The sequence below is a fragment of the Streptomyces sp. NPDC051677 genome, assembly GCF_044453465.1.
GTDB lineage: Bacteria > Actinomycetota > Actinomycetes > Streptomycetales > Streptomycetaceae > Streptomyces.
The window spans coordinates 1-55,130 of record NZ_JBITCT010000037.1; the positions used below are offsets into that span (position 1 = coordinate 1).

The window sequence follows — 55,130 nt, forward strand, 5'->3', positions numbered from 1 at the left end:
GACGCGACAGCCGGGCCACCGGCCTGCCCACCACCCGCCCCGGAAACCGAAAAGGCCCGCCGACTCCGTCGACGGACCCTCACGAAAGATCGAGGCTAGAAACTTCAGAGCCATGTCCACTCCTGTCAGATTAAGAACTTACTGTGCGGAACAGCCCGCTCCCACACCGATTCGAAAGCCGTTGAACACAGGCGGATCACCGCCGTATCGGCAGTGCGTTCTTCGTCACCATCTGGTGAGAGTTCTCCGTCGCCGGTGAAATGCAGGAATACGACGAGTCTGTCGTCGAACAGCCAGAAGTCGTTGCCCGGCAGCGCGAGATTCGATGCCTGCCGACGGGGGAGCCAACGTACTTGCTCTCCAGCCGAGACGTTCCCTGCTGTCACGTGGTGCTCGAAGCGGATGTAGTCCGTGACCGGCTCGGAGACGATCCGGGCCCGGCGCACGGCGACTCCTCTGCCAGTGATCTCGCGCATCAGCGCCAGCCAGGGTCTCGCCTCCTGGTCCAGGTAGCGGAATGTTCCGCGAGTCCTGTTCTGCCAGGCGATGTACCCCGGGTCGGACTGCATGTAGCCGTCCCGCATTTCCAGATGGACAGCGGATTTCTTGGCCAAACGGAACAACTCGTCAAACGCCGGCTCCTCCGTCATCGTTCGCCTCCCGAAGGTCTCGTGTTCGTTGAGCTTGCACGCTCCAGGCAGGGTGATGCACCAGAATTGCACGAAGTTGCACGAGATCTGAGGTTCGCGGCGCACGGCCCGGTGGGGCGGCTTACTGGAACGCGTCTTGATCCAGGCCCCGTTGAGCACCCTGGCCCGAGGATTGGCCTACAGTACGGCCCGGACCTCGCATATCAGGGCCAGCAGGCCCGACGGGGACAGCGTGAGGACGGCGGCGGGGTTGTCACTCTCGCGGAGAAACACGTACGGTTCGGCTCGGGTGACTTCTATGCAGTTCTCGCCCTCGACGCCGGAGAAGGTCGACTTCTGCCACTGCACTGACATTGCGGATCCCGTCCTTAGAGTTCGCGTGCGATGTCATGGATGAACTGCCGGGACTCGGACTCCCCCAGCGACAGCCTCTCGGCGTTGTCGAGCAGCTGTCTGTACCTCTTGACTTCAGCCGCTGCTCCGAGGAAGACGCCGCCTGTAGGGCTGTCCAGTTGCACGGTGTCAAGTTGCGGCACGACCCCTCCGGCGTACAGCGGCTGGTTGGTGGCCTCGATGAACTCCTCGCAGGTGAAAGGCAGGACACGGAGTGACACCACAGGCCGCTCCGAGGCCTCCAGCAGGTACTCCAACTGCCCCTTGGTGACCTCGCGTCCGCCGAAGCGCATACGCAGGGCCGCTTCGTGAACCACCGCCTGGAACGGAGCAGGTGATTCCCGTTCCAGGATGGCTCGACGCCTCAGGCGGAACTCGACTCGGGTGTCGAGCTCGCCATCGGGAAGCGTCGGCGTGTAACTCTGGTGGATTGCCCGAATGTAGTTCTCGGTCTGGAGAATCCCTGGCACGTTCACCAAGTGGACGCTCCGCATGCACCTCGCATGGTGCTCAAGTTCCGCCATGTTCAGGAATCCGGGTGGGAGCATTCCTCGATAGGCATCCCACCAGCCGTCCCCTCGGGACTCACGGGCGATGGCGCACAGCGCCTCGATCAGATCCTGGTCGTCACACGCGTAGAAGACTGCCAGTCGCCGAATCCGCGTCTCGCTGACACCGATGCGCCCCGACTCCATGTGGCTGATCTTCGCCTGGTCGGTGGAAAGCAGGCCGGCAGCCTCACGAGCGGTCTTGCCCGCGAGCTCGCGCAGCTTCCGCAACTCCGCACCCAGGCGGGCCTGACGGGCTGTGGGGATGTCTCTCGGCGGCATGGTCCCGATCCTCTCAGCGTCCGAGTCCGCCTGGTCGCGTGCGGCCCACTCCACTCACAAGAGTGAACCCTTAGTGGCAACCTTGCTACGTAGCAATAATGCCCCCTACCTTCATGGCAACGCGGCATGCCAGTGAACCCGCAGTGCAGTCGCCCCACCGCGTTCGAGCCACGGTGGCCCTGCCGCACAATCACCTGAAACCAAACGGGAGTTGAATCTTTTGAACGCCAGACCAGCCCAATCCCCGCAGATCTACCGCCTACGCGCCCCCAACACCCCCACCAGCCCCAAGCTCTGCCGGGACACGATCGCTCTGCTGCTCCGGGTTTCCGGACACCCCGAACTCGGCGCAACGGCCGGCCTGTTGGTCTCCGAGTTGGTGACGAACGTCAGCCTGCACACCGCCTCCCTCGCCGTTCGCCTCGAAGCCGTCGTACGCCACGACCGGGTGCGCGTATCCGTGTACGACGACGAACCGGCCCGGCTTCCCGTCCCTCCGGCCATTCCCGTTCCTCCCTCAAGTCGTTCAGCTCCCTCAACCCACCTCGGCTGCGAGAACGGCCGCGGTTTACTCCTCGTCGAGGCGATGGCGCATGACTGGGGTGTCGGGGCGGCGCACCCCTCGGATCCGTCCGGGCTGGGCGGCAAGCACGTCTGGTTCGAACTCCGTGACCGTCCCGCCGCCTGCGGTTAGCCTGCGCCCCATGCGCCTCGACCCTCTCCCCCTGACCCCCGACCACGACCTCCCCGCCCCCCTCCTCACCGAACTCACCGTCCTCTACGCCTCCCAGCACGAGTTTCAGGCCCTCAGCGGCGACTTCCCGGATCCGGACGACATCCGGCCGGAGCAGGTGGCGGCGGCGCTTGCGGAGGAGTTGGCGAACCCGGACGTCGAGGTGTTGCTCGCGCGGAGCGAAGGGCGGCTCGTCGGGGTGGTGATCACCCTCGGCCGGCATCCCGACCCCGCCGATCCCGATCCCTGGATCGGGTTGCTGATCGTCGATGCCCGTGTGCAGGGGCAGGGGGTCGGGCGGCGGATCGTCGCGGAGGTTGAAGAGCAGTTCCGGGCCGATGGTCGGAGCGCGGTGCGGCTTGCCGTGCTCGACGTCAATCCCAAGGGGCTCGCCTTCTGGACCGCTCTCGGGTACGAGGTCATCGAGCACCGGGCGGATCTTCAACTCGGGCGGCCCTGTGCCGTGTTGCGCAGGCCGCTTCGCAAGGACCGTCTTGCTGGACGCGTCGCCGTCGTCGATCCCGGCGGGGCCGTTCTGCTCTTCCGGTACTACAACGCCGAGGACGGCTTCCACTGGGCGCTGCCCGGGGGCGGCCTGGAGGAAGGGGAGTCGCCGCGCGAGGGCGCCCTGCGTGAGCTGCGCGAGGAGACCGGGTGGACGGATCTGGAGCCCGGGCCCCTGCTGTGCACCTGGGAGCACGACTTCACGCGCGCCCGTATCCTCGTCCGGCAGCACGACCACATCTACGTCACCGCCGGGCCGCACCGCGAGCCCGCCGGGTCCGACCTCGCGGCCGCCCACGCCACGGACGGCATCCTCGGCTGGCGCTGGTGGACGCGCGAGGAGCTCGTGGTGGGGGCGGAGCCGGTGTGGCCGCCCGGTCTCGCCCGGCTGCTCGACGCGTGGGAGGCGGGTGACCCCCGTCCGTGAACCGGGTCGTGCCCCACCCTCACGGGCGGGCCGGCTTGCCCCCTCCGTACAGCCAGTCGTCCCAGATCGGCTGGAAGTCCTCCTCGGGCGCCTGCTTCTCCACGTAGGCCGTGAAGTCCGCGGTGCTCGCGTTGCCGTGGCGGTGGGCAGCCGCCCAGCCCTGGACGATGTCGTAGAAGGCGTCGTCGTCGTCGACGGTCTGGCGGATGCGGTGGATCACCATCGCGCCGCGCTGGTAGACGACGCTCTCGTCGGAGATGTCGGCGGCGCTCGTCGGCTTCGCGGGCGGGAAGGCCCACAGGTTCTCGTAGTCGTTTTCGCCGTGGTCGTACAGCTCCGTGAACGTCTCCTCCGCCGTGGCGCCGCCGTCGTCCTCCGTCCACAGCCACTCGGCGTAGGTCGCGAAACCCTCGTTGAGCCACATGTCCCGCCAGCTCTTCGGCGTGACGGAGTCGCCGAACCACTGGTGGGCGGTCTCGTGGACGAGGGTCACGAGGTCGGGGGCGCCGTTGAAGACGGGGCGGTTCTGGGTCTCCAGGGCGTAGCCGGCGTCGCCGGGGCGGTCGACGATCGCGCCGGTGGAGGAGAAGGGGTACGGGCCGAAACTGTCCTGCGCCCACTTCATGACCTCGGGCAGCCGGGCGAGCACGTTGCGGCTCGCGGCCGTCTGCGTCGGGTCGACCGCGACGTACACCGGGAGCTCGTCCTCCTCCGGCGAGGAGCCGGGGACGGTGGAGCGGGTGACGGCGTAGCGGCCGATCGCGAGGGTCGCCACATAGCTCGCCATCGGCTCCGCGGTGTGCCAGGCGAAGGTCCGGCGGCCGTCCGCCGTGGTCTTCTCGCTCCTCAGCTCGCCGTTGGAGACGGCCGTCAGGTCCTTCGGGACCGTCACGGTGACGTCGTACGACGCCTTGTCGGCGGGGTGGTGGTTGCCGGGGAACCAGGCCATGGAGCCGGTCGGTTCGCCGAGGGCGAGCGCGCCGTCCGCGGTGCGCAGCCAGCCCTCCTTCGAACCGTCCGGGTCGGTGATCGTGCGCGGACTGCCGGAGTAGCTGACCTGGACCTGGAAGGTCTCGCCCGCGGCGAGGGCGTCGGGCGGGCGGACCGTCAGCTCCTCGCCGTCCCGCTCGTACTCGGCCGCGCCGCCCTCGACGGTCACCTTCTCGACCTTCATGCCCACCAGGTCCAGGTCGAAGGCGGCGAGGTCCTCGGTCGCGCGGGCCGTGATCGCGGCGGTGCCGGTGAGGCGGTTGCCGTCGGGGGTGTAGGCGAGGGTGAGGCCGTAGTGGGAGACGTCGTAGCCGCCGTTGCCCGCCTTCGGGAAGTACGGGTCGCTCAGTCCCTGCGCGCCGGACGGGCCCTCCGTGCCCCCGCCGTCGTCACACGCGGTCAGGACGAAGGTCAGGGCCAGGGCCAGGGCCAGTAACGCAGCGGTCGGTACAAGGCGCACGGATCGGGACATGTCAGCGATCTTATGGGGACGACCTTCCCCGGCACGGAGAATTCCGGCCCGGCCGCCGAAACGGCGAGACCGCCAGCGCGGGGACGGCCGAGGGGGGTGTGAGGGGGCGGCCAGTCCGGGCACAGTGGGTCCGGGCACGGTGGGGCCGGGCACGGTGGGTCCGGGCACGGTGGGGCCGGACACGGTGGGTCCGGACACGGTGGGTCCGGACACGGTGGGTCCGGGCACGGTGGGTCCGGGCACGAAGGCGGCCAGGCCAGGCGCGGAGACGGTCGGCGGATGCGAGGGGCGGGAAACAGGGACAGCCGGGCCGGGCACGAAGACGGTTAGGCCGGGTGCGGGGACGGTCGGCCCAGGCGCGGAGGCCGTCAGGCCGAGCACGAAGGCCGTCGGGCCGAGCACGAAGGCCGTCGGGCCCAGGCGCGGAGGCCGTCAGGCCCAGGCGCGGAGGCCGTCAGGCCCAGGCGCGGAGGCCGTCAGGCCGAGCACGGAGGCCGTCAGGTCAGGCACCGCCCCCCTCGGTCGGGCACCGCCCCCGCCAGTCGGACACCGCCCCCGCCAGTCGCGCACCGCCCTCGTCGGTCAGGTGCCGGGGGGCGCCGGTCAGGTGCCGGGGGCGTGACACCATCGCCTACGTGCTCGACATCGGTTATGCCCTCTCCAACCGTTTCCCGGACCCGCCGCAGACGGACTACCGGCGCGCGGACGTCCATGCCCTGCGCCACGACCTGTTCTGCGGCGACGTCTACCTCGCCGACACCAAGGCGGACCGCGAGGTGTCCACAGCCTGGGGATGGGTGCCGGTGCTGGACTTCGCGTGGGCGCTGTGCGACATCGTCGAGCGGATCGACCAGGACCCGGCCGGCTCCCGCGCCTCCCGCCCCCAGTACGCCGAACTGGACTTCACCGAGTCCACCGACCGCATGCTCTTCGAGCGCCGCTTCGGCTGGGTGGACATCGAGGCCGACTGGATGCCGGCGGAGGAGCCCCCGCTCACCTTCTCCCACGCCGAACTCCGCCGCGAGGCCCGCGACTTCCTGCACGACCTCCTCGCCGACCTGACCGACCTGCACGAGGACCTGGGCGAGAACCCGGCGATCTGGACGCTTCAGGCACGCTTCCCGCGCCTGAAGTAGGCCGCCCCAGCCCCCGGCCCCGGCCGCCCATGCCCGGCCCCGAGCAGCCCTCAGCCTTAGGCCGCCCCCCTCAGCCCTCCACTCTGATCCCCAGCTCAGCCGCCAACACCGGTGCCAGGTCCAGCAGTTGGGACGGACTGATCACCGCGCCCGACAGGCGGTCCACGCCGCCCGCAAGGCCCAGTTCCGCGGCGCCGCGCAGGTCCACGTCCGTCAAGGTCGCCGCGGTGAAGTCGGCCGCCTTCAGGGCGCAGTCGACGAACTCGACGCGTTCCAGGCGGGCGCCGCCGAAGTCCGGTTCGACCAGGACGCAGCCCTCGAAGACGACGTCCCGCAACCGCGCCTGCCGCAGGTTCAGGTAGTCGATCTTGCCGCCGCGGATCACGACCCGTTCCAGTACGGCGCCGTACAACTGGGTACCGCCCAGGCGGGCGTCGACCAGCTCGACGTCGCGCAGGGTCGCCTCCGCCAGGTCCGTGCCGACGCCCCGTATGCCGGTGAGGACCGAGTCGAGGAACCGGGTGTGACGCAGCCGGGTCTCGTCCAGCGCACAGCCTCTCAGGGCGCAGTCCATGAAGCGGGCGCCGCCGCCGTCCTGCCCGGCGAGGTCCAGCTCACCGAACTCCACGCCGTCGTAGTCCCCGTCGGGCTCCAGCTCCCCGCCCCCGTACGGCTCCAGCGCCGGCAGCCGCAGCTCCGGACGCCGCGCACCCTTCACGGCCCTGGCCCCGCTCATCCCGCTCGCCCCGCCGATCCCGCCGGTCCTGCCGGCCCCTGTCCTCGCCATGTCCCCATGCTGCACCCCACCACTGACAATCCCCGGCAGCCCCGGCCCCCTTGACCTCAACCAACCTTGAGGTTGAAGGCTGGCACCAGTCCGACCACCACCCACGCGCCCGCGCCACCCACCGCACCCACCGCACCCACCACACCCACCACACCCACCACACCCGCCGGGGGACCCGCATGCACGCCATCCGCCTCCACGCCTTCGGCCCCGCCGAGAACCTCGTCCACGAGGAGGTCGACGACCCCGTGCCCGGCCCCGGCCAGGTCCGGGTCGCCGTCGAGGCCGCAGGCGTCCATCTCCTGGACACCGCCCTGCGCGAGGGCCTGCGGGGCGGCCCCGCCCCCGTGCCGACGACGCTGCCCACCGTCCCCGGCCGCGAGGTCGCCGGCGTCGTCGAGGCGCTCGGCGAGGGAACGCCCGGCGTCTGGCTCGGCAAGCGCGTCGTCGCCCACCTCGGCTTCGCGCCCGGAGGGTACGCGGAGCTCGCCGTCACCGACGTCGACCGCCTGCACGAGATCCCGGCGAACCTGGACGCCGCCCAGGCCGTCGCGATGATCGGCACGGGCCGGACGGCGCTGGGCATCCTGCAGTTCGCCGAGCTCGGGCCCGACTCCGTCGCCGTGGTCCCCGCGGCCGCCGGCGGCATCGGCACACTCCTCGTGCAGTACGCGAAGAACGCGGGCGCGACCGTCGTCGGACTCGCCGGGGGACCCCGTAAGACCGCCCAGGTCGCGGCCAACGGCGCCGACCTCGCCGTCGACTACACGGACACCGCCTGGCCCGCCGACGTCCGCGCCCACCTGGGCGGCCGGGCCGCCACGGTCGTCTTCGACGGGGTGGGCGGGGAGGTCGCCCGCGAGGCCGTCGCCCTCCTCGGCCCCGACGCTCCCACGGGCGCCCACCTCGTCTTCGGCTGGTCGGCGGAGGGCATCCGCGACGGAAAGGGCCACTTCGTCGAGGGCGTCTCCCGGTCGGTCCTCGGGCCCGTGATGATCGAGAGGGCCGGCGGTCTCCGCGCCCTCGAACTGCGCGCCCTCGCCGAAGCCGCCGCGGGCCGCCTCACCCCGGCCGTGCAGACGTTCCCGCTCGCCGAGGCGGCCGCCGCACACCGCGCCCTGGAGTCACGCGGAACGACCGGGAAGGTGGTACTGACGCCGTGACCACGGGGGATGCGCTACGCCCCGATTCGTGGTCTTCTGGGCTGATGAGTGGCACCCATACAGGTGAACCCTCGATGGAACCGGAGCCAGAGCCGGAACCGGAGCCGAGCCCGGAGCAGCAGCCGGACCCCCGCCGCTGGTGGGGCCTGGTGATCATCGCGCTCGCCCAGCTGATGGTCGTCCTGGACGTGACGATCGTGAACATCGCGCTCCCCTCCGCCCAGCGCGACCTGGACATGTCCGACAGCACCCGCCAGTGGGTCATCACCGCCTACACCCTCGCCTTCGGCGGCCTGCTGCTGCTCGGCGGCCGCATCGCCGACCTCGTGGGCCGCAAGCGCACCTTCGTCATCGGGCTGATCGGCTTCGCCGCCGCCTCGGCGCTCGGAGGCGCGGCCGTCAGCCCCGGGATGCTGTTCGGCGCCCGCGCCCTCCAGGGCGCCTTCGCCGCCGTACTCGCCCCCTCGGCGCTGTCGCTGCTGACGACGACGTTCACCGACCCCAAGGAACGCGGCAAGGCGTTCGGCATCTACGGCGCCCTGGCCGGCAGCGGCTCGGCGATCGGGTTCATCGTCGGCGGGCTGCTCACCGAGTACCTGAACTGGCGCTGGTGCCTGTACGTCAACGTGCCCATCGCGATCGTCGCCGTCTTCGGCGCGTCCGCCCTGCTGCACAGCCGTCCCGGCCACCCGGGGGCCCGCCTCGACGTGCCCGGTGTGCTGCTGGGCTGCGGCGGCCTCGTCGCGATCGTCTACGGCTTCAGCGAGGCCCAGCCGCGCGGCTGGAGCGACCCGTTCGTCCTGTCCCTGTTCGCGGTCGGAGCGGTCCTGCTCACGGCCTTCGTGTGGTGGCAGACGAGGGCGCCCAGTCCCCTTCTCCCGCTGCACATCGTCAAGGACCGCAACCGCGCGGGCTGCTTCCTGACCATGGGGCTGGCCGTCATCGGCATGTTCGGGCTGTTCCTGTTCATGACCTACTACCTGCAGGTCATCCTCGGCTACTCCCCCGTGAAGACGGGCCTCGCCTTCCTCCCCCTCACCCTCGCGATCATCATCGGCTCCACCCAGATCTCCGCCCGGCTGATGAACCGCGTGCCGCCGCGCATGCTGATGGTCCCCGGCATGCTTCTCGCCTCGGGCGGCATGGTGATCCTCACCCAGATGACGGTGGACTCGTCCTACGCCACCGAGATCCTGCCCGCCCTGCTCCTGATGGGCCTCGGCATGGGGCTGACGTTCATGCCGGTCTTCTCCACGGCCACCGCCGGCGTCGCCCCGCACGACTCCGGCGTCACCTCCGCCACGGTCAACACCTCACAGCAGGTCGGCGGCTCCATCGGCACGGCCCTGCTCAACACGATCGCCACCACCAGCAGCACCGCCTACATCGCGGCCCACCTCACCAGCCCCGCCAACAAGGCGCAGGTCGTGGCGGAGGGCACGGTGCACGGGTACACGGTCGCCATCTGGTGGGCCGCCGGCATCATGCTCCTGGCCGGTCTGGTCGCGGGCCTGATGGTGACGGCCAAGCCCCCGAAACACGACACCCCGGCCCGCGAGGCCGTACCGGAGTCGGTGAACTGAACACGCGCGCGCCAGTGACGCGCGCGCCAACGAACGCGCGCGCCAGCGAACGCGCGTGTCAGTAAACGCGCGGCTCAGTCAACACGCGCGTCAGTGGCGGCCCGCCACCCGGTCCGCGAGTCGGGCCAGCCGTGACGACCCGGTCGCGTGCCGCTCCGTCTCTCGGCGGTCCGCCGCCCGGTACGTGGCGTACATGCCCTGCACGCCCAGCCAGCGCAGCGGCTCCGGTTCCCATCTGCGGACCTTGTGGCCGACCCAGGGAAGCGCGGTCAGCTCGGTGCCGCCCGCGTCTCCCGAGTCGAGCCGGACCAGGTCGCGCAGGGTGCGGGCCGCCAGGTTGGCCGTTGCCACGCCCGAGCCGACGTAACCGCCCGCCCAACCGAGCCCCGTCGTTCGGTCCAAGGTCACCGTCGCGCACCAGTCGCGCGGCACGCCCAGCACCCCTGACCAGGCATGTTCAACGCGCACCCCGGCCAGCGCCGGGAAGCAGCCGACGAGGATCTCGCGCAGCGCCCGGACCGTCTCGGGCTGGCTCCGCCCGTCGTTGTCGGTGCGCGAGCCGAAGCGGTACGGCACCCCGCGCCCACCGAGCGCGATCCGGCCGTCGGCCGTGCGCTGGGCGTACAGATAGGCGTGCGCCATGTCGCCCAGCGCCTCGCGCCCCTGCCAGCCGACCTGCGCCCACTGCTCCGGCGTGAGCGGCTCGGTGGCGATCATCGAGGAGTTCATGGGCAGCCAGGTCCGCTTCTCGCCCTTCAACGCGGCCGTGAACCCCTCCGTGCAGCGCAGCACGTACCGCGCCCGCACGGTGCCGTACGGCGTCACGGCCCGCCCGGCGGCGATCTCCGTCACCGGCGTCGACTCGTGGATCGTCACCCCCAGCGCCTCGACGGCCGCCGCCAGCCCCTTCACCAGCTTCACCGGGTGCACGCGCGCGCCGTGCGGAGTCCAGCTCGACCCCACGGCCCCCGCCACCCGCACCCGCTCGGCGGTCTCCCGGGCGCCGTACAGCTCGCGGTCCCGCTCCCCGTACGACAGCTCGTGCGCGTGGAAGTCCTTCAGGCGGGCCAGCTGCGCGGGCGTCCGGGCCACCTCCAGCACCCCGCCCCGGTGGACGTCGGCGTCGATGCCCTCCTCCGCCGCCACCCGGACGACCTCGTCCACCGTCTCGTTCATCGCCCGCTGAAGCCGTACGGCCGCCTCGTGGCCGTGCAGGGCGGCGTACCGGTCGCGGCCAGCGATGCCGTTGTACAGCCAGCCGCCGTTGCGCCCCGAGGCGCCGTAGCCGCAGAACCGCTGCTCCAGGACGGTGACGTCGAGGAGGGGCGCCGCCTTCTTGAGGTAGTACGCCGTCCACAGCCCGGTGTACCCGCCGCCGACGATCACGACGTCGCCGGACCTGTCACCGGCGAGCGGCTCCCGCACCGCCGGAAGCCCGTCGTCCGCGAACCAGAAGGAAATGCCGCCATTGACGACGCCACGCACTCCGTCACCGCTCATGACCGGACGCTAACCCGGCGGCACGGCCGCTGTCTCCTTCGGATTCCGCACCTTTCCGCGCCCTCGGACCAGCGGATAACACGCGAGTCCGATGAGTACGGAGAGGAAGTGCCCGAGGTCGGTGAAGGTCGGCCCCGCGGTCATCGGGACGGTGTAGACGACGAGGACGACCGCGAGATACCCGTACCGCCACGGCGCGGGGATCCGGTAGAAGAGCACCGCCGTCGCCCCCGCCAGCGCGTAACTCACGCCGACGTCCAGGGTGTTGACCGACGACTGCGGGGCGAGCCCGTCCCGGATCGCCTCCGCCAGCGCGACCTGGCTGATCAGCGTCGCCAGCACATGCGCGGCCGCGCACACCGCCAGCCACCGCGCGGTCCCCAGCCAGCGCTCCACCTGGGCGTGGAAGACGGAGTACAGCGCCACGTACGGCAGCCAGTGGCCGCCGTCGATCCACATCGCGCTGGCGACCAGCACCCGCACCGGATGCCGGGACAGCTCGTGGATGTTCGTGGACCGCTGCCGCAGGAACTCCTGCTCGAACTCCGGTGACATGTGGTGCAGAGCGACCGTGGTGAAGAACAGGATCGTCAGCCACACGTACGTGCCGGGCGCCCTGCGGACATACGCCCACACCGCCCGCCGGACCGCGGACATTCCGCTGAGGCGTTTCACGCCGCCCAGTATCGTCCGGAAGGTGATCGACATTCCGGGCGCACTGGTGACAGAACAGGTAAAGATCAACGGCGCGGCGGGGCGGGAGTTCATCGCCGGTCTGCCGGACCTGGCGCGCGAGTTCCTCGACCGCTGGGAACTGCGCGTCGACGGCCCGTCCATGCACGGGGTGAGCGCGCTCGTCCTGCCGGTCGCCTCCGCCGCCGACGGCGCCCGGGCCGCACTCAAGCTCCAGATCCTGGACGAGGAAAGCGCCGGCGAGCCGGTCGCCCTGCGGATCTGGAACGGCGACCGTGCCGTCCGGCTGCTGCGACACGACGAGCCGACGGGCACGATGCTCCTCGAACGCCTCGACCCGGCCCGCATGCTGTCCCACGTCGAGGACGTCCACGAGGCGGTGCTCGTCATAGCCGACCTGCTGGCCCATCTGACGACCTTCCCGGCCCCGGCCGGCCTGCGCGGGCTGGGAGACATCGCCGAGGCCATGCTGGAACAGGCCCCCTGGGCCCTCGACCGGATCCCCGACCCGGACGGCGCCCGTCTGATCGCCGACTGCGCGGCCGCCGTACGCGAGGTCGTCGCCGAGCCGGGCGACCGGCTCCTGCACTGGGACCTGCACTACGAGAACGTCCTCGCCGCCGACCCCACCACCCCGGGCCGCACCACCCCGGGCCGCACCGCCTCCGACCGCGCCCCCTGGCTCGCCATCGACCCCAAGCCGCTGGCCGGCGACCCCGGCTTCGAACTGCTGCCCGCCCTCGGGGACCGCTACGACCCGGCCGACGTGCGATGGCGCTTCGACGCGATGACCGACGTCCTCGGACTCGACCGGGAGCGGGCACGGGCCTGGACCCTCGGGCGCGTCCTCCAGGACTGCCTGTGGGAGATCGAGGACGGACGGCCGCCGGAGGCGGAGCGACTGGAGATCGCCCGCCTCCTGCGGCTGAGCTGAGTCACTTCTCGCCGACGGCCTGCTTGCGGACGAAGCCCGTGAAGCGGTCGGCGAACTCCGCGCTGACGTACAGCTTTCCGCCGTTCGTCACGAAGAGATGGAGGTTCTTCGCCAGCCAGTCCTGGAAGAGCTTGCCGTCCCGGTGGTCCTCGAACGCCTTGCGGTCCTTCCAGGCGCCGAGGAAGATCACCTCGTTCTTGTTCGGCGGCGGCAGGGAGCCGTCCACGACCGCCGTGTGCAGGCAGTACATGTAGGTGTCGGGCTCCCCCTGCTCCACCTGTTCCACCAGGTCCTTCAGCGCGGCGACGGCCTCGTTGCGCTTGCCCTCGACGTGCCACCACTTCGTGACGATGGAGATCACTGGACCGCTCCTCTCATCTGCTTGATCTCGTCCTTCAGCTTCGTGCGCTGCTCGGCGTCCGCGTAGAAGAACCGCGGACACAGCGTGTGCCCGGGATCCCCCGGCTTCGGGGTGCGCATCAGGGCGACGGCCTTGTTCTTCAGCGCGTACATGCCGTGCACGGCGAGCGGCAGCGGATCCTTGAGATCGGTGACGACCTTGCCGGCCATCGTGTACGTGACCTTCTTCTTCCCGCCCGAGAAGGCGAGATAGAGGTCGTCGACGAGCTGCGTGTACGCCAGGTCGAACTCGTTCAGCGCGGCCCCCTCGTAGCCGCCCGTCGTGGAGCCGTTGCGCTGGACGTGCACCGCTGGGTGGACCGCGTCGTAGTCGACCAGCAGCAGGGAGCCCGCGGGGGTTTCCCTGGCCAGCTGGCCGGTGCGGAAGCGCCGACCGGTCTGCAGCTCACGGAAGCGTGCGTAGTGGGAGTACATCTTCCAGCCGGAGTTGAGCACGTCCTTCGTCGTGACCGGGAGCTCCTTGGCCGGCTCGTTCAGTCTCTTCTCCGGCAGGCCCTCGCCCTCGTCCACGATCTTCTCGATGGCGGCCATCGCGGTGTCACGGTTCGTCACCGTGATGACCTGGCCGGCGCCGCCGTAGTACTCACGGTCCCTGACCTGGGGCGAGTCGCTCCTGAAGGCACTGTCCGGACAGATCGCCCTGCTCTTCAGCGCGGCGTTGATCGCCTCGTAGAACGTGCCGATCGTGGGGAAAGTGTCCGTCGGGCAGACGATGTCGCCGACCTGGGCCGCGCCGTGCAGCGGGTGCTCGATCCTGACGAAACCCTCCACCGCCGCCGGCGAGAGGGGCAGCAGAGCGAGCTTCCCGATGCCGGCGATCACCGGGCTCTCGTACGTGTCCTTGTACTCGGGGACCGGCTTCACGTTCCGATGGCTCAGGAAGTCGACGGGCTTGACGCTCGGATGCTCGCCGAGGGCGTTGAGGACGTTGGCCGCGAGCGTCATGTGGAGCATCTCCTCCATGACCACACTGCGGATCGTCTGCTGCGCGTCCTCGTTGGCGCCCTCCTTGATGGAGTAGAGAGCGGTCAGATAGACGGGGACGGTGCTGAGCTCCAGGCCGACGGCCAGCTGCAGAGCGGCCTTGAGGTCCTTGAGGGTTGCGATCGTCGGGCTCGGCGGGGTGGTCATGCGGTCAGCTCCTCGGCGATCTCGTCGCCTGTGCGCAGGGCCAGAGCGGTCATGGTGAGCGTCGGGTTGGAGGTGCCCAGCGTCGGCATGCTGCCGCAGCCCACGACGAAGAGGTTGGGCAGGTCATGGCTGCGCTGGTCCTTGTCGACGACGGAGGTGTCCGGGTCGTCGCCCATCCGGTGCGTGCCCACCACATGGCCCGCGCCGGCCACCCAGTACGTCTGCTCGCCGTACGTGACCACCGACGCGTGATCCTCGTCGTAGTGGGAGTAGTCGCCGGTCACGTACGAGGGCCGCTTCGCCTCTTTCGACTTCTTCATGCCGAGCTTCTCGAACAGCTGCCTGCTCGCCTCCGCCGCCCAGGGCAGCGCCGCCTTCACATAGTCCGAGAGGTCGTAGCGGATGACGGGACGATGCTTGCCCAGCGGGTCCCGGTACCGGTCGTCGATGGTGACGCGGTTGCTCGACTGGGGGTCCTGCTCCAGTTCCCAGGCGATCCGGAACTGCCGGGGCACGATCTTGCCGATCTGCTCGCGCAGCTCCTTGCCGTAGAGCTTCGCGATGCCGTCCTGGCCGCCGCCGACCAGGTCGAGGACGGTGTCGTACGGAGCGTTCTCCGGGAAGTTCCAGCCCCAGTTGCCGATCTCCACCCGGAACGCGGTGCGGTCCTTGCGGAAGTCGCCGTCGCGGAACGCGGGGATGCCGGACGTGGACCCGGGACCCCGGTACGCGCCCACGTTCTCCGGCAACAGGCCCCAGGTGAGCAGCAGCGGATGGTCCATCAGGTTCTTGCCGACCTGCGTGCTGCGGTTGGCGGCGTTGTGGGAGGCGAGCAGCAGGGTGGCGTTCTCGATGGCGTTGGCGGCCAGGACGTAGGTGCGCGCGGTCACCTCGTGCTCGGTCGTCCTGCCGCCGTCGTCGTAGTACGTCTTGTACTTGAGCTTGGCGACCTTCCCCTTCGCGTCGCCCTCCTTCTTGCTGTGCACCACCTCCATGACGACGGACTGGCTGCGGATGTCGACCCGGGCCCTGCTCCCGGGCAGCTCCTCGTCCTTCAGCTTGTCGGGGTACTTGACGATCAGCTCGTAAAGGGTCTTCAGCGCGTTGTACTTGGCCTGCACGGGACAGATCGGGATACAGCTGGAGTTGCCCTCGCAGCGCTGCCCCCGCTCGGAGTTCCCTGCCGCGCCGACGATCTTGTACGTGTCGGTGGTGGGGACCGAGTTACGGGCGACCGGCGTGTTGCTGATCCTGATCGGGAACTCGTGGACGCGGTTCTTCTCGCCGGGCAGCTTGACCACCAGCCCGGCGCTGACCTTCTCGATGTACTGGTCGAGGTAGCTGGACGGAATCTCCTCCATCGGGAAGAGATAGACCCCGTTCCGCTCCTTCTTCGGGTCCGTGGCCTTGAAGTACTTCTTCGGGTCGTCCCCGATGCCCGGGTAGTACTGGTGTTCCGTGTTCCCCGCGACGCCGATGATGTCCCACTCGGCCCGTTCGTAGTACGGCTTCAACTCCTCGTACGTCAGCGGCCAGTCGACGCCCCGCCCGTACGTCGAACGCATCCTGAAGTCGTTGGGCAGCATCCGCAGACAGGTGCCGAGCCAGTGCAGGGTCGTACCGCCCAGCGAACGGGCGTAGTCGCTGCCGAACGGCATCGGCCCCAGCTGGACGAAGTACCCCTGGTCGCCGACCAGCGAGTTCCCCTGCGCGTCCTTGAGCGGCCTGATGTCCAGCACGTCCGGCTGCGGCGCGTTGACGCTCGCCGGGTACGGCGCGTTGGGAACCTTGATCAGCGCCTTGTGGTACGCCTCCACATAGCTCTCGTACTTGTCGGCGCTGAGGGCCGTGGCCCGTCCCGCCTCCAGGATCAGAATGCGAGGAAACCCCGCCGTCTCCTCGCCCTTGCCCTTGCCTTTGTTCTTCTCCTTCTCCTTCCCTTTCTCTTTCTCCTTCTTCTTGGCTACCTGCTCGATGATCGTCTTGGCGACGACGGCCCCGGAGATGCCGCCGCCGACGATGACCACGTCGTAGTCGGGGGAAGTGGGGTTGCTCATGGCGCTTCCTCGGGGTCAGGGGATGAGCACGGACGGCGGTTCGGCCCAGGAGCCGTAGCCCGGCGGCTTCGCGCCCATCGGATGCGTGCCGGCGGCGACCCAGACCAGGCCCTCGCGGTGGCCCTGCGCGGTGACGACGTGCTCGACGTCGTCCGCGGTCGCCCCGTAGAGGTTGCGGTAGTCGCCGGAGAGCGGATACCAGCGGCCGAGATACCAGAGCTTGATCAGGCTCACGGCGATCGGCCCGAACCGCGGGCTGTTGATCACGTCCTTCTTGAAGGCCGTGCCCTTCTTCGCCTTCCGGTCCTTCTCCAGCGCCTCGGAGGCGTACCGGAACAGCTGCCCGGCGTCACGCTCGCCGATGATCCGCAGCAGCGTGTCGTAGTACGTGTCGACCATGCCCGTGCCGGCCAGCTCCGCCCGGTCGAAGCCGGTGAGCGCGACGGAGACGTCGACGAAGATCTGCTTGGGGGTGGGGGGTGGCAGGGTGCCGTTGCCCATGCGGGTGCTCCCGGTCAGGAGGGGACGAAGGTGCGGTTGAGGGGGCTGAGATCCAGCGGGCGGGACAGGTCCGGCTCGAAGGTCGAGTCGACCGACTGCTGGAAGCGGAAGAACCCGTCCGGGTCGGCCGCCTTCTTGATCCGCTGGAGCCGGTCCAGGTTGGAGCCGTAGTAGGCCGTGGCCCAGTCCTCCTGGAGCGGGTCGATGTAGTTGACGTACGCGCCGTGGAAGTCCGCGCTCAGCGCCTCGCCGAAGTCGTAGGCCCACTCGACGTTGGCCCGCGTCTCGGCGGGGTCGTTCCAGATGGCCTTCAGCTCGAACACATACCGCTTGTCGCGGTGCGGATAGGGGCCCTGCCCGATGAGAGCCGGGTCGTTGACCTTGCCGCGGCCGTGGGTCCAGACCACGAAGCTGTCCGGCGAGGGCGCGCCGGCCATCGCCTTCCGGACGGCTTTGATCATGTCCTTCGTCCAGCCCCCGTCGCCGATCATCCCCGAGCGGATGTAGGCCTGCCGGTCGCCGACCAGCGTGGACCGGCCGATGGCCATCTCCAGCGTCGGCAGCGGCACCGAGTACAGCCGGACGTCGAAGGGGTTCAGCTTGAGCATCGGCCGGAGCTGCTCGATGCCGTCGGCGTACGGGCCGTTGAAGACCGGCGTGATCCGGAAGCTGGGGATCTTCCGGGTCGGCTCGGCCGGGTCGGGGTCATGACCGACGTACCCGTAGGCGGCCATCGCCCCGGGAACGTCCCGCGCCCACGCGTCGTAGGCGCCGATCACCTCCTCGGCCCGCTCCAGCGGGAAGGAGAGCCCGCCCCCGAGGACGGTCTTCGCCGGCGGCTCGTGCAGTTGCAGCGTCATCTCGACGGCGACCCCGAAGTTGCCCCCGCCACCGCCCCGGCACGCCCAGAACAGGTCCCGGTCGTCCTGCGCGGGAGCGTCCGCGGTCAGGGTGCGCAGCGCGCCGGAGGCGTCGACGAGCTCGATCCGGGTGACGTTGTCGCTGCCGAGACCGTACGAGCGCGAGACGAAGCTGTAGCCGCCGCCCTGCAGGAACCCGGGCAGCCCCACGGTGAGACAGCCGCCGCCGACCGGGATCAGCGGGGCGGCGCTGCGGGCGACATGGCCGTAGACGTCGTTCCAGGTGGCGCCCATCTGGACGGTGAGCTGATTCCTGCTCCGGTCCAGCGTCATGGCCTTCATCAGCCCGAGGTCCAGGACGATCCCGCCCCGGTTGAGGCAGTACCCGGCAGCGCTGTGTCCGCCGCCGCGCACCGTCAGCGGGAGGTCGACCTCCCGGGCGAAGCCGATGGCCAGCGCGACGTCGGCGGTCGAGTCAGCGCGGACGACCAGAGCCGGCGGCGTACGGGTCCGGCCGTTGTCGATGGCGACGACCCTCGCGTACTCCGGGCTGCCGGGCTCGCAGACGTAGCCGCTCAGACACCGCGCGAGTTCGTTCACCTCGGTACGGAGGTCGGCCACGGCTCAGCTCTCCCCGGCCGCGCCGAACGCCTTGAGCGCGCTGAGACTCGGGACGAAGAAGTACTCGCCGCCCCGCATCGTCGTCCACTGCCCCACCCGCTGGGGGAAGGTGTGCGGCATCGGCGTCGGGAACCCCGGCGGGTTCGGATCCTGCGGCTTGGAGAAGTCCAGCTGGTTGTGCGAGCCGTACCGCTTCGGCCAGGGCTGCGCCACCGCGGAGTCACGCGACGTGCCGTGGGGCAGCGTGCCGATCACCGGGTCGAGGCCGCTGCCCGGGGTGAGGAAGTCCTGGTAGTTCGCCCAGGCCGCCTGGATGAACTCGAACTGGTCGGCGATGCTGCTCTGCGCGCACAGGAACAGCAGCCCCACCTTGCCGTCCGACGGCTGCGGGTCCAGAGTCACCTTCCCGTAGCTGATGCCCCGGCGGACGATCCGCTGGGTCCGCTCCTGAGTGAGCGGCACCCCGAACTGACGCTGTTTGTCGCCCCGCGGATTGGTCTTGCGGACGTGCGCCTGGAAGGGACAGCGAACGCCGTCGACGTCCCCGTCGAAGCTGAAGTTGTTCGGCTGGTCACCCAGGCCGGCCGCGTTCCGGTCCACGACCGGGGTGCCGTCCTGGAACCGGCCCACCATGTACGCCCCCGCCAGGGCGACGTCCTCGGGCGTGGGGTCGGGCTTCTTCGGGTGGGCGAAGGAGGCGATCGACTTGGCGAGGACCTTCTCGTCCGCGCGGAAGCCCTGCACGTCCTGCTCCAGCTTGCGGTACACGAAGTACGAGCCGTAGCCGGTGCTCTTGTCGCCCCCCGGGTCCTTCACCAGCACCTGGTCGAGCGGGGCGCTCGGGTCGTACCGGTCGATGCCGCCCTGCCGGTCGCGCGCGTTGTCGATGTCCCGGGCGTAGAACAGGGGCTGACTGATCCCGTCGACGAAGCCGAAGTGCTCACGCACGGGGGCGGACGGGTCCTCCTTGCCGTCCTTGTCCAGCCGCATGGCGGTGCCGGTCTCCACGTACGGGGTGACGCCGAGGGCGGTGAGTTCGTCCGTCAGCGTCTTCACGAACCGCTCCAGCCGGTCCGTGGCGTCGTCGGCGACGATGACCAGGGCGTGCAGCTGCTGCTGGAAGGGCGCCTCCCAGTTCTTCGACTCCGGGTCGTTGAGGAGCTTGGTGCGGCTCTTGGCCCCGGCGGCGAAGGACGGGTCGTCAGGCATGCGGTGCGCGTCCAGCTTGAGGGCGCGATAGCCGTCGGCCGAGAGCAGCACACCGACGAAGGTCTTGCTGACGGACTTGACCAGCGCGTCCGCCTCCTTCGCGGACATCCCGTTGGCGCGGACCAGTTCCCGGAAGTCCCGGTACGCCTTCGCCTCCTCCCACTGCCGCAACGCCGAGGTGGCCCGGTCCTCGGCGGCCATCCCGGCCAGCCACTCCCGGGCCTTCTTCCGCTGGTCGGCGGTGTCGGTCTTGAAGGTGATGAACAGATGGCGGCTGTGGTCACGCCCGTGGCTCTTGAGGATGTTGCCCTGGAGATCGTCCAGGGCCTCCCTCAGGGCCTTCTGCGTGTTGCGGGTCGGCGGGATCTCCGGGCTGTCGGGATCGATGGCCGTTTGCTTCAGATCGATTGCCATAACACCCTCATTCGCCTGAAATCGGGCACACGTAACGGCGGCCATATGCATCCCTCAGGCATATGCGGAGGGCAAGCAGGGCCCCCACGTGCACTGATGGGCACCAGAGGGAAGGCTTGCGTATGCCACCGGCATTCACCCGACCGGCCCAGCGCCCCTCCCGACAAACCCGCCGTACGAGTGACCCCCGGGGAACGCCCACTCGGACACACCCCTACGAGTCGCACGAATGAGCGACGGCCAGAAACGACGACGAACGTCGCGCGAGCGCCCAAAACACAGAGACCCTCCCGCTTCTTCAGCGAGAGGGTCCCTGATCCAACACTTCCCAGAGCCCCCTGTCGGATTCGAACCGACGACCTATCGCTTACAAGGCGATCGCTCCGGCCAGCTGAGCTAAGGGGGCACCGCGTACCACAACGCCGCACGCAAAGGCGGCTCCACTCTACACAGACCCCGTTTCCCCAAGCCACGAAGTTCTCATCTCCGCGCGAATCGAAAACTGTGCGTAACTATCCGTGCACCCGTTCGTCGATCGGTCTGACGTGCTGTTCCGAAGATCGGATCGACGGGGAGGGGTCCATGGGGAAGACCGCGGACGAGGCGGAGAGGCCGACGCCGGAAGCGGTGAAGGGCGAGGAGGCCGAGCGCATCAAGCACGAGGTCCTCGGCATCGGCGACCGCCGCAAGCACCATGCGCGCAGGGCGACCCGTCTGCAGTCCCACGCCAAGGACCCCGACGCTCGTCACCGTCTCTACCGGTTCCGCTTCTACCCGACCGAGGAGCAGGCCGAGCAGTTGGAGCGGACGTTCGGCGCCTGTAGATGGGTCTACAACGAGGGGCTGGCGCTGCGGTCCGGTGCCTGGGAGCGGCATCGCGTGAAGGTGGGATTCGCGGAGACGTGTCGGGCGTTGACGGGTTGGAAGCGGGCGGAGGAGACGGCGTGGTTGAAGGAGGTGTCGTCGACGGTCCTCCAGCAGTCCCTGCGCCATCTCGATCAGGGGTACTCCCGGTTCTTCAAGGGTGAGTCGAGGTATCCGAGACGGAAGAAGAAGGGGCGGTCGAGGGATGCGGCGACGTACGTGCGTACGGGGTTCCGCTGGGTGGAGGATCCGGAGCGGCCCGGTACAGGGTTGATCACGCTGGCGAAGCGGTGGGAGCCGTTGGACGTCCGTTGGTCGAGGGCGCTGCCTGCAGGCGTCGATCCGGTGCGGTTGTCGGTGACGCGGGATCGGGCGGGGCGGTATTTCGTGTCGACGCTGGTGGAGGAGCGAATAGCGCCCCTGCCTGTGATGTTCGTGCCGGGGACGCGGGAGCCGAAGACGGTCGGTCTTGATCTCGGGCTGGCGTCGCTCGTGACATTGGACGACGGAACGAAGGTCGATCATCCGCGGCTACTGAGGCGGTATGCGGAGAAACTGGCGCGGTTGCAGCGTGAGTTGCACAAGAAGGTGAGGGGTTCGAGGAAACCGGGCCAGGGTCCGGCAGAAGATCGCGCGGCTCTACGCGCTGATCACGGATGTGCGCAGGGACATGCTGGACCAGTTGACCACCCGCCTCGTGCACGAGAACCAAGTGCTCGTGGTGGAGGACCTGTCCGTCGCATCTCTGTCACGCGCGGGGCGCGGCAAGGGGAGCCGGCGGAAGGCGAAGCTGAAACAGGCGATCCTGGACGCGGGTTGGGGCGAGTTGCTGCGACAGCTGCGGTACAAGTGCGAGTGGTACGGGCGGGAGCTGGTGGTCGTGGATCGCTTCTTCCCGTCGACCCGCCGCTGCTCGGCGTGTCATGCCGTGGGGCCGAGGCTGGACGTCTCGGTCCGGCGATGGACGTGTCCCGGGTGCGGGGCGCTGCACGACCGGGATGTGAATGCCGCTGTGAACCTCCGGGAAGAGGGGTTGCGGTTGCTGGCCGCGTAGGAGCGGCTGGCTGCGGTACGGACCGACGGGCCGTCGGCCGGAAAGCCTGTGGAGCCCATGTAAGACCGGCCGGGCGCAGCTCGCAGGGCTGTGTGTGGTCGGCGGCGGGCGGTGAAGCAGGAACCAAGGTCAAAAGAGAGTTGCTCTGCCCCTGTCGAAAATTTCCGCGAAGTTCACATGCCTCCAGGTGCTGACAGATCCGGCGAACGCGAGGTAGCGTCCTGAGCCAGTTCACTCGTGTGGACTACACCACCACCTTCCTACAACGGATCGTCCGGCACGTTCCTGCCGGTAGAAGGGGGCCTTCGAGCCATGGCCACTGTCACTTTCGACAAGGCGACCCGGGTGTACCCGGGCTCCACCAAGCCCGCCGTCGACGGACTCGACATCGAGATCGCGGACGGCGAGTTCCTCGTCCTGGTCGGCCCGTCCGGCTGCGGCAAGTCCACCTCGCTCCGGATGCTCGCCGGTCTCGAGGACGTCAACGGCGGAGCGATCCGCATCGGTGACCGCGACGTCACGCACCTGCCGCCGAAGGACCGGGACATCGCCATGGTGTTCCAGAACTACGCGCTGTACCCGCACATGACGGTCGCCGACAACATGGGCTTCGCGCTCAAGATCGCCGGCGTCAACAAGGCGGAGATCCGGCAGAAGGTCGAGGAGGCCGCGAAGATCCTCGACCTCACCGAGTACCTGGACCGCAAGCCGAAGGCCCTGTCCGGTGGTCAGCGTCAGCGTGTCGCGATGGGCCGTGCCATCGTGCGTGAGCCGCAGGTCTTCCTCATGGACGAGCCGCTGTCCAACCTGGACGCCAAGCTCCGTGTGTCGACGCGTACGCAGATCGCCTCGCTCCAGCGCCGTCTCGGCATCACCACCGTGTACGTCACCCACGACCAGGTCGAGGCCCTGACGATGGGCGACCGCGTGGCGGTCCTCAAGGACGGTCTGCTGCAGCAGGTCGACACCCCGCGCAACATGTACGACCGCCCGGCGAACCTGTTCGTGGCCGGCTTCATCGGCTCCCCCGCGATGAACCTCGTCGAGGTGCCGATCGCCGACGGCGGCGTGAAGTTCGGCAACTCGGTGGTTCCGGTGCAGCGTGACGCGCTCTCCGCCGCGACCGACAAGACGGTCACCGTGGGCGTCCGCCCCGAGCACTTCGACGTGGCCGGCGCCGACGCCGACAAGGGTCTCGCGGTCACCGTGAACGTGGTCGAGGAGCTCGGCTCCGACGCCTTCGTCTACGGCACCGCGCAGGTCGGCAACGAGACGAAGGACCTCGTGGTCCGTGTCGGCGGCCGTGACGTCCCGGAGAAGGGCAGCACGCTGCACGTCGTCCCGCGCGCGGGCGAGACCCACGTGTTCTCGACGTCGACGGGCGAGCGTCTCTCCGACTGACGGACCGGCTGACTCACCGACTCGCTGACTCTGACTCGCTGGCTGGCTGGCTGGCTGACGAAGCGTGCCGGGCGAGGATTAAACCCGGGTGATTCACCCGGGTTGACGAAAAGGGCCCCGCGGCCTGCTGCGGGGCCCTTTTCCATGTCCGCGAAATCCCCGGCACAGCGGACATTTCGACCGGCACCCGTCAACCCCCTACCCAAAAAGGAGCACAGCTTCATCCCCCGTACGGGTGACGCAATGTCGCGACTCCATTACTGCACGCTACCCTCTCACGCGTGAAGCACTCCGCGAACCACTCCACCACCCAGCGCACGCGCGGCGGCCGGGGCGGCCCAGCCCGCCGGATCGGCCGCTCGCTCGCCCTCGTCCTGCCCGTCGTCATGGTGCTCTCCGGGACCCTCGCGGTCACCCGGGTCAACTGGTCGGGGGACCCCTCGGATTCGGTGCTGACCGCCTCCGACGTCTCCGCCGCGCACCAGTCCTCGCACGCCTCGCAGCGCGCCGCCAAGGCCCCGCAGGACATCCTGCGGGACCAGTTGCTGACCGAGCTCCAGGAGAAGGACCCGGGCATCGCCCTGACCCATCTCCAGGCGGCCGTCAACGGCAAGCCGTCGCTGGCGAGGCACTGCGCCTCCATCGCCCGCGCCCTGGGGCGCGCCGCGGTCCGTGTGTACGGGCCCTCACGCGCCCAGTCGTACGCCCGCCCGGTGTGCGACACGGCCTTCGCGTCGGGCGTCCTGGCGGCGCACAGCTGAGGCTCCGGGGTCCTGAGGCCCCCCGCCGGGCGTGCGGCTCCCTCCGAGCGGGGGAGCCGCACGTCCGGTCACGAGCGGCACGTACAGTGCGGGCATGACCGATCCGCACGCCGTGTCCCGCCCCACGCAAGCCGTCATCCTGGCCGGTGGCCAGGGGTCCCGGCTGCGTCCTTACACCGACGACCGTCCCAAGCCGATGGTCGAGATCCCCGGCACGGGGACGCCGATCATCGGCCATCAGCTCGGCTGGCTGGCCGAGGAGGGCGTGACCGACGTCGTCGTCTCCTGCGGCCATCTCGCCGAGGTCCTTCAGGACTGGCTGAAGTCGGCCGAGCTGCCCGTCAAGGTCACCACCGTCGTGGAGACCGAGCCCCTGGGCCGCGGCGGCGGCCTGAAGTACGCGGCCGCCCACCTCCCCCACCCCGACCGGCCCTGGTACGCCACCAACGGCGACATCTGGACCCGTTTCTCGCTGCGCGAGATGGCCGACTTCCACACCGAGCGCGACGCCGTGGCGACGCTCGCGTTGGCGCGTCCGCGCATTCCGTGGGGGGCTGTGCAGACCGACGGGTTCGGTCACATCACCGACTTCATCGAGGCGCCGCCCACGACGTACGAGATCAACGCGGGCGTGTACGTCTTCTCGCCGGAGTTCGCGGGGCTGCTGCCTGCGCGCGGGGATCATGAGCGGACGACGTTCCCGCATCTCGCCCGTGAGCGGAGGCTGGCCGGGTTTCCGATCCCGCAGGGGGCGTACTGGCGGGCCATCGACACGGCGAAGGATCTGACGGAGGCGGCGAAGGAGCTGGCGGCGCTGGGTCGCTGAGAGTCACTCCGCGGGCTGGGCCGTCTTTGCGCACTCCCGCGCCCCTGAAAACACTGGTGTCCCGTTCGCTTCGAAGCGAACGGGACACCAGTGCCGTTTACGGCCTACGGCGCTGCCCTCAGCCGAGCAATCCGCCCACCAGGCCCGGCTGGCCCGAGGAGGACGAGCCGCCGCCGTTGCCGTCGGAGCCGCCGTCCGAGCCGCCGGAGCTGCTGGACGCGCCGCCCGAGGAGGGGCCGGAGCTGGTGGAGGGGGCCTGTTCCACCGGGGTGGACCGCTCGGGCGGGGCCTGGCCCGCGGTGCCCTGGGTCTGGCTGGGGGCGCCGGCGCCCGCCGTGGCGGAGTCCTGGGCCTCGGAGGGCTCGCTGTCGGCGCCGGCCGTCGGGGCCGCGGAGGTGGCGCCCTGGGTGGGCGAGGTGGCCGCGGAGGGCTGCCGGGAGGTCTTGTGCGTGCCGGACTTCTCCGGGAGCGGCGAGCCTGGCAGTTCGTTGCGCGGGGGCTCGCCGGGGCCGGGGACGATCACCCGGTCGGCGTCGCGGACGGCGCCGCCGAGCAGCGAGCCGATCAGCAGGGTCAGGCCGACGACGATCGCGGTGACCAGGGCGCCGCGGCGCAGGACGTAGCGGCGCAGTTCCCACAGGTCGGAGCGGGGGCCGAGCCGGCGCCAGGCGCCGGCGGCGAGGCGGCCGTCGACGGAGTAGACGGGGGCGCCGGCGATGATCAGCGGCGACCAGGCGGCGAGGTAGATGATGTCGGGGGTGTCGTAGACCGGGACGGTCTTCCAGCTGACGGTGACGATGAGCGCGGCGGAGAGTCCCGCGCCGACGACCGCGGCGACCCGCTGCCAGCAGCCCAGGACGGTGAGGACGCCGACGACGACCTGGAGGAAGGCGATGACGAGGCCGGAGCCGATGGGGTGGTGCAGCGCGAACTGGCGCAGGGGCTCGGCGACTTCCCAGGGGTGCAGGGTGTTGAGCCACTTGACCATGGAGCCGCGCTTGCCGCCGTCGAAGTAGACGGGGTCGCACAGTTTGCTCATGCCGCCGTAGATGGAGATGAAGCCGAGGAAGATGCGGAGCGGGAGGAGGACCACTCCGAGGTTCATGCGGCGGCCGGGGTAATAGGCGTGCCGGGCCGGGTCGTCGCTCTGCCGTCGGCTGCGCGGGGCCCGGTCCTCGTCCGGGTCCTGGTCCGGGCCGGCGTCGGCGTCGGTGTCGCCGAAGTCGTCGAACCGGGCGTCGTCGTAGGCGAGTTCGTCGTAGGCGGGTTCGTCGTAGGCGCTGCCGACGGTGCGCATGTTCGGCAGGAGGCGGTGCTCGCCGGCGGCGGGGGCGCGCTGGGCGCCGACGACGGGGGTTTCGAGGGTCTGTGCGGCGAGGCCGCCGTCGTAGCCTCTGTCGCCCATGCCGACGCGGGGGATGACCTGGGTGGCTCCGGCGTCGGCCGTGGGCGGTTCGCCGTGGCCGACGCTGCCTGCCCGCACGGCCTGCAGCAGTCGGTGGGCGCCGGTGTCGTCGGGGGCGGTCTGGCCGCTCCAGACGACGGCCCGCCGACGGCCGGCGGAAGCGGCGCCCGCTCTGCCGGCCGCCCCGACGAAGGGGATGCGCGCGGTGTCATCGATGGCGCTCACGTGCCGGGCGATCCGCGGGGATTGGTTACGCCGCGCCGACGCGCCCAGCTGCACGCGGAAGCTCGCGTGGCTGACGATGATCTGCGCCGGATCGCTCGGCACCTTCACCATGCTCAGCGCGGGAGCGTCGTCGAATCCCGACGAGCGGTCCCCCGTGGGAGTGCGGGGTGTTCTGGTGTCCACACTCATCTAACCGAGTGACGTGTGTTTAGGACACTGCTTTGACCCGCCGGATCTGTCCGGACTCCGTCAAGGTTGCACTACCCGCCGGGATTAACCCGTTCGAGTGAACTTTCGGACGCCCGTCCGGAAGCGTCACGAGCGGGTCCGAGCCGGTCCGAACCAGTCGGGGCCGAGCCGAGCCGGCCCGTGCAGCGCGGCCGGAAGGACCTGCCCCGCCCTGCCCTGCCGCGCTCCGCCCCATCCGCCGTCAGGCCCTGCGTCGAGCCGCCTCGTACAGGACGATCCCCGCCGCCACACCGGCGTTCAGCGACTCCGCGCCACCCGGCATCGGGATGCGCACCCGGTAGTCGCATGTTTCGCCGACCAGCCGGGACAGGCCCTTGCCCTCGCTGCCGACGACGATGACGAGGGGGCCGTCCAGGGCGGCCAGTTCGCCGACCTCGTGCTCACCGTCGGCCGCGAGGCCGACCACGACGATGCCGGCCTTCTTGTAGGCCTCCAGCGCGCGGGTGAGGTTGGTGGCGCGGGCGACCGGGGTGCGGGCGGCCGTGCCGGCGGACGTCTTCCAGGCGCCGGCCGTCATACCGGCCGCGCGCCGCTCGGGGACGACGACGCCGTGGCCGCCGAAGGCGGAGACGGAGCGGACGACGGCGCCCAGGTTGCGCGGGTCGGTCACGCCGTCGAGGGCGACGATCAGCGGGTCCTCGCCGTCGTCGTAGGCGGCCGCGGCCAGGTCCTCGGGGTGCGCGTACTCGTACGGCGGGACCTGGAGGACCAGGCCCTGGTGGTTGAGGCCGTTGGTCATGCGGTCCAGCTCGGGGCGCGGCGCCTCCATGAGGTTGATGCCGCCGCGCTCGGCCGCGAGCTGGAGCGCCTCGCGCACCCGCTCGTCGTTGTCGATGAACTGCTGGACGTAGAGCGTGCTCGCGGGCACGCCGCCGCGCAGCGCCTCGACGACCGGGTTGCGGCCGACGACCATCTCGGACGTGCCCTTTCCGCCCCGGCCGCGCTGCACGGGCCGGCGCACGGCCTGCTTGGCCTTGGCGCCGGCGATGCGGTTCTTCTTGTGTCCCTTGCGCATCTCGGCGGGCGGGGTCGGGCCCTTGCCCTCCAGGCCTCGGCGCCGCTGGCCGCCACTGCCGACCTGCGCGCCCTTCTTGCCGGACATGCGGCGGTTGTTGGCTGCCATGAGTTACTCGTCTCCGTGAGCTTGGTGTGTTCGTATGTACGTCTTATGCAGTGTGCCGCCCGGGAGGCCGGGCGGCACAGTCGATCTAGGTGCGGAGTCAGCGCGGGCCGAGGCTCCAGCGCGGGCCCTGCGGCCCGTCCTCGATGGCCAGGCCGGACTGGGTGAGCTGGTCGCGGATGGCGTCCGCGGTCGCCCAGTCCTTGCGTGCGCGGGCCGACTCCCGCTGGTCGAGGACGAGTCGGACGAGGCTGTCGACCACGCCGTGCAGGTCCTCGCCCCGGCTCTCCTCGCCGGCCCAGTGCGCGTCGAGCGGGTCCAGGCCGAGGACGCCGAGCATGGCGCGGACCTCGGCGAGGCGGGCCACGGCGGCTTCCTTGTCGTCGGCGGCGAGGGCCGAGTTCCCCTGCCGGACCGTCGTGTGGACGATGGCCAGGGCCTGCGGGACGCCCAGGTCGTCGTCCATCGCCTCGGCGAACGCGGGCGGCACCTCGGCGGCCGGTTCGACGGCTCCCCCGGCCTTCTCGACGACGCGCTGCACGAAGCCCTCGATCCGCGCGAACGCCGACTCGGCCTCGCGCAGCGACTCCTCGCTGTACTCGATCATCGAGCGGTAGTGGGGGGTGCCGAGGTAGTAGCGCAGGACGATCGGGCGCCACTGCTTGACCATCTCGGAGACGAGGACGGAGTTCCCGAGGGACTTCGACATCTTCTCGCCGCTCATGGTGACCCAGGCGTTGTGCACCCAGTACCGGGCGAACTCGTCGCCGAAGGCCTTGGCCTGGGCGATCTCGTTCTCGTGGTGCGGGAAGATCAGGTCGAGGCCGCCGCCGTGGATGTCGAAGGCGGAGCCCAGGTACTTGTGGGCCATCGCCGAGCACTCCAGGTGCCAGCCGGGACGGCCGCGGCCCCAGGGCGTCTCCCAGTCGGGCTCGCCCGGCTTGGTCGCCTTCCACATCGCGAAGTCGCGCGGGTCGCGCTTGCCGGTGATGCCCTCTTCGGTCGGCTGGCGCAGGTCGTCGATGTCCTGGTTGGACAGCGCCAGGTACCCGGGGAAGGACCGCACGTCGAAGTAGACGCTGCCGTCGGCCTCGTAGGCGTGGCCGCGCTCGATGAGGCCGCGCATCATCTCGATCATCTCCGGGACGTGCCCGGTGGCGCGCGGCTCGTACGTGGGCGGCAGGCAGCCGAGTGCCTCGTAGCCGTCGTTGAACGCCCGCTCGTTGTCGTAGCCGATGGACCACCAGGGGCGGCCCTGGTCGTGCGACTTGGCGATGATCTTGTCGTCGATGTCGGTGACGTTGCGGATGAACGTGACGTCGTAGCCGCGGTACTCGAACCAGCGGCGCATGATGTCGAAGTTCAGGCCCGAGCGGATGTGCCCGATGTGCGGGGCCGCCTGCACGGTGGCGCCACAGAGGTAGATCGAGACACAACCCGGCAGGAGCGGGGCGAAGTCACGGATCTGCCGGGCGCTGGTGTCGTACAGGCGAATGGTCACCACTCCAGGGTAGTGGGCGCGGGGCAGTGCACCACGCCCATCCCTACAAGGGCCGCGCATTCTTGAACCCTCCCCGCTCGGACAAGAGGGATTCCTGGCTCACGCCCCCGAGACACGACACCCGACGGCATAGGTACGGCACGGGTACGGCACAGGTCAGGACGTGCGGACCACCAAGGCCGTGGCGACCGCCATCAGCCCTTCGTCGCGTCCCGGGAAGCCGAGGCCGTCGGTCGTCGCGCCGGACACCGACACGGGGGCTCCTGCCGCCTCCGACAGGATCTTCTGCGCCTCGTCGCGCCGCTTGCCGATCTTGGGGCGGGGGCCGACGACCTGTACGGCGATGTTGCCGACGGCGAAGCCGGCCGCGCGGACGATCCGGGCGGCCTCGGTGAGCAGGGTGACGCCCGACGCGCCGGACCATTCGGGGCGGCCGGTGCCGAAGTGCTGTCCCAGGTCGCCGAGTCCTGCGGCGGAGAACAGCGCGTTGCAGGCGGCGTGCGCGACGACGTCCGCGTCGGAGTGCCCGGCCAGGCCGGGTCCCTCGCCCTCCCACTTCAGGCCCGCGCACCACAGCTCGCGGCCTTCCTCGAAGGCGTGGATGTCGGTGCCGATGCCGACCTGGGGAAGCGGGACGCCCGCGAAGGGCGGCACGGATGCGAAGGGCGTCTCAGAAGCCATCGTTGAGCCTCCTGCGGGCCAGGACCGCCTCCGCGAGGACCAGGTCCAGCGGGCGGGTGACCTTGAAGGCCTCCTCGTGGCCGGGCACGACCACGACGGTCAGGCCGAGTTGCTCGACCATGCTCGCGTCGTCGGTGACGTTGTCCGTGACCGTCTCGTGGGCGCGGATCAGGGTGGCGCGGTCGAAGCCCTGCGGGGTCTGGACGGCGCGCAGGCGGGCGCGGTCGGGGGTGGCGACGACCGGCTCGGGGTCGCCGGGGGTCGCGGCCGGTTCGACCTCCTTGACGGTGTCCGCGAGCGGCAGCGCCGGGACGACGGCGGGGGCGCCCTCGCGGACGGCCTCGATCACGGCGTCCACGGTGTCCACGGGGACGAGGGGCCGGGCGGCGTCGTGCACGAGGACGATGTCGTGGCCGGGCGGCAGTGCGTCCAGGCCCAGTTTCACGGACTCCTGGCGGGACTCGCCGCCGGGGACGACCAGGAAGTCGGTGCGGTCGGGCAGCGCGTGCGCGTCGAGGAGGGACTTGACCTCGGCGGCGCCGTCGGGCGGGGCCACGACGACGACCAGGGAGACGGCGCGGGAGGCGGCCAGGGCGCGCACCGCGTGGATCAGCATGGGCGTGCCGCTCAGCGTGCGGAGCGCTTTGGGAGCGCCCGGACCGAGGCGCACGCCACGTCCGGCGGCCGGAATCACCGCGGCCGTGCGGGCGGGCGCGGGGGAGGGACGCGAATCGTCAGACATCGGTTCCTGTCAGGTTTGTGTGCTGGCCTGGCGTGGGTATGGCCTGGGAAGTGCCGGGCGCGACGCCTTGACCGGACCCTTCCGTGACGTACGGTCGAGGCAGCAGCCCGGGCCCGGCACACCCAGTATCGAAGTACCGCAAGCGGAAGTACTGCAGAAGTACGCAGAAGTACCGGGGGCGCCTTCGGCGCCGGGGTTCGCTCTCGGAGGTGCTCGAGGGTGCAGGGCGTACGGCGGTGTCCGAGCGCGAACATGCCGCAGCGCCCGGCGACGGTTGATACGTCATCGGGCACCGCGGCATTTCAGTGTTCTTCAGTGTGCTGAAGCCGGTAGTCGGGCCGGCGTCAGGACGCGAGAACCTCGTCGAGCAGCGCTTCGGCCTTGTCCTCGTTGGTGTTCTCCGCGAGAGCGAGCTCACTCACCAGGATCTGACGAGCCTTGGCGAGCATGCGCTTCTCACCGGCGGAGAGTCCGCGCTCGCGCTCACGACGCCACAGGTCACGCACGACTTCCGCGACCTTGATGACATCGCCGGAGGCGAGCTTCTCCAGATTTGCCTTGTAACGACGCGACCAGTTCGTGGGCTCCTCGGCGTACGGCGCGCGCAGCACCTCGAAGACCCGGTCCAGCCCGTCCTGACCGACCACATCACGCACGCCGACGAACTCCGCATTGTCCGCTGGCACACGTACCGTCAGGTCACCCTGGGCGACCTTCAGCACCAAGTAGGTCTTGTCCACGCCTTTGATCTGGCGAGTTTCGATGGCCTCGATCAGCGCGGCCCCGTGATGGGGATAGACCACGGTGTCGCCAACCTTGAACGTCATGTGACAGGTACCCCTTCCGTGGCTATCCAGGGTAACACGGAAACTGCGGGTTCTGAATGGCGTTTTCGCAGGTCAGGGCATATCTCGGGGCTTGACAACAGCAACAGGGACGTGCTGCGCAGGGGCTGCGGAGGCAGGTATTCGCAGGTCGGAGCGGCTCTCCGAGGGGGGAGAAACGCGCACGTTACACACATCCGGAGGCCCACGCGAACGGTCGAACGTCCACATATGTCCGCTTCCAAGCGTGCGACTTCCGCTACTCCGTTCGGTGCGTGCGGCCGGATACGAGTCGTTTCCGGAATTGATCATCGGCTCTTCGAGCGGGGCTGTGATCAATTCCGGGGATCGCCTCGTTTTCCTTCACGGAAAATCCGCGCGTGGACGTCGAGCGCGCTTATGTGAATGGCGGACCGCCCGGAAGAGCGCGGGAAGACGAGGAGAAGACGGCCGGTGAAGCCAATGTGACTCGCGGGTCAGTTGTGGTGGTCGGGACGGTGGTGGCGAAGCCCTGCCAGAGCATCCGTAGGGGCGTGGGATCGCTCTAGAGGCGGGTCGGGTGCGGCGGCGCGGGAACGGCTCGGTAACCTAAGGCCCGCTGACAGACCCTTAGGACGGCTTGATTCAAAGGAAAGCCGCCCGCGTGTTCAAGGAGTTGCCGCCGCCGTGAGCAGCAGCCTTCGACGCGGCGCCCTCGCCGCCTCCGTCATCGCGTTCTCGATCGCCTCGCTCGCCGCCTGCGGCGCCGGCAACGACTCGCAGACCCTGGAGATCAAGCCGGACAACGCCGCCGCGAGCGTCGGCGCCATCAAGCTGCAGAACGTCGTCGTCATCACCCAGCCCGACCTGGAGTCGACCGGTCCCGCCGTGATCTCGGCGACCGTCTTCAACAGCGGTGACCACGCCCAGACGCTGGACTCCGTCGTCGTCGACGGCACCGGCAAGTCCGCCGAGCTCAAGCCCGCCAAGGGCAACGGCAAGGTGACCGTCCCGGCCGGCGGCTCGCTCGTCATCGGCGGCGCGGACAACGCCTCCGCGGTCCTGCCGAGCAGCCGTGAGGCCGTCCAGGACGGCAACGCGCAGAAGATCACGTTCACCTTCAGCGACACCGGCGAGATCAGCCTGCGCGCGTTCGTCGTCCCCGCCGAGAGCTACTTCTCCGGGTGGGGCCCGAGCAAGATGCCGACCGCCTCCCCGAAGCCGTCGAAGTCGCCCTCCGGCAGCGCCTCGCCGTCCGGCAGCGCGTCGCCCTCCGGGTCGGCGACCGCGGGCGGGGCCGCCGCGTCGGGCTCTCCGTCCGCCTCGGCCTCCCCCAGCTCGTCGGAGACGGGCCACTGAGCCTGAGCCTCGTACACGTGTGAAGGGCGGTACCCCAGGTGGGGTACCGCCCTTCACACATCCCCGACTCGCCCCGGGGTTCACGGAGCGAACCCCGGTTTACGGCTCGAACTTGTACCCGAGCCCCCGGACCGTCACCAGGTAGCGCGGTGCGCCCGGGTCCGGCTCGATCTTGGCGCGGAGCCGCTTGACGTGGACGTCCAGGGTCTTGGTGTCGCCCACGTAGTCGGCGCCCCAGACCCGGTCGATCAGCTGCATGCGGGTCAGGACGCGGCCGGCGTTGCGCAGCAGCATCTCCAGGAGGTCGAACTCCTTGAGGGGGAGGTCGACCTTGGAGCCGGAGACCGTCACGACGTGGCGGTCGACGTCCATGCGGACCGGGCCGGCCTCCAGGGCCGCCGGGGTCACCTCCTCGGGCTCCCCGCGGCGGCGCAGGACGGCCCGGATGCGGGCGACGAGCTCGCGCGAGGAGAAGGGCTTGGTGACGTAGTCGTCGGCTCCTATCTCCAGGCCGACGACCTTGTCGATCTCGCTGTCCTTGGCGGTCACCATGATCACGGGGACGTTGGAGCGGCCGCGCAGCTGGCGGCACACCTCCGTGCCGGGCAGGCCCGGCAGCATCAGGTCGAGGAGGACGAGGTCGGCGCCGTTGCGCTCGAACTCGTCGAGTCCGTCGGGCCCTGTGGTCGCGACGGCGACCTCGAAGCCCTCCTTGCGGAGCATGTACGACAGGGCGTCGGAGAAGGACTCCTCGTCCTCGACGACGAGCACTCGGGTCACGGAAGGACCTCCGGGGCGGAAAGCGTCTGGTACGCGGTCGAATCGGGGGAAGAGGCGCGGGATGGTGCTGGTGCGGGGTGGTGAGGGGAGGAGTGGGCGACCTCGTCGAGGTCGTCGACGTCGTCGACCTCGTCCGGGTCCGGGTGCTGATGCGCGCGGTCGCGGGCCGCGCCCGCCTCCGGCAGCCGCAGGGTGAACGTGGAGCCCTGGTTCTCGGCGCTCCACACCGTGACCTCCCCGCCGTGCGAGGCGGCCACGTGCTTGACGATCGCCAGCCCGAGGCCCGTGCCACCCGTCTGGCGGGAGCGGGCCGGGTCGACGCGGTAGAAGCGCTCGAAGATGCGCTCCTTGTCCTTGTCGGAGATGCCGATGCCCTGGTCGGTCACGGCGATCTCGATCAGATCCCCGCCGGGCGCGCTCACCCTGCGTGCGGCTATGCCGACGCGGGTGCGGGCGGGCGAGTAGTTCACGGCGTTCTCGACCAGGTTGCCCAGGGCCGCTGCCAGCTGGCCCCGGTTGCCGAAGACCCGCAGGTCGGCGGTGCCTCCGGCGGCCATGGTGATCTGCTTGGTGCCGGCCTGGTGCCGGCAGCGGTCGACGGCCTCGGCGACCAGTTCGTCGACGCCGACCGGTTCGGCGTCCTCAAGGGGATCGTCGTTCTGGACCCTCGACAGGTCGATGAGCTCCTGGACCAGGCTGGTCAGCCGGGTGGCCTCGATCTGCATCCGGCCGGCGAACCGCTCCACCGCCTCAGGGTCGTCCGAGGCGTCCATGACGGCCTCGGAGAGGAGGGAGAGCGCTCCGACGGGGGTCTTCAGCTCGTGGCTGACGTTCGCCACGAAGTCCCGCCGCACCGCCTCGATACGACGGGCCTCGGTGAGGTCCTCGACGAGGAGGAGGACGAGCCGGGAGCCCAGCGGGGCGACTCTCGCGGATACGGCGAGGGCCTCGCCGCGCCCGGTCCCGCGCCGGGGAAGGTCCAGCTCGACCTGGCGTATCTCCCCGTCGCGCCTGGTGTCCCGCGCCATCTTCAGCATGGGCTCGACACTGAGCCGGCCGCCGCGGACCAGCCCGAGGGCGTACGCGGCGGAGCTTGCCTTGACGACGGCGTCGGCCTCGTCGAGCACGACGGCGGAGGAGCGGAGCACGGACAGGACGGTGTCCACTCCCGGCGGAAGCACCGGGTCCGTGTGCAGGGAGGTGCGCGTGGGGCGCTTCTGCTCCCGCTCGCTCCAGCGGAACGCCAGCATGGCGATGACACCGGTGAGCACCCCGGCGATCGCTGCCGCTGCGGCGACCGCCGCGTTCACGTCCATGCACCCAGGTTAGGCACGGGTTCCGTCCTGGCCACAGCCATCGAGGTGCGAGCTCGAACACTCGTCGCCCAGAGTTCACCTTGGAGCCAGTGGTGGTTCATTTGAGGTGACGGAAATCGACGCGTACAGGGCGGAGCGTGGGACCGTGGGGTTCGCAGCACCGGTTCCACGGCCGGTCGGCGCCGGTTTCACCGCCGGTTCCGTCCAGGTCTCGCGGCCGGTTCTGACCCCAGGAACCGCAACCGAGACCGAACACCGAACCCCGAGAACGACGCACGAGAGGGAATCCTGATGCGGGACGCGTACCACGAGGAACTGGACTCGATCGGCGACAGCCTGGTGGAGATGGCCCGGCTGGTCGGGTCGGCGATCGGACGCGCCACGACCGCCATTCTCGACGCCGACCTCAAGCTGGCCGAGAGCGTCATCGAGGCCGACCAGAAGGTCGACGAGCTCCAGCACGACCTGGAGGCGAAGGCCATAGCACTGCTGGCGCGCCAGCAGCCGGTGGCGACGGACCTGCGGATCGTGGTCACGTCACTGCGGATGTCGGCCGACCTGGAGCGTTCCGGCGACCTCGCCCAGCATGTGGCGAAGCTGGCGCGACTGCGCTTCCCCAACCGTGCGGTGCCGCACGACCTGCACGCCACGATCCTGGAGATGGGCCAGCTCGCGCAGCGCCTGATGGCGAAGGCCGCGGAGTGCATCATCACCAAGGACGTCGACCTGGCGCTCCAGCTGGAGTCGGACGACGACGAGATGGACCTCCTGCACCGCACGCTCTTCCAGCACCTGATCGACGAGCGCTGGAAGCACGGCATCGAGACGGCCGTCGACGTCACGCTGCTGGGCCGCTACTACGAGCGCTTCGCCGACCACGCGGTGGCCGTCGCCAAGCGCGTGGTGTTCCTGGTGACGGGCGAGCACGCGGACGAGCTCCAGCTCGACGTGCAGCCGGACATTCAGCCGGCGGGCGGGACGGCGGGGGCGCCGGAAGGGGCCTGAGCGACGGAAGGGACCTGAGGAGACCTGAGGGGACCCGAGGGGTCCGGAGCGGGCCTGAGGGGGGCCTGCGCGGAGTGGGCCGGGGCGTGCGCGAGCCACTGTGCGCCGTTGATGCGCCCAGCGGAACGGGCATGCAATGGGCACAGGCCCTACGCCTCCGGGAGGAACCCATGGCCGAGTCCCCCATCACTCCCCCGCCCGACCCCACACAGGAACGCCCGACCGAGCAGCCCGCCGAGATCAGGAACCTGATGCTGATCGGCGCGTGCGGCTGCGGTTCGGGGTGCGGCTGCGGGTGCCAGTCGGGCAGCCCCTGCCAGTGCGGCTGACGCCGACCGCGGTCGACGCCGAGCGCGGTTGATCTCGTACGACGGTGAAGGGCCCCGGTGCATGCGTGCGCCGGGGCCCTTCGTCATGGCCACCGGGGCCCTTCGTCATGGGCCCTTCGTCGTGCGGTCGCCCCGAGGGGAGCACAGGCGCAGCATGGACGAGACAGGCAGGCACGAGCACGGAAGGGGGCGGGCAGTCATGACCCGCTTCATGGACGTCCACCACGGCATGCAGGGCATCACGGCCGACCAACTCCTGGAGGCCCACCGGGCGGACCTCGCCGTCGAGGGCGAAGAGGGCGTGCACTTCGAACGCGCCTGGGCGGACCCGGAGTCCGGAACCGTCTACTGCCTCTCCGAGGGCCCCTCGGCGGAAGCGGTCCAACGCGTCCACGAGCGCACCGGCCACAAGGCGGACGAGATCCACGCGGTTCCGCTGACGGTGTGAGGCCCCACCCGACTCGGCGACTCGTCCCACCGACGCTCACCCTCCGCCGACTTGAACTCTTGACTGCAATGTACTTTGCATTGCAGAGTTAATGCGGCCGAGGTGATCATCAGGGGGGGGCGACATGGGCGAGCCGGGAGCAGGTGCACACGCACTCGGGGCAGTGGAGACACGTGCGGGGGCAGCGGGGCTGCTGGCCGCCGCGGAGGGACTGCGGGCCAGGACCCGTACGCAGCTGAACGGTTCCTGGGCGCCCCTCCTCGGCTTCGGACTGCTGGCGCTGGCGGCAGCTCCCGTCGCCCGGTACGCGTTCAACTTCGGGGCGCACGGCCGCAACATCGCGTCGTATCCGGCCTTCGCGCACGCCGAGCTGACCGGCCTGTGCGTGGTGCACGAACCCGGAACCCCGTGCCTGGAGGGCGAGTTCGACGGGGCGGTCCTGCGGTTCACGGCATGGGGCGTGTGGTTCGCGCTGCTCCCCCTGGCGTGGTTGGTCGTCGCCCGCTGGTACCGCCTGCGGGGCGAGGCCCGCGGCATCGTCCCGCGCCGCCGCGGTTGGATCGTCGCCACCACGGCGGCCACGACGGCGGTCATGGCGGCGTTGCTGCTGCTCCTGCTCGGCCTGAACCAGCCCCAGCCGCCGGCGCTCGATCTGCTGGAGAACAGCTACGCCTCCCCCTGGTACCTGGTCGGCGTCGGCCTCCTCGCCCTCGGCGTGGCCGAACGCAGCTGGATCACCGCGACGGCCGGCGCCGCACACGCCCTGCTGCTCACCGGCTACCTCGGAGCGTCCTGGGGCAGCGGCTGGCTCCCCTGGCTGCATCCGGCCGACCCCGACTGGACCGACGGCCCGCAGGCCAAGGGGCTCCTGCTGGCCGCCGTCCTGCTGCTCGCGGGCCTGGCGGAGTGGGCGCTGGCCCGCCGGCGGACGGGTGCGGACGCCGGCACGGACGCCGGCACGGACGTGGGTACAGGTGCGGGTACGGTCGCCGCATGAGCGTCGAGGACCCGATCGCCGTACCGGACGACGATGAGGAACCGCACCCGACCCAGGGGCTGGACGACACCGTCCACCAGCGGGTGCGGCTCGGCGTCCTCACCGTCGCCCGCGAGGCCGACCGGGTCGAGTTCGGCTTCCTGAAACAGCAACTGGCCGTCACGGACGGAAACCTCTCCCGGCACCTGAAAGTGCTGGAGGAGTCGGGCCTGATCGGGATCGAGAAGGGCTACGCGGGCCGACGCCCCCGCACCTGGATCTCCCTCACCCGCGAAGGCGCACAGGCACTGGACGCGGAGCTGCGCGCCCTGCGTGCGCTGGTGCAGCGGCTGGAAGGACGGTGAACCGGGTCAGGACGGCTCGACCGCCGATACGGCGGTGACGGTCACCTTGTTGTCGCACTCGGCGAACTGGCCGTCTTCCAGGGCGACTTGGTACGCCCCCGACCCGGGCAGGCCGACGACGATCGTGGGGTACACGACGGGCTCCGCGCCGGACGCGCAATACCCGTCGGCCTCCCCCTGCACCTGCACGAAGGTCAGCTTCACCCACGCCCTGCCGCCGGGAGCCACCGTCACCGGCGAGGCGGAGCCGGTGGGCGTGACGGTGAGCGGCGAGTTGTGCTCGGGGGACCCGTTGCCGGCCCCCGCGACGGACGGATGGCCCTTGAGGACACAGGGCTTGGCCGAGACGTTGGTGAAACGGACGACCGCCGCGCCGGTCCCCGTACCGGCCGGGCGATCGGCGGCCTGACGGGCGGCGACCTCCAGACTGCCCGCGGAGCACGTCGGCACGGCGCCGGCCGGCGAGCCGTCGGCACCGGGAGCCGAGGCGGCGGAGCTCGGGGAGCTCGCGGAGGGGGACGCCTCGGAAGGGGACGCCTCGGAAGGAGAACTCGCGGGAGCGGAACCAGCCGGCGCGGAACTCGCGGAGGTCGAGCTCGCGGCGGAGGAACTCGCCGAGGCGGAGGGGGACTCCGTCGGCTGGCACCCCGTCACCATCAGAGCGGCGGCCGAGACCAGGACAGCCAACGTCACCGGCCCCCGAACGCCGTTCCCGTAGCGCATGTCCCCCCGCATGTCCCCGTGCTGCCTGTTCCCGTACCGTGCGTTGCCGTACTGCATGGCGCCCCCCGAATCCGAATCGCCGAGAGCCTTCGCCCTCGCCGCCGACCTTCGCCAACGCAGACAGAACGGGCAGGCACTCGGGTTCTCCCGGCCACCGACCTGTGACCCACTGGTGACGAGAACCGGCCGATCCGTTGCCCTACGGGTGCGCCGCGCTGCCGCAGTACGCAGCCACGACGACCACGCTGTCCGACTACGTCACGACCCTGTCGGCACCGCCGCCGACGTCAGCCGGGCCGGCGGGCGCTGCGAGCGCATAGGCGGCGAGCAGGCCGGCCACACCGAGCATGCAGTCGAGGTAGATCGACGTCGACTCCGAAATTCCGTTCCCTGCGATGATCAGGATCATTCCGGTCACGAGAATGGCTACGAACGTCATGTAGTGGCCGTGGAGCACGGTCCTGAACGTGGTGTGCACGCGTCCTCACCTCTTCCTGTCTTGTCCTGCCTGAGGTGATGGACATTCGAGCAGTTGCCTCGTCGACCGGTCCAGGGATTCCCGGGTATCTCGATCCGCACGGAAGCGCGGCCGGAAAGGCGGCTCTCTTCAACGAAATTCGGTGAAACTCTGCGCGTTCGAAGATTCCGGTGGGACGATCTCAGTCGCCTAGTGGGGGTTGAACGCGAGGGGGCATCTTGGGCACCTACCGGCATTCCGATTCACCGTCGGTGCGGCGCTTCGCCGCGGAGCTGCGACGGTTGCGCATCACCGCCGGTGAACCTCAGGTCAAGACGATCGCCTCGCGGGCCCAGTGCAGTCAGGCCACGGTTTCCGAGGTGCTCAACGGGCATCGTCTGCCGAGCGAGACGGTCACCCGTCGGCTGGTGATCGCGCTCGGCGGTGACTGGGCGCACTGGGGGCAGTTGTGGCGTGAGGCCAAGACGGAACTCGACGATCTGAAGCGGGACGCCGTCGACGCGAGCCGGGAACCACGGGTTCTCGGCGCGGGGCCAGGTCTTTCCGAGGCGTTCCAGACCACGTCCTCGGTGGAGATGGTGTGCTACCCGGATCCGCCCTCGTTCTACAGCGCTGCCGCCGACGGCATTCGCGCCGCCCAGACCGAAATCCGCCTCACCTATGTGCGGCTTCATCCGCCCGCCCAATGGGGGTCCGCGGAACCCGCCTCTTACTACGACACGGTATTGCAGTGGGCCAGGGACAACTCGGCCGAGTGCGCGAGCGTGCGGCGCATCATCGGCGTCCCCGAGCGGAAGGGTGTGCCGAGGGCGGCCTACTTCGAGTGGCTGAGGCAACATCAGGAAGACGTGAAAGACCTGTATACCTACGAGGCGCGGGTCATGCCCTGGAGCGCTTCTTGCGGTTGGTACAACATCGGCCTCATCGACAAATCGGTCAGCTATCTTTCCTTCTCCGGAGCAGGTCGACAACAGCTCACGGGATTCAGAATCGAAAATGCCAAGTTCCTGGCGTACTTCGCGGACAGTTTCGATCAGGCGTGGAGCGCTCTGGAGCCCCTGGAGGCCTATGTGGCCAGGCACTCCTCGGCCGTCCCGCGCCCCGTCGGAACACCGGCTGCCGAAGGCCCGGGGCCGCACCCCGGACCTTCGGCAGCAACGTCACCGGCGTGACGGCGCCGGCTCAGAACAGCGATTGATACCCCTGCCAGCCGGAGGCGGCGAGGGTGTAGGTGGCGCTGAAAGTGCCGTCGCCCCAGCCCTTGTTCCGCAGCAGCTTGCCGTCGGTCGTACGGGAGACGAGGTCGGGGAAGCCGTCGCCGGTCACATCGCCGACCGCGATGATCGCGTTGCGGCCGGCGCCCCAGTCCTGGAACACCAGCGTCCTCGGCTTGAATCCGCCCGTGCCGTTGCCGTCGTAGCGCCACAGCTCGCCGGCGGCGTCCCGCGCCATGAGGTCGCCGATGCCGTCGCCGGTCACGTCGGCGGCGCCCACGATCGTGTACCCCTTCCATCCGGTGCCGACGCGCGTACCCGGGTCCATCCGGCCCTGATCGTTGGACTTGTACAGGTAGAGGTCGCCGGTCGCGGCCTGGCGGGCCAGCAGGTCGGGGCGGTGGTCGCCGGTGAAGTCGTCGGCGGCGACGATGGCGTCGAAGCCGCCCCAGCCGGAGCCGACCAGTGTCCGCTCGGCGTCCGGCAGGAAGACGCCGGTGCAGCCGCCGGACTGCCGGTAGAGGTTGCCGTCGGCGGTCCTGCTGAGCATGTCGGAGCAGCCGTCGCCGGTCATGTCGCCGACGGGGACGAAGCGGGTGTCCGGGTTCCAGCCCGACCAGCCACGGGCGTCGGTCAGGCTGCCGCCGGAGAACCGGTGGGCCTCGAGCAGGCCGCTGCTGGTCATCGTGTACAGCTCGCCGTAGCCGTCGGTGTCGGCGTCGCGGAAGCCGGACCGGCCGCCGGAGAGCAGGAAGCTCCCGGTCGGGAGGGTGCGGACGGCGCCGCCGTCGCCCGGGTTCACGGTCACGGTCCAGTTGTAGCGGCCGCTCACCGCCTTCTCGCCCGCGTCGTCCTTGCCGTCCCAGGCGGCGCGGATCGCGGCGCCTTCGTGGGCGCTGCTGGTGAGGGTGCGGACGGTGGCGCCGTACGCGTCCTTGATGGTGACCGTCCAGGACGCGGGCGGGCGGGTGAGCCGCCAGGTGCCCTCCCACAGGCTGTCGCTCGCCTTGCGCAGGTCCACGGTGGAGTCGGCGGTCCAGTCGAACAGGCTGATCCGCGACCGCGGCACCGCCACCGGCCGGATGTGGATCATCCGCTGGTTGTCGGCGTAGGCCACGTGGCCGCCGTAGCGGTCGGCGGTCAGCATGTCGATCGACGTCCCGTCGGGGACCGTGAAGAAGGGGGTGGTGGCCGCGTGGCCGCCGCCGAGGTGGAAGTCGGTGAGCGTCACCGTCCGCCTGTCCTCGGACTGCTGGACCAGATAGCCGTCGCCGACCTTCGCGGGCAGCGCCCCGGGGACGGGGATGTTCTTGCCGGTGCTGTGGTCCCACACGCCGGCCTTGTCCGACGCGGAGCAGCGCCAGTACAGCCACTGCCCGACCGCCTGCAGGTTGTCGGGGACGCAGCCGGAGCCGAGCGTGAGGTTCGCCGAGTTCGCCTTGCTGACCAGGTCGTAGGAGTTGACCGTGCCTGCGGTGCTGCCCGGCTTCCAGAGTTTCGTGCCCCAGATGGACACCGCGGTGACCGACCGGGTGTGGACCTGCCCCGGGTACGGCACGCTCGGGTCGAAGGAGCCGATGCGCTGCACGTCGTCGTCGTTGACCGCGACGTACGAACCGCCGGCGGCCACCACGCGGTCCGGGGACTCCCAGGAGAACGGGCCGAGTCCGGTCTCGCTCTGGGGGACCCCGCCGCCGAGGGCCTCCTGGCTCCCGAACGGCGTCATGTAGGCGACCCGGCCGTCGCCGAGCGCCCACAGTTCGGAGTAGAACGCACTGCACGTGTAGTCCGAGGGATCGACGCCCTCGCACGGATAGTTGGACCAGACTCCTGAGGCCGCGAGCTTCCGGGGCCCCGGCTGCGGGGCGCCGACGGCCGGGAGGTCGAACTCCCACAGCCCGCGGTACGTCTCGGGGTCGGCGGTCCCCAGCACGCTGAGCTTCCCGCCGCCCAGCGCGAGGGTCTCGATATAGGCCTTGAGTCCGCCACTCGTGCCGAGTGGGAACACTATCTCGTCGTCGGCCACGCGCGGCGCGGCCGCCGCGGTCTCCGGCGAGAGACCGAGACCGCCGACCGTCAGCGCGACGGCGGTCCCGAGTGTGAGCGAGGTGCGTTTGATCGTGCGGGTGATCATGTCAGCCCCCTGTTGGACGAGGATTCAGGTCGTCGTCTTGGAAGCTATGACCCCCGGGGCTCCCCCCGGGTTGTACAGAACTGAATGATCGTCAGGATTGAGCGGCGGTCCCTGCGCTGAGCTTCGCGAGAGCCGGCGTCGGACACCGGCTGGCGCCCTGCGCAATGGAGATCGCTCCGACGGGGCCGATCGGACGATGGTCTGCCGGGTGACAGAGATTGCGGGCTCAGCCGACGACAGCCGGCCACGACGGGCGATCACCGTCAGGTCCGTTGTCAGTGCCTGCGGTTAGGGTCTCAAGCGCGCGGTCGGCTTCCGGGGGGTCCAGCTCTGAAGGAAATGGTTGCATCCCTGGCCTGTCTGGGGGCGGCCCGGAGACTCGTCCGGGACCTAACCGACGGCTGGGCTTCGTCGATGGCCAAGCGATGACCTGCCAGCGCCGGCCGCGCAGCACTTCCTGCCAGGCCCGTCGGCAGGCACACGCTTTCCAACTGTGTCGGTGGGGCAGTTGGCCGTGTGCAGGGGCGTTCACCTGTGTTCGTGCCTCCGGGGATTACCCGGTGCGGGCAAGTGTGGTCGCAAGGCGGGGTGGTCTCGGCATGAGCGGCTGGCGCCGGCGAGAGCGGACGCGGGTACGGCGGCGACTGCCGCCGGCCGACCGGGCGGTCCTCTCCGGCGTGGCCTCAGCGGGCGCGTTTCCAGGCAGCGATCGCCGCCCAGCCGAGGAGTGTGCTGATGAACAGGTCGCCGACGACGGAGACGGTGTCAGCCTCGTTGGTGGCGCTTATGCCACCCCCGATTGCGAGACTGGCGAGGAGCAGGCCAAGCAGTAGCCAGATGAGCTTCACGGGTCCCCCAGGAGAAGCGGCGAGGGCGACACCCTAGTGCCCCTGCTTGAGACCGAGTTCGGAAGCTGGACGGGGAGGCCCCGGCTCGGTCCTCTGCCCTGCTGCCCAGGTGGTACCCCCAACACGATGCGAACCTGTGACACCCGCTTGAGGAGTTCGGTTCATCCCTGGCACAACGGAGCCTTCCCTGCGTGACTGGGCGGGCGACCCTCGACAACTGCGGCGTTCGTAGCAACGTCCGTGCCGCCCTCAGCGCGGCCGTGAACGACGGGCGCCTTCCCCGGAATCCTGGTGCGGCTTGCGCCAGGGCGGCCCAAGGGCGGCAAGCTCCGGGACGTGCCGCTTCCTGGGCCGGTCGCTGATGCCCTGCGGGCCCATATGAAGCGGTTCCCGCCGGTCGACATCACAACCCGCAAGGCCGTAGCCACCGTCGTCGACGCCGCCAAATGATGCGACATGACGTCTGAGGGCTCGTACGCTCCGAACCGGAGAAGGGCGGGGTGTGCCATGGCAGACGGGTGCTTCTTGCTGGTGTGCGACGACGTGCCCCATGACGTGGTGCTCACCGACCCTGGTGTCCGTGTAATGGACGTGGTGCAGGTCGTGCGTCGGCTGACGGGGCTGAGCCTCTGGCGCAGCAAGGTTCTGGCGACGCAGGTTCCCGCCGTCGTTCTCACCTGCGTGCCCGAGGAGGACGCGGCGGCAGCCGTCTCAGCCCTCCGCGATGCGGGAGCCCAGGCAGAGACGAGAGAACAGCCGGAGCCGTACGTCCCGAGGCTCTGAGCACGGCCCGATCAACCGGCTGACGGCCAGAGACGACCCAGGCCCACCGAAAAGCCCCCTGCCGGCGGAGAACCCGCGGGCAGGGGGCTTGATCAGTACCGCTTACTTCTTCTTGCCCTGGTTCTTGACTGCTTCGATGGCTGCCGCGGCTGCCTCCGGGTCGAGGTAGGTTCCGCCCGGGGTCACCGGCTTGAAGTCGGCGTCGAGTTCGTAGGCGAGGGGGATGCCCGTCGGGATGTTCAGGCCCGCGATGTCGGCGTCGGAGATGCCGTCGAGGTGCTTGACGAGGGCGCGGAGGGAGTTGCCGTGGGCGGCGACCAGGACCGTGCGGCCGGCGAGGAGGTCCGGGACGATGCCGTCGTACCAGTACGGGAGCATGCGGACGACGACGTCCTTCAGGCACTCCGTGCGCGGGCGCAGCTCCGGGGGGATGGACGCGTAGCGGGGGTCGGAGGACTGGGAGAACTCCGAGTCGTCCGACAGCGGCGGCGGCGGGGTGTCGTAGGAGCGGCGCCAGAGCATGAACTGCTCCTCGCCGAACTCCGCGAGGGTCTGCGCCTTGTCCTTGCCCTGGAGGGCGCCGTAGTGGCGCTCGTTCAGGCGCCAGGAGCGGTGGACCGGGATCCAGTGGCGGTCGGCGGACTCCAGCGCCAGCTGGGCCGTGCGGATCGCGCGCTTCTGGAGGGACGTGTGGACCACGTCGGGGAGGAGGTCGGCGTCCTTCAGGAGCTCGCCACCGCGGACTGCCTCCTTCTCGCCCTTCTCGTTCAGGTTGACGTCCACCCAGCCGGTGAACAGGTTCTTCGCGTTCCACTCGCTCTCGCCGTGGCGGAGGAGGATCAGCTTGTACGGTGCGTCGGCCATGCGTATGAGCGTAATCCACCGCTCCGAAGCGTTGTGCGCCCGCTCGTACAGCGGACAGCGGAGAGAACGGACCGTCGACGGTTGACGAGATCCGTTAATTGAGTGGCCTCCCCCGCCCCGCCCCTCGTAAGTTCTGGGAGCTGCCTGAGACACTTACACACCCGGGGGATCCGCCATGTCCGTCGCCGCCCTGAGACGTGCCACACGCGAGACGCTCTCCGGGTTGCCCCGCGAGTTCTGGTGGCTGTGGACCAGCACCCTCGTCAACCGGCTCGGCGGCTTCGTCGCCACCTTCATGGCGCTGTACCTCACCCTCGACCGCGGCTACTCCGCCTCCTACGCCGGACTCGTCGCCTCGCTGCACGGGCTCGGCGGGGTGATCTCCTCCCTCGGCGGCGGGGTCATGGCGGACCGGCTCGGACGGCGGCCCACGCTGCTCGTCGCGCAGACCTCCACCGCCCTCTCCGTCGCGCTCCTCGGGTTCGTCACCGACCCTCTCGCCATCGCCGGCGTCGCCTTCCTCGTCGGGATGGCCTCCAACGCCTCCCGGCCGGCCGTGCAGGCGATGATGGCCGACATCGTGCGGCCCGAGGACCGCGTCCGGGCCTTCTCCCTCAACTACTGGGCCATCAACCTCGGGTTCGCCGTCTCCTCCATGGCCGCCGGGTTCATCGCCGAGGTCAGTTACCGCGCCGGCTTCCTCGTCGAGGCCGGGATGACGCTCGTGTGCGCGGTGGTCGTCTTCCTCAAGCTGCCCGAGTCGCGGCCCCAGCAGCAGGAGAAGGCCGCTCGGGAGGACTCCGTCGGGCTCGGGACCGTACTGCGCGACGGGCGGTTCATGGGCGTCGTCGGACTGTCCTTCCTCGTCGCGCTCGTCTTCCAGCAGGGCTCCGTGGGACTGCCCGTGGCGATGGGCGCGGCCGGGTTCACACCGGCCGACTACGGCATGGCGATCGCCGTCAACGGTGTGCTCATCGTCGCGCTGCAGCTCCCCGTCACCCGGTTCATCGAGCACCGGGATCCGCGACAGCTGCTGGTCGTCTCCTCCGTGCTCGCCGGGTACGGGTTCGGGCTCACCGCCTTCGCCGGGTCGGTCGGCGTCTTCGCGCTCACGGTCTGCGTGTGGACCCTGGCCGAGATCGTCAACGCCCCGACCCAGACCGGCCTCGTCGTCCGCCTCTCCCCCACCCACGGCCGCGGCCGCTACCAGGGCATGTACACCCTCTCCTGGGCCGTGGCCTCCCTCGTCTCCCCGCTGATGTCGGGCTTCGTCATCGACCGCTTCGGCGCGAACTGGCTGTGGGGCATGTGCGCGATCGTGGGAACGGCGGCGGGGCTCGGGTACGGGGTGCTCATGCGCCGGCTGCCGGACGAGGAGGGCGGCGCCCCTTCCCCCACCGACCGTCCGGCCGACCACGCCGACGCAGACGCCAACGCCGACGTCGACGTCGACGTCGAGACCTCGGTCGGCACCGCTGCCACCGCCAAGCCCGAGGTCAGCGCCGCCTGAGCCGCCGGCGCCATGGGGCACGGACGTCACGGATGTCGTGGACGTCACGCATGTCATGGACGTCACGGGTGCATCCGTGCCCCCTTCAGCACCTTGTCCACCGCGTTGCGCGGGCCGTACACCGCCAGGCCCGCCAGGTCCAGGTCGGATGTCGTGACGGCGCGTACCGCCGCTCGGTTGTCCCGGTCGTTGCCGGTGGTGAAGAGGTCGGTCGTGAACACCGCGCGCGGGAGGGCTCGGGAGAGCACGCGCGCGTGGGCCGCTGCCAGCGTCTCCTTCGTGCCCTCGAAGACCAGCACCGGCTGGCGGAACATCGGAAGGTAGCCGACGCCGTCCGCGTCCTCGTACGGCTCCCCGATCACCTCGGGGAGCGTCGGGCCGAGGCCGCTGACCAGGAACGCGGTGACGTTCAGGCGCTGCCAGGTCTCCAGGTCCTCGCGCAGCAGGACGGCGATCTTCGTGTCGAAGCGCAGCGGTTCGGTGTTCACCGTCGGTTCGGTGCTCACGGTCGGTTCATTGCTCATGCTGCGAGACTGCCGATCGTCCTACGGCGCCGTCTTGTACGTTCTTTGCATGGTCGCCCGGCAGGAAGTCTCCGCCTGGCGCCCGGCTGTCCCGGGCGTCGTGGAGGTCTTCCACGCCCTCCCCCAAGTCTCGGCTTCGCTCGACCCGGGGGGACCCCCATCACCGAGTACGCCTACCCGATGCACGTCCACGACGCGTGGACGCTGCTCCTCGTCGACGACGGCGCCGTACGGTACGACCTCGATCGGCACGAGCACGGCACGACACGGTGACTCTGTTGCCGCCGCACGTGCCGCACAACGGTTCCGCCGCCACGCCCGACGGGTTCCGCAAGCGGGTTCTGTACCTCGATGCCGGTGTGCTCGGCGAGGAGCTGATCGGGGCCGCCGTCGACGCGCCCGACCTGCTGGATCCCGTGCTGCGGCGGCGGGTGGGGCAGTTGCACTCCGCGCTCGCCCTGCCGGGCGACGAGTTGGAGGCCGACAGCAGGCTGACGCTGATCGGCGAGCGGTTGCGGGGGCATTTGCAGGGGCATGTGCGGGGGCCTGCGCCGCGGGGGCAGGTGCGTAGGCGTTCGCGTGGGGCGTTGCGGGCGGGGCGGACGGACGGTCCTGCGCGGCCCGACCCCGTCCTCGCCCGCCGGCTCCGTGAGCTCCTCGACGAGCGGGTCGTCGAAGGCCTCGTACTCGCCGAGGCGGCAGGGCTGGTGCAGGCCCATCCGGCCCATCTCGTACGGGCGTTCAGCGGGGCGTACGGGATCGCGCCGCACCAGTACCTCACCGCGCGCCGCGTCGGCCTCGCCCGTCGGCTGCTGCTCGACGGGCGTCCGCCGGCGGAGGTCGCGACGGCGGCCGGGTTCTACGACCAGGCCCATCTCACCCGGCATTTCCGGAGGTTGGTGGGGGTCACGCCGGGGCGGTACGCGCAGGCCCCTACTTCTCCGCCTGCCCCTTCGTGAGGTGCGTGAACGCGTCCAGGTTGCGGGTCGACTCGCCGCGGGAGACCCGCCAGGCGTACTCCCTGCGGATGGCGCTCGCGAAACCGAGCTCCAGGAGGGTGTTGAACGCGCCGTCGGCGGCTTCCAGCACCTGACCCATGAGGCGGTCGACCTCGTCGGCGGTGATCGCGGCGAGGGGGAGGCGGGCGGTGACGTAGACGTCGCCGAGCTGGTCGACGGCGTAGCTCACGCCGTACAGCTTGAGGTTGCGCTCCAGGAGCCAGCGGTGGACGCCGGGCTCGTTCTCGTCGGGGTGGCGGATGACGAAGGCGTTCAGGGAGAGGGAGTGGCGGCCGACCAGGAGGGAGACCGTGGTCTTGAGTTTGCGGGCGCCCGGTAGCTGAACCACGTACGTGCCGGGCGCGGGCACCTCCCACTCCAGCTCCGCGTCCTTCAGGAAACCCTCGATGACCTGCGCGGCCGTCTTCTCCACGTCACCCATGCTCGGAGCGTACGCGACGGCGGTGGGCCTGGGTCGCGGCCGCGTAGACGTCGGCGGTGGCGGCGGCCGCGGTGTCCCAGCCGAAGGACTGGGCGTGCGCGGTGGCCGCAGCGCCCATCCGGGCGGGGAGTTCGGGGCCGTCGGCGAAACGGGCGAGCACGCGCGCGTAGCCGACGGGGTCGTGGCCCTGCACCAGGAAGCCCGTCTCGCCGTCGCGGACTGCCACCGGGAGTCCGCCGACCGAGGCCGCGAGGACCGGGGTGCCGGCGGCCTGTGCCTCTATGGCGACCAGGCCGAAGGACTCGCTGTAGGAGGGGACGACCAGCACCGACGCCGCCCGGAACCAGTCCGCGAGCTGGTCCTGGCCGACCGGCGGACGGAAGCGGACCACGTCCGCGATGCCCAGCCGCGCCGCCAGCTTCTGCAGGCCCTCCGGCTTGGCGAGGCCGCTGCCGCTGGGGCCGCCGACCACGGGGACGACGATGCGGGAGCGGAGCTCCGGGCGCTCGTCGAGGAGCACGGCCACCGCGCGCAGGAGGATGTCCGGCGCCTTCAGGGGTTGGATGCGGCCCGCGAAGAGGGGAACCAGGGCGTCCTGGGGGAGGTCGAGGCGGGCGCGAGCCGCGGCCCGGCCGTCGGCGGGGCGGAAGCGGTCGAGGTTGACGCCGGGGTGCACGACGGCGACCCTGTCGGGCTCGGCGTGGTAGTGCCGGACGAGTTCGTCGGCCTCCTCCGCCGTGTTGGCGATGAGGCGGTCGGCCGCGTCGACGATCTGGGTCTCGCCGATGACGCGGGCGGCGGGCTCGGGGGTGTCGCCGTCGGCCAGGTTGGCGTTCTTGACCTTGGCCATGGTGTGCATGGCGTGCACGAGGGGGGCGCCCCAGCGCTGGGCGGCCAGCCAGCCGACGTGGCCGGAGAGCCAGTAGTGCGAGTGGACGAGGTCGTAATGACCGGGGCGGTGACCGGCCCAGGCCTGCATCACGCCGTGCGTGAAGGCGCACAGCTGGGCCGGGAGGTCCTCCTTGGCGAGGCCCTCGTAGGGGCCCGCGTCGATGTGCCGGACGAGGACCCCGGGGGCCAGTTCGACGGTCGGCGGGAGGCCGCCGGTGGTCGCGCGCGTGAAGATCTCGACCTCGATGTTGATCGCGGCGAGGCGCTGCGCGAGCTCGACGATGTAGACGTTCATGCCGCCGGCGTCGCCGGTGCCGGGCTGGTGGAGCGGTGAGGTGTGCACGGAGAGCATCGCGACGCGGCGGGGGCGGCGGTGGAGCCTGAGCCGCGAGGGGGCCGCCGTAGAGCGACGCCCGAGCCTGTTGGCGTACTGGCTCACGTGGCGTTCCTCCTTGCTGCGGGCATGCCGGACGGAGGGTTGTGCGCCCTCCAGGGGGGTGCAACGTCGGAGGGAGGGGTTCCCATTCCGCGCGGACTTCGGCCGGGGCGGTTTTTGCCCAGCCATTACCGTGAGTCGCTCAACTGTTCGGGCGCGATGTGCGTTGCGGGGCGGGCGGGTGCCGTGGGGAGTGGGGAGTGGGGACTCGGGAGGTGGGCGGCGAGGGGTTGGGGGCGGGAGGTGAAGGCGACACGGCGGGACGCCGACGGCCGCGAGCGCCGTCGGCCCTCAAGGGGCCTCGACCTCGAACGCCGGACGGGTGGGAGGCGGCCGGCGCCGCATTACCCTCGTGGGTATGACATCCCGCGCCCCCGCCCGCCCCGTGGGCACGGTCACGCGCGGGACGACCAATCCCAATCGGCTGCGTCGCATGGACCGCTGGATCGCCGACGCCCACGGCCGTGAGCTGCGGCGGGCCGTCGATCCGGTCGCCGTCGACCTCGGGTACGGGGCCGCGCCCTGGACGGCCGTCGAGTTGCTGACGCGCCTGCGTTCCGTCGCGCCACGCGCGCGCGTGGTGGGCGTCGAGATCGAACCGGCCCGGGTCGCCGCCGCCGAGCCGTACGCGCGCGAGGGGCTGCTCTTCCGTCACGGCGGGTTCGAGATCCCCGTCCCCCAGCGCCCGCACCTCGTACGCGCCGCCAACGTCCTGCGGCAGTACGACGAGGACGAGGTCGCCGCCGTCTGGGAGCGGCTGTGCGCGCGGCTCGCGCCGGCCGATCCGGCGACCGGGTCCCGCGGCGGACTGCTCGTCGAGGGGACCTGCGACGAGATCGGGCGGCGGCACGTATGGGTCGCGCTCGGGCCGGAAGGACCGCGCACGGTCACCTTCGCGACCCGGCTGGGGTCCCTGGAGCGGCCCTCGGACCTGGCGGAGCGGCTGCCGAAGGCGCTGATCCACCGCAACGTCCGGGGTGAGCCGGTGCACGCCTTTCTGCGCGACTTCGACCGCGCCTGGGCGGCGGCCGCGCCCTACGCGTCGTACGGCGCCCGTCAGCGGTGGATCCGCGCGGTGCGGGACCTGACGGCCGACTGGCCGGTGACGGACGGGCCGACGCGGTGGCGGCAGGGGGAAGTGACGGTGCGGTGGGGGGCGTTGGCGCCCCGCGGGTGAACACGAGGCCGGACGCCGGAGGTGAACACCGGGCTTCGCCAAGGGTTCTTCAAGGTTCCTCAAAGTCGTCGGGAACGATCGCTGTGAGTTGTTCGTCACAATGACCGGGAGATCGTCATACCGGGGCGGGTGAAGGGGGAGGAACTGCGGGCGTCGGCACCCGTGTCATCACTTCTGTCACCGCCCCTGTCGCTTTCGGTCGTGACGTGGCACGATCCCCCGAGCACCGTAAGTTACTGACGGTAAATCAGGTTGGGGGACGGGGTATGGGTACGGGCAAGCGCGGCCTGCTCGCGGCGGCCGTGGCCGTGGTCTGCGTGGTCACCGTGCTGGGGGCTCCCGGCGTCGCGTTCGCCGCCCCCAGCGCTCCCGAGCCCGGTGCCGGCCCCAGTCCCACCACGTCGACGGCGGGATCCTCGGCCCCTCCGCTGCCCTCCACCGCGTCCAACAAGGACCTGGAGGCCGTCCGCACCAAGCTCGAAGCGCTCTACCACGCCGCCGCCGTCGCCACCGACGCCTACAACGCGGCCGAGGAAGCGGCGAAGAAGCAGTCCGCGGAGATCGTCGAACTGGCCAAGAAGATCGTCGCGGGCCAGGAGAAGCTGGACGATCTGAAGGACCGCGCGGGCGCCGCGGCCCGCGCCCAGTACCGTACCGGCGGCCTGCCGGACGAGGCGCAGTTGATGCTGAGCGACAACCCGTCGGAGTTCCTCGACGGCGCGGGCCGGGTGCGCCAGGGCGAGCGCGCGACCAACGGCCTGATCAGCGAACTGACCCGCGCCCAGCAGGACTTGGAGCAGTACTCCCAGGACGCCTCCGCCCAGTGGCAGAAGCTGGAGGACGGCCGCAAGACGAAGGCGACCGCCCAGAAGAAGATCGAGACGGAGATCGCGGCGGCCGAGAAGCTCCAGTCCCAGCTGGAGAAGAAGGAGAAGGAGCGCCTCGAACAGCTGGAGAAGCAGGCCGCCCAGGAGGCGCAGACCGCCTGGCTGGGCACGGGCATACTCGACGAGATCAACGGCTCGGCCTCCGTACAGGGCCAGAAGGCCGTGCAGTTCGCCACCGCGCAGATCGGCAAGCCGTATGTGTGGGGCGCCGAGGGCCCGGACTCCTTCGACTGCTCCGGACTGACCTCCGAGGCCTGGAAGAGCGCCGGACAGCCGATACCGCGCACCTCGCAGGAACAGTGGAAGCAGTTGCCGCACGTCGCCGTCGAGGACATGCGCCCCGGCGACCTGATCATCTACTTCGACGACGCCAGCCATGTCGCGCTGTACGTGGGCGAAGGCTCGATCATCCACGCCCCGCGCCCGGGGCGGACGGTCACGCTGGCGGGGGCGGGCACGATGCCGATACTCGGGGTGGTCCGGCCGGACGCGTGAGGTCGACCCTGTGAATCGGCCCTATGAAGGGGACCACGTGATGCACGGCACCTTCGTCCGACCCCCAAACTCCCGGCGGACGTGACCTTCGTCATCCGGTCCCGCTCCCACCCTGCCCAACTGCGGTACGGAACGCGGCATATGACAGCGGCCAGAGATCAAGCGGCGTGTCGCACACCATTCCGTTGCGACGCCTTCTGCCGCTATGGTCCCCGTCGGTGGGTCGAGGTCCCTCGTTCCCGCCATGCCCTCGGGGGGAGGGAAGGAACCCAAGACGATGCCCGTACCCGTGCCGCGGCAGAGAGCGATCCCGGCCGTGGAGAGTGGTCAGGCGCAGGCCGCGCCCGCAGTCGGCGGCCCCTCCAAGGAAGAAGCCACCCGCCGCGAGGAAGTTCTGCGCGCCGAGGCGACGGCAGCCGAGAACGACGGCTCGCTCAACGCCACGCCCGCCGACGGCGTCCACCATGGCGTGAGCACCACCGGCGTGAGCACTCCCGGCGTCAGCACCACGGGCGTCAGCACCGAGGGCGTGGCCTCGAAGGGCACGTCCGCCAACGGTCTGAGCGACGACTGCCCGGCGTCCCCGGCCCCGGCCGCCACCGGCACCGCCGCCGCCCACACCACCCTCACCCTCCTGATGATCGAGGACGACCCCACGGCCGCGCCGATCGTCCACGACCTGCACGACTCCGACGGCAAGCCGATCCGGGTGCGCACCGCCCGCAACCTCACCGAGGCCGAGCGGCTGCTCACCGACGACGTGCACTGCATCCTGCTGGACCTCGCGCTGCCCGCCCCCGGCAAGGCGAAGCAGGCCGACGACGAGCTCGCCGTCCTGCGGCACGTGCTCCGGCTCGCGCCCCGGCACGCCGTGCTCGCGCTCACCGCGTCCGGCGACGCCGAGCGCGGCGCCGACGCGGTGCGCGTCGGCGCGCAGGACTACCTGTTCAAGGACGAACTGGACGGTCGGCTGCTGAGCCGCGCGATCCGGTACGCGGTGGAGCGGAAACGTTCCGACACGGCCGAGCGGCGGCTCGCCGAGGGCAAGCTGCGCGCGCAGGAGAACGCCCGCCTGGAGCGCGGCCTGCTGCCCACGCCCCTCCTGGAGGGCTCCCCGCTGCGCTTCGCCGCCCGCTACCGTCCCGGCCGCTCGCGCGCGCTGCTCGGCGGCGACTTCTACGACACCGTCCGCACGCCCGACGGCACCGTGCACGCCATGATCGGCGACGTCTGCGGGCACGGCCCGGACGAGGCGGCGCTCGGCGTGGAGCTGCGCATCGCCTGGCGGGCGCTGACGCTGGCCGGGCTGTGCGGGGACGAGCTGCTGAACACGCTGCAGCAGGTGCTGGAGCACGAGCGCGACGACGACGAGATCTTCGCGACGCTGTGCACGGTGGACATCGCGCCCGACGGCCGCCGGGCGGGCCTGTGCCTGGCCGGCCACCCGGCGCCGCTGATCGCCCGCCCGGACCGGCCGGCCCGCCTGCTGCCGTACGACAACAACGGGCCCGCCCTCGGGCTGCTGCCGGGCGCCCGCTGGCCGCGGATGCAGGTCGAGCTCGGCGCCGAGTGGAGCCTGATGCTGTACACCGACGGCCTGATCGAGGGGCGGATCGGCGAGGGCCGGGAGCGGCTGGGCCAGGACGGCATGGTGGAGATGATCCGCCGCCAGCTCTCCGAGGGGCTGCGCGGGGAGGCGTTGCTGCGGGCCGCGGTGAACGAGGTGCGAGAGCTCAACGGGGGCGAGCTGACGGACGACGTCGCTGTTCTGCTGCTGGATCGGGTTCCGTAGGCGGCGGAGCCGCACATCGATCCTGGAGGGCACTGCGCCCCTCCAGGACCAGGACCAGGACCAAGGCCAGGACCAGGGGGCCTACCGGCCGCCGTTGTACGGGCCGTACGGACCGTCGCTGCTGCTGCCGCCTCGCCTGCGGCCCCAGCCGCCGCCACCGCCCACCTGCTGCAGGGCGGGGCGTACGTCCACGAAGAAGACGATCGTGGCGACGAGGCCCGCGAGCTGCAGGAAGAGCATCGGCACGAGGAGGTTCACGGCGACCGCGATGCCGAGGATGATCAGCCAGAAGCCCTTGTTCTGCTTGTTGGCGGCCCGGTACGCGTCATCTCGGAACAGGGCGGCCATCACCAGTGCCACCACGGCGAGGACCAGCATGGCGAGGTAGAGCACCCACACCAGCCCCGCGAAGCCTGTCATCAGCACAACGCCCACCACCCGATTCGACGCGTCTTGTCTCGACTCGACTCGACCTGCTCGTCCCTACGCGGTCACCGTACCCGCAACCGCGGTTCCGCTACCCGTACAACGGGCCGGGCACTCCATCAGTGCCCGGCCCGTGTCGTATGTCTTTGTCCGCCGCGTCCGTCCCGGCGGTTCCAGCCGTCCCGGCCGTCGGTCTCACTTGGCCGGCGGGGTCGTCTTCTTCGCGGTGGTGGTCTTGCGGGGGGCCGGAGCCTTCTTGACGGTCGTCTTCTTCGCCGGGGCGGGCTCGG

At 70.4% G+C, this 55,130-nt stretch carries 53 protein-coding genes, 1 tRNA gene and 2 pseudogenes (1 of these 56 running past the window's edge); 24 read left to right on the forward strand and 32 right to left on the reverse strand.

What is annotated here, in order from left to right:
• Positions 1 to 125: 125 nt before the first annotated feature.
• From ACIBAF_RS33945 to ACIBAF_RS33955, 3 genes are all read right to left on the reverse strand, one after another.
• Entirely contained in the window at positions 126 to 650 is a 525-nt protein-coding gene (locus tag ACIBAF_RS33945) for a DUF6879 family protein (protein WP_399468046.1), read from the reverse strand.
• A 177-nt stretch (positions 651 to 827) separates the two neighbouring features.
• Positions 828 to 1,004, reverse strand: a complete 177-nt coding sequence (locus ACIBAF_RS33950) for a DUF397 domain-containing protein (RefSeq protein WP_399468047.1) — start codon at positions 1,002 to 1,004, stop codon at positions 828 to 830.
• A gap of 14 nt (positions 1,005 to 1,018) precedes the next feature.
• Entirely contained in the window at positions 1,019 to 1,873 is an 855-nt protein-coding gene (locus tag ACIBAF_RS33955) for a helix-turn-helix domain-containing protein (protein WP_399468144.1), read from the reverse strand.
• Positions 1,874 to 2,093: 220 nt separating this feature from the next.
• On the opposite strand from ACIBAF_RS33955, the gene ACIBAF_RS33960 reads away from it, so the two are divergent.
• On the forward strand, positions 2,094 to 2,567 hold the full coding sequence (locus ACIBAF_RS33960) for an ATP-binding protein (protein WP_399468048.1): 474 nt from the start codon (positions 2,094 to 2,096) through the stop codon (positions 2,565 to 2,567).
• A gap of 10 nt (positions 2,568 to 2,577) precedes the next feature.
• Positions 2,578 to 3,537, forward strand: coding sequence for a GNAT family N-acetyltransferase (locus ACIBAF_RS33965; RefSeq protein WP_399468049.1), 960 nt, complete (start codon positions 2,578 to 2,580; stop codon positions 3,535 to 3,537).
• A gap of 19 nt (positions 3,538 to 3,556) precedes the next feature.
• Here ACIBAF_RS33965 and ACIBAF_RS33970 read toward each other — a convergent pair whose 3' ends face one another.
• Positions 3,557 to 4,999, reverse strand: a complete 1,443-nt coding sequence (locus ACIBAF_RS33970) for a M1 family metallopeptidase (RefSeq protein WP_399468050.1) — start codon at positions 4,997 to 4,999, stop codon at positions 3,557 to 3,559.
• Positions 5,000 to 5,634: 635 nt separating this feature from the next.
• Here ACIBAF_RS33970 and ACIBAF_RS33975 point away from each other — a divergent pair.
• Positions 5,635 to 6,135: a hypothetical protein gene (locus ACIBAF_RS33975; protein WP_399468051.1), complete on the forward strand. Its 501-nt coding sequence runs from the start codon at positions 5,635 to 5,637 to the stop codon at positions 6,133 to 6,135.
• Between the two features lie 70 nt (positions 6,136 to 6,205).
• Here the strand turns inward: ACIBAF_RS33975 and ACIBAF_RS33980 are convergent, their stop codons facing one another.
• Positions 6,206 to 6,922: a pentapeptide repeat-containing protein gene (locus tag ACIBAF_RS33980; RefSeq protein WP_399468052.1), complete on the reverse strand. Its 717-nt coding sequence runs from the start codon at positions 6,920 to 6,922 to the stop codon at positions 6,206 to 6,208.
• A 179-nt stretch (positions 6,923 to 7,101) separates the two neighbouring features.
• Here ACIBAF_RS33980 and ACIBAF_RS33985 point away from each other — a divergent pair, with 179 nt between their 5' ends.
• Positions 7,102 to 8,085 carry a zinc-binding dehydrogenase gene (locus tag ACIBAF_RS33985; protein ID WP_399468145.1) on the forward strand — a complete coding sequence of 328 codons (984 nt, stop codon included), beginning with the start codon at positions 7,102 to 7,104 and terminating at the stop codon, positions 8,083 to 8,085.
• 44 nt (positions 8,086 to 8,129) lie between these two features.
• Positions 8,130 to 9,668, forward strand: a complete 1,539-nt coding sequence (locus tag ACIBAF_RS33990) for an MFS transporter (protein WP_399468053.1) — start codon at positions 8,130 to 8,132, stop codon at positions 9,666 to 9,668.
• A gap of 90 nt (positions 9,669 to 9,758) precedes the next feature.
• Here ACIBAF_RS33990 and ACIBAF_RS33995 read toward each other — a convergent pair whose 3' ends face one another.
• Together ACIBAF_RS33995 and ACIBAF_RS34000 are read right to left on the reverse strand one after the other, a co-directional pair.
• Complete coding sequence (locus tag ACIBAF_RS33995) at positions 9,759 to 11,168, reverse strand: NAD(P)/FAD-dependent oxidoreductase (protein WP_399468054.1); 1,410 nt, start codon at positions 11,166 to 11,168, stop codon at positions 9,759 to 9,761.
• 9 nt (positions 11,169 to 11,177) lie between these two features.
• Complete coding sequence (locus ACIBAF_RS34000; protein ID WP_399468055.1) at positions 11,178 to 11,825, reverse strand: rhomboid-like protein; 648 nt, start codon at positions 11,823 to 11,825, stop codon at positions 11,178 to 11,180.
• A gap of 28 nt (positions 11,826 to 11,853) precedes the next feature.
• Here ACIBAF_RS34000 and ACIBAF_RS34005 point away from each other — a divergent pair, with 28 nt between their 5' ends.
• Positions 11,854 to 12,795: an aminoglycoside phosphotransferase family protein gene (locus tag ACIBAF_RS34005; RefSeq protein WP_399468146.1), complete on the forward strand. Its 942-nt coding sequence runs from the start codon at positions 11,854 to 11,856 to the stop codon at positions 12,793 to 12,795.
• A gap of 1 nt (position 12,796) precedes the next feature.
• Here the strand turns inward: ACIBAF_RS34005 and ACIBAF_RS34010 are convergent, their stop codons facing one another.
• The 7 genes from ACIBAF_RS34010 to ACIBAF_RS34040 form a co-directional block, all read right to left on the reverse strand.
• Positions 12,797 to 13,156, reverse strand: coding sequence for a putative quinol monooxygenase (locus ACIBAF_RS34010; protein WP_399468056.1), 360 nt, complete (start codon positions 13,154 to 13,156; stop codon positions 12,797 to 12,799).
• Positions 13,153 to 14,346, reverse strand: coding sequence for a ferritin-like protein (locus ACIBAF_RS34015; protein WP_399468057.1), 1,194 nt, complete (start codon positions 14,344 to 14,346; stop codon positions 13,153 to 13,155). Before ACIBAF_RS34015 ends, ACIBAF_RS34010 begins: the two co-directional genes overlap by 4 nt.
• The gene (locus ACIBAF_RS34020; protein WP_399468058.1) at positions 14,343 to 16,403 is read right to left on the reverse strand and encodes a GMC family oxidoreductase; all 2,061 of its coding nucleotides are present in this window, start codon (positions 16,401 to 16,403) and stop codon (positions 14,343 to 14,345) included. Before ACIBAF_RS34020 ends, ACIBAF_RS34015 begins: the two co-directional genes overlap by 4 nt.
• A 15-nt stretch (positions 16,404 to 16,418) precedes the next feature.
• Complete coding sequence (locus ACIBAF_RS34025; RefSeq protein ID WP_399468059.1) at positions 16,419 to 16,904, reverse strand: hypothetical protein; 486 nt, start codon at positions 16,902 to 16,904, stop codon at positions 16,419 to 16,421.
• Positions 16,905 to 16,918: 14 nt separating this feature from the next.
• Positions 16,919 to 18,385: an FAD-binding oxidoreductase gene (locus ACIBAF_RS34030; protein WP_399468060.1), complete on the reverse strand. Its 1,467-nt coding sequence runs from the start codon at positions 18,383 to 18,385 to the stop codon at positions 16,919 to 16,921.
• A gap of 3 nt (positions 18,386 to 18,388) precedes the next feature.
• Positions 18,389 to 20,008 carry a Dyp-type peroxidase gene (locus tag ACIBAF_RS34035; RefSeq protein WP_399468061.1) on the reverse strand — a complete coding sequence of 540 codons (1,620 nt, stop codon included), beginning with the start codon at positions 20,006 to 20,008 and terminating at the stop codon, positions 18,389 to 18,391.
• Between the two features lie 332 nt (positions 20,009 to 20,340).
• Positions 20,341 to 20,414 (reverse strand) — tRNA-Thr (locus ACIBAF_RS34040).
• Positions 20,415 to 20,590: 176 nt separating this feature from the next.
• Here ACIBAF_RS34040 and ACIBAF_RS34045 point away from each other — a divergent pair.
• The 5 genes and pseudogenes from ACIBAF_RS34045 to ACIBAF_RS34065 form a co-directional block, all read left to right on the forward strand.
• Positions 20,591 to 21,415, forward strand: a pseudogene (locus ACIBAF_RS34045) (RNA-guided endonuclease InsQ/TnpB family protein); the annotation flags it as partial.
• A gap of 115 nt (positions 21,416 to 21,530) precedes the next feature.
• Positions 21,531 to 21,926, forward strand: a complete 396-nt coding sequence (locus ACIBAF_RS34050; protein ID WP_399468062.1) for an RNA-guided endonuclease TnpB family protein — start codon at positions 21,531 to 21,533, stop codon at positions 21,924 to 21,926.
• Positions 21,927 to 22,238: 312 nt separating this feature from the next.
• Positions 22,239 to 23,327 (forward strand): ABC transporter ATP-binding protein, encoded by a 1,089-nt coding sequence (locus ACIBAF_RS34055; protein WP_399468063.1) that lies wholly within the window; start codon positions 22,239 to 22,241, stop codon positions 23,325 to 23,327.
• Positions 23,328 to 23,608: 281 nt separating this feature from the next.
• Complete coding sequence (locus ACIBAF_RS34060; protein ID WP_399468064.1) at positions 23,609 to 24,088, forward strand: hypothetical protein; 480 nt, start codon at positions 23,609 to 23,611, stop codon at positions 24,086 to 24,088.
• Between the two features lie 94 nt (positions 24,089 to 24,182).
• Positions 24,183 to 24,914, forward strand: a complete 732-nt coding sequence (locus ACIBAF_RS34065; RefSeq protein ID WP_399468065.1) for an NDP-sugar synthase — start codon at positions 24,183 to 24,185, stop codon at positions 24,912 to 24,914.
• A gap of 118 nt (positions 24,915 to 25,032) precedes the next feature.
• On the opposite strand, the gene ACIBAF_RS34070 is transcribed toward ACIBAF_RS34065, so the two are convergent.
• The 6 genes from ACIBAF_RS34070 to ACIBAF_RS34095 all read right to left on the reverse strand — a co-directional run bounded on the left by ACIBAF_RS34070 (position 25,033) and on the right by ACIBAF_RS34095 (position 31,664).
• Positions 25,033 to 26,733: a DoxX family membrane protein gene (locus ACIBAF_RS34070; RefSeq protein WP_399468066.1), complete on the reverse strand. Its 1,701-nt coding sequence runs from the start codon at positions 26,731 to 26,733 to the stop codon at positions 25,033 to 25,035.
• A gap of 241 nt (positions 26,734 to 26,974) precedes the next feature.
• Positions 26,975 to 27,916: a 23S rRNA (guanosine(2251)-2'-O)-methyltransferase RlmB gene (gene rlmB, locus ACIBAF_RS34075; RefSeq protein WP_079661468.1), complete on the reverse strand. Its 942-nt coding sequence runs from the start codon at positions 27,914 to 27,916 to the stop codon at positions 26,975 to 26,977.
• A gap of 97 nt (positions 27,917 to 28,013) precedes the next feature.
• Positions 28,014 to 29,414 carry a cysteine--tRNA ligase gene (gene cysS, locus ACIBAF_RS34080; RefSeq protein WP_399468067.1) on the reverse strand — a complete coding sequence of 467 codons (1,401 nt, stop codon included), beginning with the start codon at positions 29,412 to 29,414 and terminating at the stop codon, positions 28,014 to 28,016.
• Between the two features lie 156 nt (positions 29,415 to 29,570).
• A complete protein-coding gene (gene ispF / locus ACIBAF_RS34085; protein ID WP_399468068.1) occupies positions 29,571 to 30,095 on the reverse strand; it encodes a 2-C-methyl-D-erythritol 2,4-cyclodiphosphate synthase in 525 nt (174 codons plus the stop codon).
• Complete coding sequence (gene ispD, locus ACIBAF_RS34090; protein ID WP_399468069.1) at positions 30,085 to 30,837, reverse strand: 2-C-methyl-D-erythritol 4-phosphate cytidylyltransferase; 753 nt, start codon at positions 30,835 to 30,837, stop codon at positions 30,085 to 30,087. The genes ispF and ispD overlap by 11 nt, the downstream gene beginning before the upstream one ends.
• Positions 30,838 to 31,181: 344 nt before the next feature.
• Positions 31,182 to 31,664, reverse strand: coding sequence for a CarD family transcriptional regulator (locus ACIBAF_RS34095; RefSeq protein ID WP_003953493.1), 483 nt, complete (start codon positions 31,662 to 31,664; stop codon positions 31,182 to 31,184).
• A gap of 663 nt (positions 31,665 to 32,327) precedes the next feature.
• Between ACIBAF_RS34095 and ACIBAF_RS34100 the strand changes: the two genes are divergently transcribed.
• Positions 32,328 to 32,999, forward strand: a complete 672-nt coding sequence (locus ACIBAF_RS34100; protein WP_399468070.1) for a DUF461 domain-containing protein — start codon at positions 32,328 to 32,330, stop codon at positions 32,997 to 32,999.
• A 99-nt stretch (positions 33,000 to 33,098) separates the two neighbouring features.
• Here the strand turns inward: ACIBAF_RS34100 and ACIBAF_RS34105 are convergent, their stop codons facing one another.
• Together ACIBAF_RS34105 and ACIBAF_RS34110 are read right to left on the reverse strand one after the other, a co-directional pair.
• Positions 33,099 to 33,779 carry a response regulator transcription factor gene (locus ACIBAF_RS34105; RefSeq protein ID WP_015659563.1) on the reverse strand — a complete coding sequence of 227 codons (681 nt, stop codon included), beginning with the start codon at positions 33,777 to 33,779 and terminating at the stop codon, positions 33,099 to 33,101.
• Positions 33,776 to 35,095 (reverse strand): sensor histidine kinase, encoded by a 1,320-nt coding sequence (locus tag ACIBAF_RS34110; protein WP_399468071.1) that lies wholly within the window; start codon positions 35,093 to 35,095, stop codon positions 33,776 to 33,778. The genes ACIBAF_RS34105 and ACIBAF_RS34110 overlap by 4 nt, the downstream gene beginning before the upstream one ends.
• Positions 35,096 to 35,386: 291 nt before the next feature.
• On the opposite strand from ACIBAF_RS34110, the gene phoU reads away from it, so the two are divergent.
• The 5 genes from phoU to ACIBAF_RS34135 all read left to right on the forward strand — a co-directional run bounded on the left by phoU (position 35,387) and on the right by ACIBAF_RS34135 (position 38,218).
• A complete protein-coding gene (phoU, locus tag ACIBAF_RS34115; protein ID WP_399468072.1) occupies positions 35,387 to 36,100 on the forward strand; it encodes a phosphate signaling complex protein PhoU in 714 nt (237 codons plus the stop codon).
• A 170-nt stretch (positions 36,101 to 36,270) separates the two neighbouring features.
• Entirely contained in the window at positions 36,271 to 36,429 is a 159-nt protein-coding gene (locus ACIBAF_RS34120) for a hypothetical protein (RefSeq protein WP_334578913.1), read from the forward strand.
• Between the two features lie 199 nt (positions 36,430 to 36,628).
• On the forward strand, positions 36,629 to 36,877 hold the full coding sequence (locus ACIBAF_RS34125; RefSeq protein WP_399468073.1) for an SCO4226 family nickel-binding protein: 249 nt from the start codon (positions 36,629 to 36,631) through the stop codon (positions 36,875 to 36,877).
• A gap of 163 nt (positions 36,878 to 37,040) precedes the next feature.
• Positions 37,041 to 37,874 (forward strand): hypothetical protein, encoded by an 834-nt coding sequence (locus ACIBAF_RS34130; protein WP_399468074.1) that lies wholly within the window; start codon positions 37,041 to 37,043, stop codon positions 37,872 to 37,874.
• Positions 37,871 to 38,218, forward strand: coding sequence for a winged helix-turn-helix domain-containing protein (locus ACIBAF_RS34135; RefSeq protein WP_399468075.1), 348 nt, complete (start codon positions 37,871 to 37,873; stop codon positions 38,216 to 38,218). The genes ACIBAF_RS34130 and ACIBAF_RS34135 overlap by 4 nt, the downstream gene beginning before the upstream one ends.
• 6 nt (positions 38,219 to 38,224) lie before the next feature.
• On the opposite strand, the gene ACIBAF_RS34140 is transcribed toward ACIBAF_RS34135, so the two are convergent.
• A complete protein-coding gene (locus tag ACIBAF_RS34140; RefSeq protein ID WP_399468147.1) occupies positions 38,225 to 38,941 on the reverse strand; it encodes a DUF4232 domain-containing protein in 717 nt (238 codons plus the stop codon).
• Between the two features lie 253 nt (positions 38,942 to 39,194).
• The gene (locus ACIBAF_RS34145) at positions 39,195 to 39,419 is read right to left on the reverse strand and encodes a hypothetical protein (protein WP_399468076.1); all 225 of its coding nucleotides are present in this window, start codon (positions 39,417 to 39,419) and stop codon (positions 39,195 to 39,197) included.
• A gap of 218 nt (positions 39,420 to 39,637) precedes the next feature.
• Between ACIBAF_RS34145 and ACIBAF_RS34150 the strand changes: the two genes are divergently transcribed.
• Positions 39,638 to 40,591, forward strand: coding sequence for a helix-turn-helix domain-containing protein (locus tag ACIBAF_RS34150; protein ID WP_399468077.1), 954 nt, complete (start codon positions 39,638 to 39,640; stop codon positions 40,589 to 40,591).
• A gap of 10 nt (positions 40,592 to 40,601) precedes the next feature.
• Here ACIBAF_RS34150 and ACIBAF_RS34155 read toward each other — a convergent pair whose 3' ends face one another.
• Entirely contained in the window at positions 40,602 to 42,767 is a 2,166-nt protein-coding gene (locus ACIBAF_RS34155; RefSeq protein WP_399468078.1) for a FlgD immunoglobulin-like domain containing protein, read from the reverse strand.
• Positions 42,768 to 43,450: 683 nt separating this feature from the next.
• Positions 43,451 to 43,615, reverse strand: a complete 165-nt coding sequence (locus ACIBAF_RS34160) for a hypothetical protein (protein ID WP_399468079.1) — start codon at positions 43,613 to 43,615, stop codon at positions 43,451 to 43,453.
• A 507-nt stretch (positions 43,616 to 44,122) separates the two neighbouring features.
• Between ACIBAF_RS34160 and ACIBAF_RS34165 the strand changes: the two genes are divergently transcribed.
• Entirely contained in the window at positions 44,123 to 44,398 is a 276-nt protein-coding gene (locus tag ACIBAF_RS34165) for a ribosomal protein L7/L12 (protein WP_399468148.1), read from the forward strand.
• A gap of 102 nt (positions 44,399 to 44,500) precedes the next feature.
• Here ACIBAF_RS34165 and ACIBAF_RS34170 read toward each other — a convergent pair whose 3' ends face one another.
• Entirely contained in the window at positions 44,501 to 45,262 is a 762-nt protein-coding gene (locus tag ACIBAF_RS34170; protein WP_399468080.1) for a phosphoglyceromutase, read from the reverse strand.
• A 175-nt stretch (positions 45,263 to 45,437) separates the two neighbouring features.
• On the opposite strand from ACIBAF_RS34170, the gene ACIBAF_RS34175 reads away from it, so the two are divergent.
• Entirely contained in the window at positions 45,438 to 46,772 is a 1,335-nt protein-coding gene (locus ACIBAF_RS34175; protein WP_399468081.1) for an MDR family MFS transporter, read from the forward strand.
• A 62-nt stretch (positions 46,773 to 46,834) separates the two neighbouring features.
• Here ACIBAF_RS34175 and ACIBAF_RS34180 read toward each other — a convergent pair whose 3' ends face one another.
• A complete protein-coding gene (locus tag ACIBAF_RS34180; RefSeq protein WP_399468082.1) occupies positions 46,835 to 47,296 on the reverse strand; it encodes a DUF2000 family protein in 462 nt (153 codons plus the stop codon).
• A 49-nt stretch (positions 47,297 to 47,345) separates the two neighbouring features.
• Here ACIBAF_RS34180 and ACIBAF_RS34185 point away from each other — a divergent pair.
• Positions 47,346 to 48,255 (forward strand): annotated as a pseudogene (locus ACIBAF_RS34185) (helix-turn-helix domain-containing protein).
• On the opposite strand, the gene ACIBAF_RS34190 reads toward ACIBAF_RS34185, so the two are convergent.
• Together ACIBAF_RS34190 and mshA are read right to left on the reverse strand one after the other, a co-directional pair.
• Positions 48,230 to 48,736, reverse strand: a complete 507-nt coding sequence (locus ACIBAF_RS34190) for a YbjN domain-containing protein (RefSeq protein WP_399468083.1) — start codon at positions 48,734 to 48,736, stop codon at positions 48,230 to 48,232. The pseudogene ACIBAF_RS34185 and the gene ACIBAF_RS34190 sit on opposite strands and share 26 nt — an antisense overlap.
• Entirely contained in the window at positions 48,729 to 50,066 is a 1,338-nt protein-coding gene (mshA, locus tag ACIBAF_RS34195) for a D-inositol-3-phosphate glycosyltransferase (RefSeq protein ID WP_399468084.1), read from the reverse strand. The genes ACIBAF_RS34190 and mshA overlap by 8 nt, the downstream gene beginning before the upstream one ends.
• Before the next feature lie 355 nt (positions 50,067 to 50,421).
• On the opposite strand from mshA, the gene ACIBAF_RS34200 reads away from it, so the two are divergent.
• The 3 genes from ACIBAF_RS34200 (at position 50,422) to ACIBAF_RS34210 (ending at position 54,414) form a co-directional block, all read left to right on the forward strand.
• Entirely contained in the window at positions 50,422 to 51,240 is an 819-nt protein-coding gene (locus ACIBAF_RS34200) for a class I SAM-dependent methyltransferase (protein ID WP_399468085.1), read from the forward strand.
• A 266-nt stretch (positions 51,241 to 51,506) separates the two neighbouring features.
• The gene (locus ACIBAF_RS34205) at positions 51,507 to 52,622 is read left to right on the forward strand and encodes an NlpC/P60 family protein (RefSeq protein ID WP_399468086.1); all 1,116 of its coding nucleotides are present in this window, start codon (positions 51,507 to 51,509) and stop codon (positions 52,620 to 52,622) included.
• 277 nt (positions 52,623 to 52,899) lie between these two features.
• Positions 52,900 to 54,414, forward strand: coding sequence for a PP2C family protein-serine/threonine phosphatase (locus ACIBAF_RS34210; protein WP_399468087.1), 1,515 nt, complete (start codon positions 52,900 to 52,902; stop codon positions 54,412 to 54,414).
• Between the two features lie 81 nt (positions 54,415 to 54,495).
• Here the strand turns inward: ACIBAF_RS34210 and ACIBAF_RS34215 are convergent, their stop codons facing one another.
• Positions 54,496 to 54,840, reverse strand: a complete 345-nt coding sequence (locus ACIBAF_RS34215) for a DUF2516 family protein (RefSeq protein ID WP_399468149.1) — start codon at positions 54,838 to 54,840, stop codon at positions 54,496 to 54,498.
• Positions 54,841 to 55,035: 195 nt separating this feature from the next.
• Positions 55,036 to 55,130, reverse strand: partial view of a hypothetical protein gene (locus ACIBAF_RS34220; protein WP_399468088.1) — the end only. The gene runs 562 nt beyond the window's last position; 95 of the gene's 657 nt are visible here — the last part of the coding sequence; its start codon lies off the right edge, out of view; its stop codon occupies positions 55,036 to 55,038.

What these genes read in the sequence shown, in the direction of transcription:
- ACIBAF_RS33945 (WP_399468046.1), bottom strand. Translation starts at nt 650, where the DNA reads ATGACGGAGGAGCCGGCGTTTGACGAGTTGTTCCGTTTGGCCAAGAAA.
- ACIBAF_RS33950 (WP_399468047.1), bottom strand. Translation starts at nt 1,004, where the DNA reads ATGTCAGTGCAGTGGCAGAAGTCGACCTTCTCCGGCGTCGAGGGCGAG.
- ACIBAF_RS33955 (WP_399468144.1), bottom strand. Translation starts at nt 1,873, where the DNA reads ATGCCGCCGAGAGACATCCCCACAGCCCGTCAGGCCCGCCTGGGTGCG.
- ACIBAF_RS33965 (WP_399468049.1), top strand. Translation starts at nt 2,578, where the DNA reads ATGCGCCTCGACCCTCTCCCCCTGACCCCCGACCACGACCTCCCCGCC.
- ACIBAF_RS33970 (WP_399468050.1), bottom strand. Translation starts at nt 4,999, where the DNA reads ATGTCCCGATCCGTGCGCCTTGTACCGACCGCTGCGTTACTGGCCCTG.
- ACIBAF_RS33980 (WP_399468052.1), bottom strand. Translation starts at nt 6,922, where the DNA reads ATGGCGAGGACAGGGGCCGGCAGGACCGGCGGGATCGGCGGGGCGAGC.
- ACIBAF_RS33985 (WP_399468145.1), top strand. Translation starts at nt 7,102, where the DNA reads ATGCACGCCATCCGCCTCCACGCCTTCGGCCCCGCCGAGAACCTCGTC.
- ACIBAF_RS33990 (WP_399468053.1), top strand. Translation starts at nt 8,130, where the DNA reads ATGAGTGGCACCCATACAGGTGAACCCTCGATGGAACCGGAGCCAGAG.
- ACIBAF_RS33995 (WP_399468054.1), bottom strand. Translation starts at nt 11,168, where the DNA reads ATGAGCGGTGACGGAGTGCGTGGCGTCGTCAATGGCGGCATTTCCTTC.
- ACIBAF_RS34000 (WP_399468055.1), bottom strand. Translation starts at nt 11,825, where the DNA reads ATGTCCGCGGTCCGGCGGGCGGTGTGGGCGTATGTCCGCAGGGCGCCC.
- ACIBAF_RS34015 (WP_399468057.1), bottom strand. Translation starts at nt 14,346, where the DNA reads ATGACCACCCCGCCGAGCCCGACGATCGCAACCCTCAAGGACCTCAAG.
- ACIBAF_RS34020 (WP_399468058.1), bottom strand. Translation starts at nt 16,403, where the DNA reads ATGAGCAACCCCACTTCCCCCGACTACGACGTGGTCATCGTCGGCGGC.
- ACIBAF_RS34025 (WP_399468059.1), bottom strand. Translation starts at nt 16,904, where the DNA reads ATGGGCAACGGCACCCTGCCACCCCCCACCCCCAAGCAGATCTTCGTC.
- ACIBAF_RS34035 (WP_399468061.1), bottom strand. Translation starts at nt 20,008, where the DNA reads ATGGCAATCGATCTGAAGCAAACGGCCATCGATCCCGACAGCCCGGAG.
- ACIBAF_RS34055 (WP_399468063.1), top strand. Translation starts at nt 22,239, where the DNA reads ATGGCCACTGTCACTTTCGACAAGGCGACCCGGGTGTACCCGGGCTCC.
- ACIBAF_RS34065 (WP_399468065.1), top strand. Translation starts at nt 24,183, where the DNA reads ATGACCGATCCGCACGCCGTGTCCCGCCCCACGCAAGCCGTCATCCTG.
- ACIBAF_RS34070 (WP_399468066.1), bottom strand. Translation starts at nt 26,733, where the DNA reads ATGAGTGTGGACACCAGAACACCCCGCACTCCCACGGGGGACCGCTCG.
- rlmB (WP_079661468.1), bottom strand. Translation starts at nt 27,916, where the DNA reads ATGGCAGCCAACAACCGCCGCATGTCCGGCAAGAAGGGCGCGCAGGTC.
- ispF (WP_399468068.1), bottom strand. Translation starts at nt 30,095, where the DNA reads ATGGCTTCTGAGACGCCCTTCGCATCCGTGCCGCCCTTCGCGGGCGTC.
- ispD (WP_399468069.1), bottom strand. Translation starts at nt 30,837, where the DNA reads ATGTCTGACGATTCGCGTCCCTCCCCCGCGCCCGCCCGCACGGCCGCG.
- ACIBAF_RS34095 (WP_003953493.1), bottom strand. Translation starts at nt 31,664, where the DNA reads ATGACGTTCAAGGTTGGCGACACCGTGGTCTATCCCCATCACGGGGCC.
- ACIBAF_RS34110 (WP_399468071.1), bottom strand. Translation starts at nt 35,095, where the DNA reads ATGGACGTGAACGCGGCGGTCGCCGCAGCGGCAGCGATCGCCGGGGTG.
- phoU (WP_399468072.1), top strand. Translation starts at nt 35,387, where the DNA reads ATGCGGGACGCGTACCACGAGGAACTGGACTCGATCGGCGACAGCCTG.
- ACIBAF_RS34120 (WP_334578913.1), top strand. Translation starts at nt 36,271, where the DNA reads ATGGCCGAGTCCCCCATCACTCCCCCGCCCGACCCCACACAGGAACGC.
- ACIBAF_RS34125 (WP_399468073.1), top strand. Translation starts at nt 36,629, where the DNA reads ATGACCCGCTTCATGGACGTCCACCACGGCATGCAGGGCATCACGGCC.
- ACIBAF_RS34135 (WP_399468075.1), top strand. Translation starts at nt 37,871, where the DNA reads ATGAGCGTCGAGGACCCGATCGCCGTACCGGACGACGATGAGGAACCG.
- ACIBAF_RS34140 (WP_399468147.1), bottom strand. Translation starts at nt 38,941, where the DNA reads ATGCGCTACGGGAACGGCGTTCGGGGGCCGGTGACGTTGGCTGTCCTG.
- ACIBAF_RS34155 (WP_399468078.1), bottom strand. Translation starts at nt 42,767, where the DNA reads ATGATCACCCGCACGATCAAACGCACCTCGCTCACACTCGGGACCGCC.
- ACIBAF_RS34165 (WP_399468148.1), top strand. Translation starts at nt 44,123, where the DNA reads ATGGCAGACGGGTGCTTCTTGCTGGTGTGCGACGACGTGCCCCATGAC.
- ACIBAF_RS34170 (WP_399468080.1), bottom strand. Translation starts at nt 45,262, where the DNA reads ATGGCCGACGCACCGTACAAGCTGATCCTCCTCCGCCACGGCGAGAGC.
- ACIBAF_RS34175 (WP_399468081.1), top strand. Translation starts at nt 45,438, where the DNA reads ATGTCCGTCGCCGCCCTGAGACGTGCCACACGCGAGACGCTCTCCGGG.
- ACIBAF_RS34180 (WP_399468082.1), bottom strand. Translation starts at nt 47,296, where the DNA reads ATGAGCAATGAACCGACCGTGAGCACCGAACCGACGGTGAACACCGAA.
- ACIBAF_RS34190 (WP_399468083.1), bottom strand. Translation starts at nt 48,736, where the DNA reads ATGGGTGACGTGGAGAAGACGGCCGCGCAGGTCATCGAGGGTTTCCTG.
- ACIBAF_RS34200 (WP_399468085.1), top strand. Translation starts at nt 50,422, where the DNA reads ATGACATCCCGCGCCCCCGCCCGCCCCGTGGGCACGGTCACGCGCGGG.
- ACIBAF_RS34205 (WP_399468086.1), top strand. Translation starts at nt 51,507, where the DNA reads ATGGGTACGGGCAAGCGCGGCCTGCTCGCGGCGGCCGTGGCCGTGGTC.
- ACIBAF_RS34210 (WP_399468087.1), top strand. Translation starts at nt 52,900, where the DNA reads ATGCCCGTACCCGTGCCGCGGCAGAGAGCGATCCCGGCCGTGGAGAGT.